General features: G+C 61.1%; 35 protein-coding genes. 14 read left to right on the plus strand and 21 right to left on the minus strand.

The genetic code is table 11. From position 1 onward, the window contains the following. Positions 1-778: 778 nt before the first annotated feature. The 5 genes from R3F72_RS15840 to rpmH all read right to left on the minus strand — a co-directional run bounded on the left by R3F72_RS15840 (position 779) and on the right by rpmH (position 5,530). Positions 779-1,531 (minus strand): phage integrase SAM-like domain-containing protein, encoded by a 753-nt coding sequence (locus tag R3F72_RS15840; protein WP_442978362.1) that lies wholly within the window; start codon positions 1,529-1,531, stop codon positions 779-781. A gap of 170 nt (positions 1,532-1,701) precedes the next feature. After that, the gene (gene mnmE / locus R3F72_RS15845) at positions 1,702-3,072 is read right to left on the minus strand and encodes a tRNA uridine-5-carboxymethylaminomethyl(34) synthesis GTPase MnmE (RefSeq protein WP_087720336.1); all 1,371 of its coding nucleotides are present in this window, start codon (positions 3,070-3,072) and stop codon (positions 1,702-1,704) included. A 134-nt stretch (positions 3,073-3,206) separates the two neighbouring features. Next, positions 3,207-4,895: a membrane protein insertase YidC gene (gene yidC, locus R3F72_RS15850; RefSeq protein WP_332780144.1), complete on the minus strand. Its 1,689-nt coding sequence runs from the start codon at positions 4,893-4,895 to the stop codon at positions 3,207-3,209. 105 nt (positions 4,896-5,000) lie between these two features. Then, on the minus strand, positions 5,001-5,384 hold the full coding sequence (rnpA, locus tag R3F72_RS15855) for a ribonuclease P protein component (RefSeq protein ID WP_083387420.1): 384 nt from the start codon (positions 5,382-5,384) through the stop codon (positions 5,001-5,003). 11 nt (positions 5,385-5,395) lie between these two features. Then, a complete protein-coding gene (gene rpmH / locus R3F72_RS15860) occupies positions 5,396-5,530 on the minus strand; it encodes a 50S ribosomal protein L34 (RefSeq protein ID WP_019019264.1) in 135 nt (44 codons plus the stop codon). A 606-nt stretch (positions 5,531-6,136) separates the two neighbouring features. Between rpmH and dnaA the strand changes: the two genes are divergently transcribed. The 4 genes from dnaA to gyrB all read left to right on the plus strand — a co-directional run bounded on the left by dnaA (position 6,137) and on the right by gyrB (position 12,649). Further along, entirely contained in the window at positions 6,137-7,615 is a 1,479-nt protein-coding gene (gene dnaA / locus R3F72_RS15865; RefSeq protein WP_332780145.1) for a chromosomal replication initiator protein DnaA, read from the plus strand. Positions 7,616-7,784: 169 nt separating this feature from the next. Next, entirely contained in the window at positions 7,785-8,888 is a 1,104-nt protein-coding gene (gene dnaN, locus R3F72_RS15870) for a DNA polymerase III subunit beta (RefSeq protein WP_071232450.1), read from the plus strand. Between the two features lie 241 nt (positions 8,889-9,129). Beyond that, positions 9,130-10,215, plus strand: a complete 1,086-nt coding sequence (gene recF / locus R3F72_RS15875) for a DNA replication/repair protein RecF (protein ID WP_332780146.1) — start codon at positions 9,130-9,132, stop codon at positions 10,213-10,215. Positions 10,216-10,234: 19 nt separating this feature from the next. Then, the gene (gyrB, locus tag R3F72_RS15880) at positions 10,235-12,649 is read left to right on the plus strand and encodes a DNA topoisomerase (ATP-hydrolyzing) subunit B (RefSeq protein ID WP_332780147.1); all 2,415 of its coding nucleotides are present in this window, start codon (positions 10,235-10,237) and stop codon (positions 12,647-12,649) included. 118 nt (positions 12,650-12,767) lie between these two features. Here the strand turns inward: gyrB and R3F72_RS15885 are convergent, their stop codons facing one another. After that, positions 12,768-14,231, minus strand: a complete 1,464-nt coding sequence (locus R3F72_RS15885) for an aminotransferase-like domain-containing protein (RefSeq protein ID WP_332780148.1) — start codon at positions 14,229-14,231, stop codon at positions 12,768-12,770. 185 nt (positions 14,232-14,416) lie between these two features. Between R3F72_RS15885 and R3F72_RS15890 the strand changes: the two genes are divergently transcribed. Continuing rightward, the gene (locus R3F72_RS15890; RefSeq protein WP_332780149.1) at positions 14,417-15,838 is read left to right on the plus strand and encodes an APC family permease; all 1,422 of its coding nucleotides are present in this window, start codon (positions 14,417-14,419) and stop codon (positions 15,836-15,838) included. 106 nt (positions 15,839-15,944) lie between these two features. Continuing rightward, the gene (gene gabT, locus R3F72_RS15895; RefSeq protein ID WP_087720328.1) at positions 15,945-17,219 is read left to right on the plus strand and encodes a 4-aminobutyrate--2-oxoglutarate transaminase; all 1,275 of its coding nucleotides are present in this window, start codon (positions 15,945-15,947) and stop codon (positions 17,217-17,219) included. 109 nt (positions 17,220-17,328) lie between these two features. On the opposite strand, the gene R3F72_RS15900 is transcribed toward gabT, so the two are convergent. Further along, positions 17,329-17,802 (minus strand): GNAT family N-acetyltransferase, encoded by a 474-nt coding sequence (locus tag R3F72_RS15900; protein WP_332780150.1) that lies wholly within the window; start codon positions 17,800-17,802, stop codon positions 17,329-17,331. Between the two features lie 162 nt (positions 17,803-17,964). Here R3F72_RS15900 and R3F72_RS15905 point away from each other — a divergent pair, with 162 nt between their 5' ends. Beyond that, entirely contained in the window at positions 17,965-18,939 is a 975-nt protein-coding gene (locus R3F72_RS15905; RefSeq protein ID WP_332780151.1) for a threo-3-hydroxy-L-aspartate ammonia-lyase, read from the plus strand. Positions 18,940-19,105: 166 nt separating this feature from the next. Here the strand turns inward: R3F72_RS15905 and exaC are convergent, their stop codons facing one another. Further along, positions 19,106-20,626 carry an acetaldehyde dehydrogenase ExaC gene (exaC, locus tag R3F72_RS15910; protein ID WP_332780152.1) on the minus strand — a complete coding sequence of 507 codons (1,521 nt, stop codon included), beginning with the start codon at positions 20,624-20,626 and terminating at the stop codon, positions 19,106-19,108. A gap of 194 nt (positions 20,627-20,820) precedes the next feature. On the opposite strand from exaC, the gene R3F72_RS15915 reads away from it, so the two are divergent. Then, positions 20,821-21,222, plus strand: coding sequence for a hypothetical protein (locus R3F72_RS15915; protein ID WP_087720324.1), 402 nt, complete (start codon positions 20,821-20,823; stop codon positions 21,220-21,222). A 233-nt stretch (positions 21,223-21,455) separates the two neighbouring features. On the opposite strand, the gene R3F72_RS15920 is transcribed toward R3F72_RS15915, so the two are convergent. The 6 genes from R3F72_RS15920 to glyQ all read right to left on the minus strand — a co-directional run bounded on the left by R3F72_RS15920 (position 21,456) and on the right by glyQ (position 29,242). Next, positions 21,456-23,564, minus strand: a complete 2,109-nt coding sequence (locus R3F72_RS15920) for an AsmA family protein (protein WP_332780153.1) — start codon at positions 23,562-23,564, stop codon at positions 21,456-21,458. A gap of 106 nt (positions 23,565-23,670) precedes the next feature. Further along, complete coding sequence (gmhB, locus tag R3F72_RS15925) at positions 23,671-24,222, minus strand: D-glycero-beta-D-manno-heptose 1,7-bisphosphate 7-phosphatase (protein ID WP_303855149.1); 552 nt, start codon at positions 24,220-24,222, stop codon at positions 23,671-23,673. A 244-nt stretch (positions 24,223-24,466) separates the two neighbouring features. Next, positions 24,467-25,285 carry an ammonia-dependent NAD(+) synthetase gene (gene nadE, locus R3F72_RS15930; RefSeq protein WP_332780154.1) on the minus strand — a complete coding sequence of 273 codons (819 nt, stop codon included), beginning with the start codon at positions 25,283-25,285 and terminating at the stop codon, positions 24,467-24,469. A gap of 71 nt (positions 25,286-25,356) precedes the next feature. Next, the gene (locus R3F72_RS15935; protein WP_303855154.1) at positions 25,357-25,887 is read right to left on the minus strand and encodes a CinA family protein; all 531 of its coding nucleotides are present in this window, start codon (positions 25,885-25,887) and stop codon (positions 25,357-25,359) included. 323 nt (positions 25,888-26,210) lie between these two features. Next, entirely contained in the window at positions 26,211-28,277 is a 2,067-nt protein-coding gene (gene glyS / locus R3F72_RS15940) for a glycine--tRNA ligase subunit beta (protein ID WP_332780155.1), read from the minus strand. Positions 28,278-28,279: 2 nt separating this feature from the next. After that, entirely contained in the window at positions 28,280-29,242 is a 963-nt protein-coding gene (glyQ, locus tag R3F72_RS15945) for a glycine--tRNA ligase subunit alpha (RefSeq protein ID WP_303855157.1), read from the minus strand. A gap of 166 nt (positions 29,243-29,408) precedes the next feature. Here glyQ and rfaD point away from each other — a divergent pair, with 166 nt between their 5' ends. From rfaD to R3F72_RS15970, 5 genes are all read left to right on the plus strand, one after another. Further along, positions 29,409-30,392 (plus strand): ADP-glyceromanno-heptose 6-epimerase, encoded by a 984-nt coding sequence (gene rfaD, locus R3F72_RS15950; protein ID WP_332780156.1) that lies wholly within the window; start codon positions 29,409-29,411, stop codon positions 30,390-30,392. Further along, positions 30,385-31,416, plus strand: a complete 1,032-nt coding sequence (waaF, locus tag R3F72_RS15955; protein ID WP_332780157.1) for a lipopolysaccharide heptosyltransferase II — start codon at positions 30,385-30,387, stop codon at positions 31,414-31,416. Before rfaD ends, waaF begins: the two co-directional genes overlap by 8 nt. Positions 31,417-31,538: 122 nt before the next feature. Next, positions 31,539-32,381 (plus strand): hypothetical protein, encoded by an 843-nt coding sequence (locus R3F72_RS15960; RefSeq protein WP_332780158.1) that lies wholly within the window; start codon positions 31,539-31,541, stop codon positions 32,379-32,381. A 12-nt stretch (positions 32,382-32,393) separates the two neighbouring features. After that, the gene (locus R3F72_RS15965) at positions 32,394-33,539 is read left to right on the plus strand and encodes a glycosyltransferase (RefSeq protein ID WP_332780159.1); all 1,146 of its coding nucleotides are present in this window, start codon (positions 32,394-32,396) and stop codon (positions 33,537-33,539) included. A gap of 418 nt (positions 33,540-33,957) precedes the next feature. Continuing rightward, positions 33,958-34,623: a hypothetical protein gene (locus R3F72_RS15970; RefSeq protein WP_332780160.1), complete on the plus strand. Its 666-nt coding sequence runs from the start codon at positions 33,958-33,960 to the stop codon at positions 34,621-34,623. Here the strand turns inward: R3F72_RS15970 and R3F72_RS15975 are convergent. The 6 genes from R3F72_RS15975 to R3F72_RS16000 form a co-directional block, all read right to left on the minus strand. After that, on the minus strand, positions 34,616-36,178 hold the full coding sequence (locus R3F72_RS15975; RefSeq protein WP_087720313.1) for a sulfatase-like hydrolase/transferase: 1,563 nt from the start codon (positions 36,176-36,178) through the stop codon (positions 34,616-34,618). The two genes, R3F72_RS15970 and R3F72_RS15975, sit on opposite strands and share 8 nt — an antisense overlap. 122 nt (positions 36,179-36,300) lie before the next feature. Then, a complete protein-coding gene (gene ddlA / locus R3F72_RS15980) occupies positions 36,301-37,398 on the minus strand; it encodes a D-alanine--D-alanine ligase (protein WP_332780161.1) in 1,098 nt (365 codons plus the stop codon). A 132-nt stretch (positions 37,399-37,530) separates the two neighbouring features. Beyond that, positions 37,531-38,592 carry a glycosyltransferase family 4 protein gene (locus R3F72_RS15985; protein ID WP_087720311.1) on the minus strand — a complete coding sequence of 354 codons (1,062 nt, stop codon included), beginning with the start codon at positions 38,590-38,592 and terminating at the stop codon, positions 37,531-37,533. 4 nt (positions 38,593-38,596) lie between these two features. Beyond that, positions 38,597-39,400 (minus strand): glycosyltransferase family 2 protein, encoded by an 804-nt coding sequence (locus R3F72_RS15990; protein ID WP_071232427.1) that lies wholly within the window; start codon positions 39,398-39,400, stop codon positions 38,597-38,599. Between the two features lie 125 nt (positions 39,401-39,525). Then, the gene (locus tag R3F72_RS15995; RefSeq protein ID WP_071232426.1) at positions 39,526-41,367 is read right to left on the minus strand and encodes a DUF3413 domain-containing protein; all 1,842 of its coding nucleotides are present in this window, start codon (positions 41,365-41,367) and stop codon (positions 39,526-39,528) included. A 6-nt stretch (positions 41,368-41,373) separates the two neighbouring features. After that, positions 41,374-42,111, minus strand: a complete 738-nt coding sequence (locus tag R3F72_RS16000; protein ID WP_071232425.1) for a 3-deoxy-D-manno-octulosonic acid kinase — start codon at positions 42,109-42,111, stop codon at positions 41,374-41,376. Positions 42,112-42,279: 168 nt separating this feature from the next. Here R3F72_RS16000 and R3F72_RS16005 point away from each other — a divergent pair, with 168 nt between their 5' ends. After that, positions 42,280-43,410, plus strand: coding sequence for a glycosyltransferase family 4 protein (locus tag R3F72_RS16005; RefSeq protein ID WP_332780162.1), 1,131 nt, complete (start codon positions 42,280-42,282; stop codon positions 43,408-43,410). A gap of 17 nt (positions 43,411-43,427) precedes the next feature. On the opposite strand, the gene R3F72_RS16010 is transcribed toward R3F72_RS16005, so the two are convergent. After that, positions 43,428-44,618, minus strand: coding sequence for a glycosyltransferase family 4 protein (locus R3F72_RS16010; protein ID WP_332780163.1), 1,191 nt, complete (start codon positions 44,616-44,618; stop codon positions 43,428-43,430). Positions 44,619-44,773 lie beyond the last annotated feature (155 nt).

Below are 44,773 nucleotides of genomic sequence, written 5' to 3' on the forward strand. Positions count from 1 at the left end.
GCATCAAGGGGTTTAGAAAGCTGGAGCTGGTCGTGAACAACGTCCGGTTCCAGGATGGGGAGCAGGTAACCGATCAGTCAGACAGGACTGCCGCCTGACTGCCATCCACCAGATTTGACTATAACTCTTAACCGAACGGCCAAGGGCAAGACAGATACCTTTGTTCTGGACTTCGTGAATGAGCCGGATGAAATCTACAAGGCGTTCAAACCCTATTACGAGGTGACCACCAAGGAAGAGGATACCGATCCTCAGCAGCTCAATAACCTGGCCTACACGCTGTCAACCTGGCAGATTTTCACTGAGGGCGAGGTGAGCGCTTGGTGTGAGGTCTGGTTCCGCAACCGACTCAACCCGACAGGCGGTGAGCACAAGAAGCTGAACAGTCTGATTAACCTGGCTGTCGAGCGATTTAAGAAACTGAGCGAGGAAGACCAGGCCCTGTTCAAGGGGCAGTTGGTCAGCTTCCGTAACCTGTACGGCTTCGTTGCCCAGATAATCCCGTATCAGGATTCGGACCACGAGAAGCTATACACCTATTCCCGCTTCCTACTCACCAAACTGCCTTATACCGCCGATACCCGCACGGTGCAAGTTGATGATGAGGTAGAGTTAAAGTACTACCGGCTTCAGAAAATCAGTGAAGGAGCCATCGACCTGAAAGTAGGCGAGCCGGAAGCCCTCTATGGCCCGACCGAGGTCGGCACCGGCCAGGCTGAGGAAGAGGTGCAGTTATCGACACTGGTCGATAAGCTCAATGAGCGATTTGGTACAGAGTTTACCCCGGCGGATCAGCTGTTCTTCGATCAGGTGAAGGAAACAGCCGTTTGCAGGAAAACAGGAAAGCCCGCCTCAGCACGTCATACCGGCATTCGGCTTTGGTCAGAGCCCGGACCTCTTCCAGGGTCAAATACGTTCGTTTGGTGTTCTCCGGTTTGATGGACTTGACCTGTTGAACCGGGTTGTCGCGGACAATGCCGTCCCGATAGGCCTGGTTGAGCGCAGCGCGAACCTTGTTGAAGTAACTGCTGGTCGTGTTCTTGGCCAGTTTGGTACCGGATTTGGTGGTAGCTTCATGCTGAAGGTAGTGCCGGAACCCTTCCAGGAATCGCTTATCGACTTGTTCAAAGGTCAGTTCAGACAAGCCATGGTAGCGGTGCAGGTGATGACGGGTGGAGATCCAGATCGAATGGTTGGATTTGCTCCCGGAAGCCTTCTCGTCGGTCAACTGGTCGAAGTAATCGAAGAAGCTGGCAGAAAGCTTGGTCCGATCATCCAATCCATGTCGTGACGACTCGATTTCCAACAGCCGCTTTGCCCTGATGGCCTCAGCCTTCTGATTCACGGTCTTGTTGTGCTCACGCTCCGCCGGAAGGCGGGGTTTGTCGTAGAGGAACAGGTTCAGGGGCTCATATGAGCGCTTCTGCGCCCGAGAACCGTTCTGACCCGTCTTGGAACCGTGATAGTAGACCAGTCGCAAGGCACGGTGGCCGTTCTTGTCTGGTTCGCGTTTCTGGATAGTGATTTTCATGTTTTGCTCCTTTTGTGCTCCGAGTGCTCCGAAAACTTATACTCGGAGCACACACGGAGCAAGGGGGGGCAAAACGGATCAAGTTGCCTGCAAAGAAATAGAATAAATTTCGTTATAAAACAATGGCTTATTTGTATTTTATTGGATGCTTTTCGATCTTTTTGGCCGTTTCACTTCCCGATGCAGAAGCTGCCGAAGATCTCCCCGAGCAGGTCGTCCGCGGTGAACTCGCCGGTGATCTCGTTGAGGGATTGCTGGGCCTCGCGCAGATCCTCGGCGAGCAGTTCGCCGGCGGCGGCGCCCTTGAGCTGGGCAGTACCGTTGGCCAGGGCCTGGGCCGCTCGTTCGAGAGCATCGAGATGACGGCGGCGGGCGGAGAAGCGGCCTTCGGTGGTGGCGTCGAAGCCCATTACCGCCTTGAGATGCGCTTTCAGGTTATCCACACCCGCACCGGTCTCCGCCGAGATTCGGATCACCGGAGGCGTTGTGGACAAGTCGACGTCGCTGCCTTCGCCGCTCTGGTCGATCTTGTTGCGCACCAGTGTCAGCCGGCCGGGATCGGGCAGCCGTTCGACGAATTCCGGCCAGATCTTCACCGGATCGAGCGAGTCCGTCTCTCGGCTGTCGACCAGCAACAGCACGCGATCCGCCTTCTCGATCTCGGCCCAGGCGCGCTGAACGCCGATCTTCTCTACCGCGTCCGGCGTGTCGCGCAGCCCGGCGGTATCAATCACATGCAGCGGCATGCCGTCGAGATGGATATGCTCGCGCAGCACGTCGCGGGTCGTGCCTTCGATTTCGGTGACGATGGCACTGTCGCGTTCGGTCAGGCGGTTGAGCAGGCTGGACTTGCCGGCATTGGGGCGACCGGCGATGACCACGCTCATGCCCTCGCGCATCAGCGAGCCCTGATTGGCGGCGGCGCGGACAGTCTCCAGCGTGTGCCTCAATGTCGCCAGCTTGGCGGCGACCACGCCATCGGCGAGGAAATCGATCTCTTCCTCGGGAAAATCGATCGCTGCCTCGACGTAAAGACGAAGTTCGATCAGTTCGCTGACCAGTTGCGAGACACGCTGCGAGAACTCGCCCTGCAACGATCGCAGCGCATTTTCCGCGGCGGCACGAGAGCTGGCGTCGATCAGATCGGCGATCGCCTCGGCCTGGGCCAGATCGAGCTTGTCGTTGAGGAATGCGCGCTCGGAGAATTCGCCAGGCCGCGCCAGCCGCGCACCCAACTGCACGCAGCGTTCCAGCAGCATGTCCATCAGCACCGGGCCACCATGGCCGTGGAGTTCCAGTACGTCCTCGCCAGTGAAGGAGTGGGGGCCGGGAAAATAGAGCGCGATGCCTTCGTCGATGACGCTGGCGTTGCCCTGGAATGCGCCGTAGTGCGCGTAGCGAGGCGTCGGCTGATACCCGAGGATGGTCTCCGCCAGGGCTTTGGCCGACGGCCCCGAGACGCGGACGATGCCCACGCCACCACGCCCGGGCGGCGTGGCCAGGGCTGCGATGGTGTCCTGTCGGTAGAGCGGCATGTTCATGGCAGTCTCCGGTCTAGGGGATCGAGGGTGGCCATTGCCGTTCGGCAAGCCTGGCCGAGTATTGTCCGGGGGCAGGTATCAAAACGCCAGACCCCCGCCGGGGCGGGGGTCTGGAAGTGCGACGAACGTCAGCGTCAGCCTTTGGCTTTCACGGCCTTGCCGCCGCCGGCGTCTTCCTTCAACACCTTGTTGGTGATGAACCACTGCTGAAGGATCGAGATGCTGTTGTTCACGATCCAGTAGATCACCAGGCCAGCCGGGAACCACAGGAAGAAGAAGGTGAAGACGATCGGCAGCATCTTCATGATCTTCGCCTGCATCGGGTCCGGCGGGGTCGGGTTGAGGAATTGCTGAAGCAGCATGGTGCCGCCCATGATGATCGGCAGGATGAAGTACGGGTCCTTGGCCGAGAGATCGTTGATCCACAGCATGAACGGCGCATGGCGCAGCTCGACCGACTCCATCAGCATCCAGTAGAGCGCGATGAACACCGGCATCTGAATGACCATCGGCAGGCAGCCGCCCAGAGGATTGATCTTCTCCTTCTGGTAGAACTTCATCATCTCCTGGGACATGCGCTGGCGATCGTCGCCGTACTGCTCCTTGAGCCGCTGCATTTCGGGGCCCATCTTGCGCATCCGGGCCATCGACTTGTAGGCCTTGGCGGCCAGCGGGAACAGGATGATCTTGACGCAGACGGTCAACAGCACGATCGACCAGCCCCAGTTGCCGACGATGCCGTGGATCTTCTCCAGCAGCCAGAACAGCGGATTGGCCAGGAACCACAGCCAACCGAAGTCGACGGTCAGTTCGAGGTGCGGCGCAACCGCTTCGAGGCGCTCCTGAACCTTGGGACCGACATAGAGCGTCGCGGCGAGCGTCGCCTGCTGCCCCGGCTGTACGGTCTGGTTGGGGCCGGCGAACGCGGCCACGGTACGGTTGCGATTGTCGACGTTGCCGTAGTAGAGGTTCTGCTGGTCAGGGTTCGGCACCCAGGCGGAGGTGAAATAGTGCTGGATGATCGCGACCCAGCCACCTTTCACGTCACGGTTCTGGAAGTCGCCGTTGCGAATGTCGTCGAATTTGACCTTGCTGTAATGCTCGTCCGGCGAGGAGAAGGCCGCACCCAGGAAGGAGTGCATGCCCATGCCCGAACCGCTGGTCGGATCGGCGCTCTGGTCACGCGCCAACTGGCCGATGAAGCGCGCGGTGACCGGCTGCTGGCTTTCGTTGTCGATCAGATATTCGACCTTGATGGCGTAATCGTCGCGATTGATGACGAAGCGCTTGATGATGTCGACACCGTTGACGCTACCGTGCAGATCGACGTTGATCGAGTCCTGACCTTCACTGAGCTGGTAGCTGTTCTGATCGGCGGTGAACGGGATGCGACCCGAATGCCCCTCGATCTGCAGCCCGGACTTGGCCACGTAGCTGCGCACGTTGTTGTCGCTGAGCAGAACGAAAGGCGTATTGGAATCGAGCGCCTGATCATGGCCGAACAGCGCGGCATAGACGATATCGCCGCCGTTGGGATTGATGCGCAGATCCAGCACGTCGCTCTGGACCTGAATCAGGTTGCTGCCTCGGGCCGGATCGGCGCCGGCGGGCATGTCATCCTGGATCGGCTTGGCATTGCCGTTGCTGTCCGTCGGTGCGGACAGGGCGCTGCCTTCACCATTGTCGCTGTTACCCGATGACGCTGCCATCTCCGGCGCCGGGTTGTTCACGACGTTCTGACCATAGTCTTGATTCCACTGCATGATCAGCAGATAGGCCAGCACGGCCAGCGGAATCACGAAAAGGAGTCGTTTCAAATCCATATAGAGGTCTGCCCGGTAAGGGAATGGGTCAGTGGGCGCCGGGCATCGGCAGTCGACCGGCAAAATTCGCCGGTACGCCCCGGCTTTCGGCGCGGGGGAGTCCGATCAGGATGACGAAGCGTCTTGTCGCGTCTGACGAGCGGACTTTTCCAGGCGCTTCCACATGCCATTGAGCTGGCGAGAGACGCTGGCGTTGTCCAACTCGTGTACCCCTCGCCGAGCGAGTATCACGATATCCACGGCCGGTAAACGATGCTGCTGATGGCGGATGGATTCGCGCACGAGGCGTTTGAGACGGTTGCGGTCGACGGCACGACGCACGTTCTTCTTGCTGAAGATCAACCCGATCCGCGGATGGCCCAACGCGTTGGGACGAGCCAACGCCAGCAATCCTTTACCATGGACCTTGTAAGGAGCGTGGTCGAAAACGTGCTTGTAGTCCCCGGCATTCAGCAGACGCAACTGCCGGGGAAAACGCTGATCGGACACTCGGCGTCCGATCAGGCGCTGAGACGCTTGCGGCCTTTGGCGCGGCGACGAGCAATGACCTGACGGCCGTTCTTGGTGGCCATACGGGCGCGAAAACCGTGGACGCGCTTACGCTTCAGAACGCTGGGCTGGAAGGTGCGTTTCATAGCTGCTAATTCCCAATTAGTTGATTTCTAAAGAAAACGGGTTGAAGCGGGGTGCCCGACACGTTTGCAGGAAGCGGGCTCACTCGACTCAAGAGCGGGAATTCTAGTGAATCCGCGGTGCCGGTGCAATTTTTCCGTGAATTATCCACACCCTGTTACGGGTCGAGCGCGGGCCCTGACGTGTCGGGTCGGATACTCGTGCCGCAACGGATCCGAACTGGGCGACCCCGCGATGATCGGCCTTGGAGGCGTACCGTGGATGACCGTTTCCGAAGTGGGCTTGTCGCTCATGTGGTTAACAACGGGGATAATGTTTGTGGATAAGCTGTTTTTTCCCCTTTATAACAAAGGCCTATGTGTTGATTCAGGTTGTGGGGAAGTTGCGCATTAGCGGTGGGCGGGATGGATGCCTTCGAAGATGAAGGCAAGCGCCTGCAACAGGTTATTCGCAGCTATCACCAGAAAATCCACAGATTTCGGCCTGAAGGACGGCAACTTATCCACAATTGCCTCGAATTTACCCTCGTGTGGATAACCTGGCAGGTCGACGCTACAATGTGCGCCCGTTTTTTCCATTCTCGTTTTCTCAACGTTCGGTGAGGTCGTGTGTCGGTCGCTCTCTGGCAACAATGTCTGAACTCGCTGCAGGATGAGTTGAGCTCTCAGCAATTCAATACCTGGATTCGTCCCCTGCAGGCAGAGGACGGCGAAGTGGACGAACTCTGTCTATTGGCGCCCAACCGTTTTGTCCGTGACTGGGTCAGCGACAAGTACCTGAAGCGAATCAACGAACTGTTGCGTGAGGTCGCGTCCAGCAACAAACCGCCCAAGGTGCGCTTGACGGTGGGAAGTCGCCGGGCAGCCGCGGTCTCTCCGCGAGATCTGGGTGCCCCCGTTTCCGCGCCCAGTCGGCCGCCGCAACGGCCATCCTCGCCCAGTGTGCAGACGGCGACGCGGTCTGACGAGGCGGCCGAGGAAAGACAGGTCGACCGCTCGCGGGAACGGGAAGAGAACGGCCGGCGCGGAGGGCAGCGTCAGGTCCAGGTCGAGGGCAGCCTCAAGCATGGCAGCGGGCTCAATCCCAACTTTACCTTCGAAACCTTCGTCGAAGGCAAGTCGAACCAGTTGGCCCGCGCCGCCTCGCGCCAGGTGTCCGAAAACCCTGGCGGTGCCTACAATCCGCTGTTTCTCTACGGTGGCGTCGGTCTGGGCAAGACCCACCTGATGCACGCCGTGGGCAACCACCTGGCCGGTCTGCGCGACAACGCCAAGGTGGTCTATCTGCACTCCGAGCGTTTCGTCGCCGACATGGTCAAGGCGCTGCAGCTCAATGCGATCAATGATTTCAAGCGCTTCTATCGCAGCGTCGATGCGCTGCTGATCGACGACATCCAGTTCTTCGCCGGCAAGGAGCGCTCCCAGGAGGAGTTCTTCCATACCTTCAATGCCCTGCTGGAAGGCGGCCAGCAGATGATCCTCACCTCCGACCGCTATCCGAAGGAGATCAGCGGGGTCGAGGAGCGGCTGAAATCCCGCTTCGGCTGGGGCCTGACGGTGGCGATCGAGCCGCCGGAGCTCGAGACGCGCGTGGCGATCCTGATGAAGAAGGCGGATCAGGCCGAGGTCGATCTGCCCCATGATGCGGCTTTCTTCATCGCTCAGAAGATCCGGTCCAACGTGCGCGAGCTGGAAGGGGCGCTCAAGAAGGTGATCGCCGACTCCCACTTCATGGGCAAACCGATCACCCAGGATTTCATCCGCGAGTCGCTCAAGGATCTGCTGGCGCTGCAGGACAAGCAGGTCGGCATCGAGAACATCCAGCGCACAGTGGCGGAATACTACAAGATCAAGCTCGCCGATCTGCTCTCCAAGCGCCGGTCACGCTCGGTGGCGCGTCCGCGTCAGGTCGCCATGGCGCTGGCCAAGGAGCTGACCAATCATAGCCTGCCGGAGATCGGCGACGCCTTTGGTGGACGCGATCACACCACCGTATTGCACGCCTGCCGCAAGGTCGTGGCCCTGAAGGAAGAGAGCGCGGACATCCGCGAGGATTACAAGAATCTGCTGCGGCTGTTGACGAGTTGAGTCGGCATCCCGCCAACTTCCGCCACCACAGGGATTGCGGGTAGCGCCCGCCGAGGCAAGAATGGGGCGGCGCGGCCCGACGGCTCTCGCCGTCTATTCTCATGATCAGGATCGATCCACCGGTTACTGGATTCGACTTCAGGCTTATTGAACCAACAACGGAGCCCCAATGAAATTTTCCATCTCTCGCGAAGCCCTGCTGCGCCCGCTGACGCTGGTGGCCGGGGTGGTCGAGCGCCGCCAGACGCTGCCGGTGCTCTCCAACGTACTGATCGAAGTGCAGAACGATCAGCTGGCGCTGACCGGTACCGATCTCGAGGTGGAACTGATCGGCCGTGCGACGCCGGAGTTGGTCGACGAGCCCGGCTCGGTGACGGTGCCGGCGCGCAAGTTGATGGATATCTGCAAGTCGCTGCCGGATCAGTCCGCCATCAGCTTTTCGCTGGAAGACGGGCGCGTGGTGCTGCGTGCCGGACGCTCGCGCTTCACGCTCTCCACGCTGCCGGTGGCCGAGTTCCCCAACATCGAGGATGGCCAGAACGACACCACGCTGTCGCTGCCGCGCGGAACGCTGAAATACTTGATCGACGCGACCTCGTTCGCGATGGCGCAGCAGGACGTGCGCTATTACCTCAACGGCATGCTGCTGGAACTGGCGAACCACCTGGTGCGCACGGTGGCCACCGACGGGCACCGTCTGGCAGTCTGCGAACGCAGCGCCGATATCGAGATGGAAACCTCGCGCAAGCTGATCGTGCCGCGCAAGGGCGTGCTGGAACTGACCCGCCTGCTCGACGGCAGCGACGAGCCGGTCGAGCTGATGCTGGGCTCCAACCACATTCGCGCCAACACTGGCGAGTTCACGTTCACTTCCAAGCTGGTCGACGGCAAGTTCCCAGACTACGACCGGGTCATTCCCAAGGGCGGCGACAAGGTCTTCATCGCCGAACGCAGCGAGCTGCGCCAGAACCTCGCCCGTACCGCGATCCTCTCCAACGAGAAATATCGCGGTGTGCGCCTCCATCTCGAGGAGAACAACCTCAAGGTGATGGCCAACAACCCCGAGCAGGAAGAGGCCGAAGAGAACGTCAGCATCGAATACAGCGGCGACGCGCTGGAGATCGGCTTCAACGTCGGCTATCTGATCGACGTGCTCAACGTGCTGGATGCCGATCGCATGCAGATGACGCTCTCCGACGCCAACAGCTCGGCCTTGATGGAAGAGCCGGGTGGGGGGGATGCGCGCTACGTCGTCATGCCGATGCGCCTCTGACGAACGGTAATGCCTGCGCGTGCGAACCACTTTGTTGCACGTCGCTCTCAAAGCTCGCCTAACCCCGTTGTTATGTCTCGCTTTTTGAGCGTCGTGCGCCGCGTGTTTCATCACGCTCGCCGATTACCCGCGAGAGATGGCGAGCTTGGCCATCGCTCGCCAGTTTCTTTGACGTCGGAAGACGAATACCCGCCATGTCGGTTTCGACCCAATTTCCTTTCGCCCTGCGATCCGAGTATCCATGCCGCTTGATCGGTTGAGTTTCCACGGCTTGCGCAATCTGCGCGCGTTCGAGATGGCGCCGGGTCCGCATATCAATCTGATCAGCGGTGCCAACGGCAGCGGCAAGACGTCTCTGCTGGAGGGTATTCACGTCCTCGGCATGGCGCGCTCCTTTCGTACCCAGAAGCTCAAGTCGCTGATCGATCATGACAGCGACGAGATGACGCTGTTCGGGCGGGTGGCCGGCGATCCGCCACTGCCGGTCGGGGTACGCCGCCGCCGCGATAGCGCCGAGCTCGATATCCGGATCAGAGGGGAGCGTGCCGCGCGGATCACCCAACTGGCCGAAGCGCTGCCGCTGCAATTGATCAATCCCGATGCCTTCCGTCTCCTCGAGGGTTCGCCGGCCGCCCGCCGCGAGTTTCTCGACTGGGGCGTTTTCCATGCCGAGCGTGACTTTCTGGACAGCTGGAAGCGGGTCAGAAGGGCCCTGAAACATCGGAATGCGCTGCTCAGACATGATAGAATCGACCTTCAGTCGATACGCATCTGGGAGCGTGAACTCGCACACTGGAGCGAACAGCTGGATGGTTTGCGGGAACGCTACATGACGCGTTTCGTGCCGGTGTTCGACGAGACCCTGGCGGCATTGTTGCCGTTGCCGGATCTGACCCTGCGTTACTCGCGAGGATGGGATCGTCAACGGGCGCTGCTGGAGGTTTTCGAGGCCGGGCGTGATATCGACCGCCAGATGGGTTTCACGCAGCAGGGGCCCCAGCGCGCCGATCTGCGCATTCGCGTGGGTCGTCATCCGGCGGTGGAGGTCTTGTCGCGGGGACAGCAGAAGCTGGTGGTCAGCGCACTGAAACTGGCCCAGGGGCGCCTGCTCGAGCAGTTGACGGGACGTACCTGCCTTTACTTGATCGATGATCTGCCGGCAGAGCTCGACGGCAACCATCGGCGGATCTTCTGTCAGTGGCTGGAGCAGCTCAGTTGTCAGGTCTTCATCACCAGCGTCGATCGCGAGGCGCTGGCCGACGTCTGGCAGCCAAGCACGGATGTGGTGGCATCGACACTTGCCGACGGACGGCTGCATTCGGAATGATTTCACCATGGAGTGAGCAATGAGCGAACAGGCCTACGATTCATCGAGCATCAAGGTCCTCAAGGGATTGGACGCGGTGCGCAAGCGTCCCGGCATGTACATCGGCGATACCGATGACGGTACCGGGCTGCACCACATGGTGTTCGAGATCGTCGACAACTCCATCGACGAAGCGCTGGCTGGCCATTGCAGCGAAATCCGGATCGTCATCCATCCGGACGAGTCGGTCACCGTTTCCGATGACGGTCGCGGCATTCCTACCGATATCCACGCCGAAGGCGTCTCCGCGGCGGAAGTCATCATGACCGTGCTGCATGCCGGCGGTAAGTTCGACGACAACTCCTACAAGGTCTCCGGCGGTTTGCATGGCGTTGGTGTCTCGGTGGTCAACGCGCTCTCCGAGCAACTCAAGCTGACCATCTGGCGCAACAATCAGGTTCATGAGCAGATCTATCATCACGGTGTGCCACAGGCGCCGCTGAGCGTGGTCGGCGAGACCGAGAAATCCGGTACCCAGATCAGCTTCAAGCCGTCGAGCGAGACCTTCGCCAATATCGAGTTTCATTACGACATTCTCGCCAAGCGCCTGCGCGAGCTTTCGTTTCTGAATTCCGGCGTGGCGATTCGTCTGGTCGACGAGCGCGATGGGCGGGAAGAGCTGTTTCATTACGAGGGCGGCCTCAAGGCGTTCGTCGATCATCTCAACGTCAACCGCACCGCGCTCAACCCGGTCTTTCACTTCGAGGCGCAACGCGAGGATGGCATCGTCGTCGAAGTGGCGATGCAGTGGAACGACACTTTCGCCGAGAACGTCTTCTGCTACACCAACAATATCCCGCAGCGCGACGGCGGTACCCACATGGCGGGTTTCCGCGCGGCGCTGACGCGTACGCTCAACAGCTACATCGACGCGGAAGACATCCAGAAGAAGGCCAAGGTCGCTACGGCCGGCGACGACGCCCGCGAGGGTCTGACGGCCATCATTTCGGTCAAGGTGCCGGATCCCAAGTTCTCCTCGCAGACCAAGGACAAGCTGGTCTCTTCCGAGGTGAAGACGGCGGTGGATCAGGAGTTGAGCCGCCAGTTCTCGGACTACCTGATCGAGCATCCCAACGAGGCCAAGGCGATCGTCAACAAGATGATCGACGCTGCGCGCGCCCGTGAAGCGGCACGCAAGGCCCGCGACATGACACGGCGCAAGGGTGCGCTGGACATCGCCGGGCTGCCGGGCAAGCTGGCCGACTGCCAGGAGAAGGATCCGAGCCTCTCCGAACTCTACCTGGTCGAGGGCGATTCGGCCGGCGGCAGTGCCAAGCAGGGCCGTGATCGTCGTACCCAGGCGATCCTGCCGCTCAAGGGCAAGATCCTCAACGTCGAGAAGGCGCGCTTCGACAAGATGCTCTCTTCCGCCGAGGTCGGCACGCTGATCACCGCGCTGGGCTGCGGGATCGGTCGCGAGGAGTTCAATCCGGACAAGCTGCGTTACCACTCGATCATCATCATGACCGATGCCGATGTCGACGGGTCGCACATCCGCACGCTGCTGTTGACGTTCTTCTTCCGTCAGATGCCGGAACTGATCGAGCGCGGCCACGTGTTCATCGCCCAGCCGCCGCTCTACAAGATCAAGCGCGGCAAGCAGGAGATGTACCTGAAGGACGAGCAGGCGATGACCGACTATCTCACCACCACGGCACTGGATGGCGGCCGCCTCTACGTCAACGCCGATGCGCCGGGCATTGCCGGCGAGCATCTGGAAGCGCTGGTCAACCAGTATCGCGACGTGATGAAGCGCATCGACCGTCTGTCGCGTGTCTATCCCAACGCCGTGCTGCGCAAGATGGTCCACGCTCCCAAGCTCGACGAGAGCAATCTCGGTGATCGAGGCACCATGCAGACCTGGATCGATGCGCTGCAGGTGGAGATGGATTCGCTGATCGCCCACGAAGGCGGCCCGCGCTATACCTTCCAGCTCCAGGAAGATACCGAACGCGGCCTGTGGATGCCGGGCGTGGCGCTCACCGCCCATGGCGTGACCACGGATTATGTCTGGGGGATCGACTTCTTCCGCAGCGCGGATTATCGCGCGCTGGCCAATCTGGGCGAGACGCTCGATGGCCTGATCGAAGAGGGCGCCTATATCGCCCGTGGCGAACGTCAGAAGCCCATTGCGAATTTCTACGATGCGCTCGAGTGGCTGATGCTGGAAGCGCAGCGCGGTCTCAGCATTCAGCGCTACAAGGGGCTGGGCGAGATGAACCCGGACCAGCTGTGGGAAACCACCATGGACCCGGGCTCTCGACGCATGCTGCGTGTCTCCATCGAGGATGCCGTCGCCGCCGATCAGATGTTCAACACGCTGATGGGAGACGAAGTCGAACCACGACGCGACTTCATCGAGCGCTTCGCGCTGGTGGCCAATCTGGACGTGTGATCTCCCTCTGACCAGCCGGCCAGTCGGTCGGCCAGCCATCATAAAGAGCGGCTCATCCTTCGGGGTGAGCCGCTTTTTTGTGCCGTGTTTAAGGCGAGAGGTGGGCGATCGGCCCGCGTCAGCCGTCCCGGCTGTGAACCGGCGGCTGGCGGTTCTGCTCGACGAATTCGCGGATGCCTTCGGCGAGGCGTCGGCCCTGGCGTTCCAGCGTCTCGCCCTCGACCATGCCGACGCCCAGTATCAGGCCGCGTCGATGATCGCCTGTAGCACAGACCCGGCTCAGCGGGCGAGTGACCAGATGCTGTCGGTTCAGCAGTGCCTTCGACAAGCGCTCGTCGTCCAGCGTCGGCGAGAGCGCCAGGCTCAAGCTGATGTTGCCGGCCGGTGGTGAAACGCCAATGACTCCGGGCGTGCCGACGAGCAGATCATGTAGCCGCTGTTGACGCCGAAGATATTCGCTCGCCATGCGGCGGCACCAGCCATCCAGATCGCCATCATCGATGAACGTGGCGAGCACTGCCTGATCCAGCAGCCGACCTTCACGAAAGACGCCGGTACGTACCCGGTTGATCGCGTCGCTCAGACCTCTCGGCACCACCAGGTAGCCCAGCCGCAGACCCGGAAACATCAGCTTGGAAAACGATCCGATCAGGATCTGGTTGCCGGCATCGGGGTCGAACGACAGCTCCCGGTGATGGCCGTCGCCGAATTCATAGTCGTCCTCCAGTATCCAGTCCGATCCGAGGTGTTCGATCAAGTCACGTTTGTGAGTGCTTACTGACTTCACGCCCAACGGATAATGGTGAGTCCCGGTAAAGTAGAGCAACCTTGGATGAGGCTGCGGCAGGATCCCGGTGTAGCCTTTCTCAGGTTCCCAGATGGCGTGTTCGATGGCGAGGCCGCCGGCCTGGAAGACGTTGCGAGCGCCCCAGTAGAACGGCGAATCCATGACTACGCGATCCCCGTTATCGGACAGTGTCAGCGCGCAGAGCTGCAGGCCATGATGGGCGCCTTCGGTGATCACGATCTGGTCCAGCGCGCAGTCGATACCTCGCCATCGCGCCAGATAGCCGGCTATGGCCCGCTTCAGGGGCCCATAGCCACCCGAGGCGTAGGAGAGCAGCAGCGTATTGTGGGGCACGGTGATACGCGAGTAGAGCTGACGCCAGCGGGCAATCGGGAAATGCGCGATATCGGGGACGCCGGGCACGAAGGTGCCGCTTTGCAGCGGGCTGGCACCGACGTCGCTCAGAATGGCATTGGCACGGCGTGAAACTGGTCCGATATCGCCAACTTCGAGCTCTCTTGATTGTGAACGCTTACTTACCCAGGTGCCGCGGCCGTGATCGGTGACCAGTTGCCCTTGGCGGATCAGCGTGTCGATGACACCAGCAAGCGTATTGCGAGCCACACCGAGTTCGGCACACAGCGCCCGATGGCCAGGCAATCGCTGACCATCCTGCCATTCGCTGTCGATCAGCCTCAGCAAGGTCTGTTCGAGGCGGCAACGTTTGGTCAGATGACGCGGCTGGGCCTGGTAAGCCTGCGCGATGCGATCCAGTGCCCGGTGGCGGTCGTCCATGATCTCCCCCTCGCAGACGCGGAAAGGTTCGGATTATGCGTGGGGAGCGGGAGGTGGTCTACAGTCGTTGAAAAGTGGTCTAGTCCCGGCGAGGCGTCGGGGTGGTAGCGTGGCGTCAGGGCCGAGCTCCGGGTTGACCCAACACGATCTCGGCTCATCAATAACAACCTGAAGAGAATCCCGTCATGTCGAACGCTTCTCAACCTCCGGAGTTCGTGCGAGTCCTGGCTCGTGCGGACGTCCTTGCCTTGGCCTTTGGCGCCATGATCGGCTGGGGCTGGATCGTCCTCACCGGCAGCGCCATTCTCGACGGCGGTAGCGTAGGCGCCATGCTCGCCTTCGTCATTGGCGGTATTGCCGTGCTGCTGGTGGGGCTGACCTACGCTGAACTGGCGTCTGCGATGCCGCAAGTCGGTGGCGAACACGTCTACAGTTACCGCGCGCTCGGCCATTTCGCCTCGTTCGTCTGTACCTGGAGCATCGTGCTGGGCTATGTCAGCGTCGCCTCCTTCGAAGCCGTGGCGCTGCCCACGGTATTCGAGCATCTGTTTCCCGGTTACGCCGTCGGCGATCTGTGGACCATCGCCGGCTGGGAGGTCAAGGCAACCTGGGTGGCGGTCGGCGTGATCGGCTCGATCGTGATGATGGCGGTCAACTACCTGGGGATCTCCACCGCCGCGCTGCTGCAGAAGGTCGTGACCGGATTGATTCTGGTGGCGGGCGTGATGTTCGTGACCGGGTCGCTGTTTACCGGTGATGGCGGCAACATGCAGCCGCTGTTCGCCAGCGGTGAACACGGAGCGATCGGCGGTATCGTGGCGGTACTGGTGCTGGTGCCGTTTCTGTTCGTCGGTTTCGACGTCATTCCCCAGGCGGCGGAAGAGATCAACCTGCCGTTCCGGGATATCGGCAAGGTGCTGGTGCTTTCGGTCATCATGGCGGTGTGCTGGTATACCCTGATCATTCTCGGTACCAGCCTGATGCTCGACAACCAGGCGCTGCAGGGCAGCTCGCTCAGCGTACCGGACGCGATGACGGCGGTATTCGATGCTTCCTGGGCCGGCAATCTGATGGTGCTGGCGGGCATTGCCGGGATCATCACCAGCTGGAATGCGTTCTACATCGGTGGCTCGCGGGCGATCTACGCGCTCGCCCATTCCGGCATGCTTCCCGCCTTCCTCGGCAAGCTGCATCCCCGCTACAAGACACCGACCAATGCGATCATCCTGATCGGCGTGCTTTCCACCGCCGCTCCCTTCTTCGGCCGCCCGGCGCTGGTATGGCTGGTCGACGCCGGCGGGCTGGGCATCGTGCTCGCCTATCTGTTCGTGGCGCTGTCGTTCCTGATCCTGCGCTATCGCGAACCCGACATGCCGCGTCCTTATCATGTCGGTGCCGGCAAGCTGGTCGGCGTGCTGGCGGTGCTGCTGTCGCTGGGCATGACCTGTCTCTACCTGCCCGGTAGCCCGTCGGCGCTGACGCCCGTCGAGTGGTCCATCTTCGGCGGCTGGATGATCGCCGGATTGGCACTGTACGGATGGGCTCGACGGCACTACGGTCGAGAGATGGGCGATCGCCTCATTCGGGCCACCTACGACAAATCTTGATTCCGATTTCATGGCGCGCCGCCTGCCGAGCTCGACGACGACGCGCAATCCACGTTAGCGGCATTCGATGCCGCGTCAGGAGGAGTGTTCCATGGCTAATACATCCATGACCAACGCAGAACTCAACGAACTCAAGCAGCGCTATGTCGCCAACGGGGCGGCCAGCCCGGCCGGCCAGTTCGCCGCCCGTGCCGAGAATGCGGAGCTGTGGGACGAGGACGGCAAGCGTTTCATCGATTTTGCCGGTGGTATCGGCGTGCTCAACATCGGTCATCGCCATCCGAAGGTGGTCGAAGCGGTCAAGGCGCAGCTCGACAAGGTGATGCATACCTGCCAGACCGTCATGCCCTACGAGGGGTACGTGCGGGTGGCGCAGAAGCTCAGCGAGGTGACGCCAGTACGCGGCCATGCCAAGGTAATGCTGGCCAACTCCGGCGCCGAGGCACTGGAGAACGCGGTCAAGGTGGCACGCGCCGCTACCGGTCGTTCCAGCGTGATCTGCTTTACTGGCGGCTACCATGGCCGGACGTTCATGACCATGGCGATGAACGGCAAGGTGGCGCCGTATCGTAACGACTTCGGCCCGATGCCCGGCCAGGTCTATCGCGCGCCCTATCCGGTGCCGTCCATCGGCGTCAGCGAGGAAGAGGCGCTGCGCCATCTGAAGATGACGCTGAAGACCGACGCCAACGTCAACGACACCGCGGCGATCGTGATCGAGCCGGTGCTGGGCGAGGGTGGCTTCCATGCGGCGCCTGCGAGCTTCCTGAAAGCGATCCGCGAGATCTGCGACGAGCACGGCATTCTGATGGTCGTCGACGAGGTGCAGTCCGGCTTCGGGCGGACCGGCAAGCTGTTCGCCATCGAGCACAGCGGCGTCGAGCCGGATATCATGACCATGGCCAAGAGCATGGCGGACGGCATGCCGATCTCCGCGGTCGTGGGGACGGACAAGGTGATGGATGCCTCCGGCGGCAACTCGCTGGGCGGCACCTATACCGGCAGCCCGGTTTCCTGCGCTGCGGTGCTGGCGGTGCTGGAAGTGTTCGAGGAAGAGCGCATTCTGGAGAAGAGCCAGGCGCTGGGCGAGAAGCTCAGGGCGCGTTTCGACAAATGGCAGCAGGAGTACGCCAGTGTTGCCAACACGCGCAACCTGGGCGCCATGGCGGCATTCGATCTGGTCAGTGGCGAGAGCGGCGCGCCGAACGCCGAGCTGGCCGGCAAGCTGTGTCGCGAGGCGCGCGAGCGTGGCTTGATCCTGCTCTCCTGCGGTCTTTATGCCAACACGATCCGCTTCCTGATGCCGGTCACCATCAGTGACGAGGTGCTCGGGGAAGGGCTCGATCTGATCGAGACCATGCTGAGCGAATTCGGCGCCTGATCGACAGCCGCCTGCCGTTGACGGACGGTAGTGGTCATTACAAGAAACCGACGCTGGCGACCAGCGTCGGTTTTTTCATGGCGGCATGCCGATAAGCGTAAGTGAGCGCTTACTTTTTCTGCTGACCAGCATCCCGCTGCATGGCGATATGCGGAATACCATCCTCCAGATAGACATCCCCCATCGGCGCGAATCCGTGGCGGCCATAGAAGTCTTGCAGATGGGCTTGCGCGGAAAGCGCTGCATCCCGGCCGGGCCAGAGCGATTCGATTCGCGCCAGTGCAGCACGCAGCAGGTCATGGCCGAGGCCGTTGCCGCGGTGGTCGGGATCGATGACCACGCGACCGATGGAAACGGGTTTATCCCTCTCCTCCGGCACCTTGAGCCGTAACGTCGCCGCGAGATGATGCTTCGTCATCACGCTCAGGTGGTGCGTCGAAGCCTGAAGGTCGTGGCCATCCAGCTCCTGATAAGGGCACTGCTGTTCTACCACGAATACGGCCACCCGCAGTGACAGCAGCGCATAGAGCTTGTCGGGATCGAGCTCGGGGCCGGTGTGCCATGTCCACTCGTATGATGCCATCTGTCTCTTCCCTCGCCGCCGTTCAGCCATCATGATCGAAGCACTTTATCTGGATACGGACATCTGGATACGGACGATACGTATCCAGGCATTCGGAACGGCATCTTACGCAGCGCCCCGAAAAATGTCAGTGGCGACGATCACTAGGAGAGCGATGACGACATGAGCAATCTGGCAATCGATTACGACGACGTGGTGGCGGCACACCGTCGGCTGGAGGGAATTGCGCATCGAACACCGGTGTTGCGCTCGACGACGGCGGACGATCTTACCGGCGCATCGCTTCACTTCAAGGCGGAGCACCTTCAACGTATCGGCGCGTTCAAGTTTCGGGGCGGTTACAACGCCATCAGCCAGTTCGACGCCGCACAGAAGGCTGCCGGCGTCATCGCGTTCTCCTCGGGCAATCATGCGCAGGCGATTGCGCTGTCGGCCAGGCTGCATGGCATTCGCGCCGTCATCGTCATGCCGGAAGATGCCCCGGCGATCAAGATCGCTGCCACGCGGGGGTATGGCGCAGAAGTGGTGCTCTACGATCGCTATACCCAGGATCGTGAAGCGCTGGGTCGCGAGCTCGCCGAGGCCGAGGGCCTGACACTGATCCCGCCGTTCAACCATCCCCACGTGATGGCCGGGCAGGGCACTGCCGCCAAGGAGCTGTTCGATGAAGTTGGTGAGCTCGATACGCTGCTGGTGCCTCTGGGGGGCGGCGGGCTGCTCTCCGGTTGTGCCACGGTCGCCAGGGCGCGATATCCCCATTGTCGTGTGATCGGGGTCGAGCCGGAAGCCGGCAACGATGCGCAGAGAAGCCTGGCCAGTGGCGAGATCGTTTCCATCGCCACGCCGCGCACCATCGCCGACGGCGCCCAGACCCAGGCCTTGGGCAGCCTGACGTTCCCGGTACTTCGAGAGTGCGTCGACGACATCGTTACCGTGAGCGATGCCGAGCTCGTTCATGCCATGAGCTTCATGGCCGGGCGGATGAAGCAGTTCATCGAGCCGACCGGTTGCCTGGCGGCGGCAGCGGCCCTGAGTGGCCGGGTGGCCGTCGAGGGGCAGCGGGTAGGAATCATCCTGTCCGGAGGGAACGTCGACCTGAACCGGTTCGCCGAGCTGATTCAGGGCGCGAAGGAATAGCCCACATGAAACACATCGCTGACGACACGTGACTGACCATGTGGCTGACAGAGAAGCGGCGGGCATGCCTGCTGTCGATCTCCTCAGGACAGGCCCGCCGCGATGATCGACGGGGCAGCCGTCGACCTCAGGCGCTCCGATGCCATCGGAACGCCTGGTCAGATAGTTAGAAGAATCCCAGGGGATTGATGTCGTAGCTGATCAGCAGGTTCTTGGTCTGCTGATAGTGCTCCAGCACCATCTTGTGGGTTTCGCGACCGACGCCGGATTTCTTGTAACCCCCGAAGGCGGCATGGGCCGGATACTGGTGATAGCAATTGGTCCATACGCGGCCAGCCTGAATGCCACGACCCATGCGGTAGGCGCGGTTGATGTCGCGGGTCCAGACGCCGGCGCCGAGGCCGAATTCCGTATCGTTGGCAATGGCCAGCGCTTCCGCTTCATCCTTGAACGTCGTGACCGACACCACCGGCCCGAAGATCTCCTCCTGGAACACCCGCATCTTGTTGTTGCCCTTCAGCAGGGTCGGCTGAATGTAGTAGCCGCGGGATAGCTCATCGCCCAGTGACTCCCGCTCGCCGCCGGCCAGGAATTCGGCGCCTTCGCCTCGTGCCACGTCCATATAGGACATGATCTTGTCGAACTGCTCTTGCGAAGCCTGGGCACCGACCTGGGTTTCGGTATCCAGCGGATGGCCGCGCTTGATCTTCTTGATCCGTTCGATGACACGCGACATGAACTCGTCGTAGATGCTTTCCTGGACCAGGGCGCGAGAAGGGCAGGTACAGACTTCGCCCTGATTGAGGAAGCCCATCACCAGGCCTTCGGCGCACTTGTCGATGAACGCGGGCTCTGCCGACATGACATCCTCGAAATAGATGTTCGGCGACTTGCCGCCCAGTTCCACTGTCGAGGGAATGATGTTCTCGGCGGCACACTTCATGATGTGTGAGCCGACGGGTGTCGATCCGGTGAAGGCAATCTTGGCGATGCGCTTGCTGGTGGCGAGTGCCTGCCCGGCCTCTTCACCGTAACCATTGACGATGTTGATCACGCCTTTGGGCAACAGGTCATGAATGACCTCGATGACCTTGAAGATCGAGACCGGGGTCTGCTCGGCCGGCTTGAGCACGACGCAGTTACCCGCAGCCAGTGCCGGCGCGAGCTTCCAGGTGGCCATCAGGATCGGAAAGTTCCAGGGGATGATCTGGCCGACGACGCCGAGCGGTTCGTGGAAGTGATAGGAGGCGGTGTTCTCGTCGATCTCGGCAGTGGTGCCTTCCTGGGCACGAATGCAACCGGCGAAGTAGCGGAAGTGGTCGATGGCTAACGGAATATCGGCGGCCAGTGTCTCGCGTACGGCCTTGCCGTTGTCCCAGGTTTCCGCGACGGCCAGCATTTCCAGGTTCTGCTCCAGACGGTCCGCGATCTTGAGCAGCAGGGCCGAGCGTTCCTGAACGGAGGTCTTGCCCCAGCCGGGGGCAGCCTTGTGAGCAGCGTCCAGCGCCAAGTCGATATCTTTCTGGCTGGAACGAGCGACCTCGCAGAAGACTTCGCCGGTGACCGGCGTGATGTTCTCGAAATACCGTCCCTCGGCGGGTGGTACCCACTCACCGCCAATGTAGTTGTCATAGCGCTTCTCGAACTGGGTGATGGCGTCCGAGGTATTCGGGTTGGCGTAACGCATGGTGAGGTTCTCCTGGTGAATCGGTGGCCGATTGCTGGATTTCTCTACCAATTTGCGCCCCTTGGTGCGCTCTCGCCATTACGCTTTAGGCGACCCCGGTAACCCGGTAGCACTTCGACCAATGATGAACAGTCAGGCAATGTCGCGGTGTTACTATGAACTGTGTGGTTCAGCGACCTAAGGAGGGTCTGACCATGTTGCAGACTCAAGACAAATCGGCTCAGGATCGCCCGCTGACTGACGACAGCGGCTGCTGCCAGATGAGTTCGATCAACCTGCTCGATGATAGCGTCTCCACGCAGAAGGAAGTTCAGGATCGCAACGTGCTTCAGCTGTATCTGCTGACGGTTCAGATGAGAGCCTTGATGGATGTGGCTTGTCACCAGGGCCATGCCTCGTTTCTCACGGAGCGTTTGCGTTACCACACAGAGCAATTGGAATCCCAGTTTTCCAATCTGGTGGATAAGCACAAGGGTGCATCCTATACGCGGCATTTCTATGCACAGCAGCAACAGCGCTTCGACACCGAGATCGAGAAGATCATCAGTGCACTGGAATCGCTGGGCGAGAAGTACAAGAACGACTCCTCCCGGTAAGCCTCTTTCTTTCGAAGCCCGGCGCTAGTATCACTCTATCGCGCCGGGCTCTATTCAATCTCAATGATCCCTCGCTTCCCGTTCGGAAGCTATTCGTTGATCAGGCTTGATCGCCAGGTCAGATATTGGCGCGCTGCGCTTTGAGGAAATGGATGCCTGGTTTCACGTGAAACAAGGTCGTAGACGTGTTCCACGTGAAACAAGCGCTTATCGAGAAAGCGTTCATTTACTGCTTACTGAGAAGAGGTGCCGGTTTTAATCTGACTCAGAAAATCATTACAGGGTGTCGTTTCGTCCGCGCTTGGCGAGACCAGCGCCAGCAGTGCCGCGGCGGGAGTCGCCACGGTTCCCAGGAACGCGCCCACAGCGCCTCGAGCCAGCAGTGATCCGGTGTCGACGCCCGGAGACGGGTTCTTGAGCGTACCTTTCACATAAAGTGGCGAGCGTAGCGTGAAGACACGTGCTCCCTTGCTTTCCGGTTCGATGGTGAAATCCAGCGCTTCGGTGGCGAAGTTGACGGTGCCGTCGATTTTGATCAGCGCATTTTCCGTATCGATCAGAAAGAAGCGGGTTTTGGCCAGTCCATCGGTGACTTCCAGATTGGTTGCCGCACAGTTGATATTGACCTGTTCATCTCCGAACAGTTTGCCGACCAGGTAGTTGCCGACATTGAGGCCTGCCAGTTCCATCAGGTTCTGACTGATAAGGCCATCATTGACCAGCATCTGCAGGTCACCATTGCTGGTGCCCAGAATGCTGGCAACGGAATTGCCGGTGCCACTCAGCGTGGCGCCCCCGTTGAGTTCTCCGCGGCTGTTCTGCATCAGCTCCACGTCGGGAAACAGACGGCTCAGCAAGAGATGGCGGATATGCATGTCCACGCGGCTCTGCATCGGCTCTTGGCTACCGTCGAGTCGTACCGTGGTATTGAGATTGCCTCCCGCGACGCCGAACCGAAGCGGGTCTAGCAGAATCTCCCCGTTCTCCAACGTGATATGTGTATAGAGATCCTCCAGAGGCAGCGAGTCGCCATGCTCGATGCGCTGCGCGGTGAATTTCACGTTCGCATCCATCGTCTTCCATTGCGCCGTATCGAACTCTTCGACCGGAAGCAGCTTGTCTTCCGGCTGCTGGCTGGCTTCTCCTCGGTCTGCCTTTTCCGCATTCGAGTCGGCACCGATCAGCGGGGCGAGATCGGCAAAGCGCAATTGCTGCGAAACGACCTCGCCCTCCAGCGATGGCCGTGGTTCGCCCATCTGGTAGGTAAGGTCGCCATGAATGTCGCTGTCTCCAATCTGTCCGTCGAAATTGCGATAGCGAAAGGAGAGCGCTTCTTGGGTATCGAGATTGGCTGTCAGATGGCCTTGGGTAGAGTAGGGCGGTGTGTCAGGCAGAGTCACGCCAATGATGTCGTAGAGATCGCCCAGGTTCTGGCCGGCAAATTGCAGATCCATATCGATTTTCTTGGGCGCTAACGGGTCGATCAAGGTGCCGTTGACGGACACCCGGGTTGCGCCCGCTTCTACTGTAGCTTGAAGGGGGTAGGGTGCATCGCGAAGGCGCAAGGCATCCAGTCCGCCGAGCCGGCCTTCTCCGTCGAAAGCCTGATTCTGATATTCACCTTCGGCCTTCCAGCCAAATACGTAATCGGCGACGTCTCGATCCCCGACGGCTTGCCGAGCGGCACTGCCTTTCTCCGCAACGTCATTGAAGGCGATGGGCTCGCCGAGGAGTCGGACCGTGGCATCGGCGGTTGCCGTCAGTACGGCGTCATCGTAGTGAACGTTCACCGGATCGAAAGCGATATCTCCGACATCGACTGTCCAGCCGCTGTCGCTGTTCGAGGGTTCGGCTGCCGTATCCTGCTCACCGTTTCCGAGCGCAAATGTCCAGTTGTTCTTGCCGTTTTCAAGACGGACCAGAGAAGCCTCGGCACCCGAGAATTGGATATGGGGAATGGAGACCGTCTTGTCCATGAGCGGGAGCAGGGAGAATTCGATATCCAACGAGGCGAGGCTGAGCAGATCTTCGTCGGTGACGGCTTCCGGACTACCGACATGGATATCCTCGGCGTGGATATGAGGCCATGGAATCCAGCTGCGCCAACCGGATTCATCTTCCGGGGACGCCCAGGACAGCTCGAGGTCGCCTTCGATAGCGAAGGGCCTGTGAATGGCTGCCGAGACGCGCTCGTTGATCGTGGGCTTGAGCCGGTTCCAGTCGAATGTCATGACGACGACGATTAGCGCCACGAGTGACAACAAGACGATCGCTACTACGGCTAGCGCAATCTTCTTCCCCAATGTCATGGCCCTGTTTCCATCCTTGAAGTGTCTCTCCAAGGATAGTCGAGGCTGAGCATGACGTTGGGATCAGTTGCGGGAACTCGGGAAAAACCGATGTTTCACATGAAACATTAACCAAACTGTAGAGGTGGTGTTGGTTGGCTTACGAGCTCTGATTCAGCAGACGGCTGGTGAAATCTGCCAGATCGTTACAGATCCAGGTGTCGGCAAGCGTGTCGTCCAGCTCGTGCCGAGAGCGTTGCCCTTTGCCGGTAAGCACCAGTGCCGTCTGGCAACCGCTGGTAATGCCTGCCTGAATGTCACGCAGGCTATCGCCGACCATCCAGCAACCCTCCAGCGTCTGCAGATGCAATCGACCCTTTATCCGTTCCAGCAGGCCGGTACGCGGCTTGCGGCAAGCGCAGTCGTCGGATGGGAGGTGGGGGCAGTACTCGATCGCTGCGATCCTCCCGCCGGCTTGTTCGACCAGCGAGCGTAATCGATCGTGAATTTGCTCGAGCGTCCGGATGTCATAGTAGCCTCTTCCAATGCCGGACTGGTTCGTGGCAATGGCGACTGTCCAGCCGTTCTGGTGCAGCCGCGCGATCGCTTCAATGGCGCTGGGATAGGGGTGCCATTCCGACAGCGATTTGATGTAGGCATCAGAGTCTCGATTGATGACGCCATCGCGATCGAGTATGACGAGCTTGACCATATGAAATCGTGCTCTGAGAAAAGAGGGACCGATTATCGGATGTCGTGATCCGGGACGCAAAAGCCTCGTGTTCCACGTGAAACATTCCTGGGTACGCAGGAGACCAAGCTTGCGGGATTTGCCGGGAGGATTAAGGAGGACGCGGGAGAATAAGAAGAACGAAAAAGCGATTGGCAGCCAATCCGATATCCCTATCCCGGCGGCCTCCCTTGGCATGGAGCCGCCGGGAAGTAGCCGAACGCGCCTACGGCGCGACGGGAAGCTCCCGCTTGTGTGCGGTTCGGTCAAAGGTACGAATAATCAGGTCTGCTGCATCATGGTCGACTTCCTTGCCTTCGAGAAAGTCATCGATCGTGTCGTAACTCACACCTAAGGCTTCTTCGTCGGTACGTCCCGGAGAAAGGGATTCGAGGTCCGCGGTAGGAACCTTGTTGACCAATGCTTCAGGGCCACCAAGCTCGCTCAGAAGCGCTCTGACCCGGCGCTTGGTAAGACCCGCCAATGGGGTGATGTCACAAGCGCCGTCCCCGTGTTTGGTGAAGAAGCCCATGACGGCTTCGGCGCCATGATCGGTCCCTACGACCAGGCCGTTGTGTGTTCCTGCTACGGCGTATTGCGCCATCATCCGTGCCCGTGCCTTGATGTTGCCATGCACGAAGTCGCGTTGGTGCTCATCCTGGAAAGCGAGCCTCCCCGCTTCAAGGCTCGCAAGCAAGCCATCGGCACAGGGCTTGATATCGATATCGAGCTGTTGGTCGGCGCGAATGTAGTCGATCGCGGCCTGGGCGTCGTCCTCGTCGTGCTGATCGCCATAAGGCAGACGCATCGCATAGAAGGTTGCCGCTCCACCACGGTCGCGAATGCGCTCCGCGGCAAGCTGACATAACCGGCCAGCGGTAGTCGAATCGACGCCACCGCTGATACCCAGCACCAACGCTCGAGTACCGGTTTTCTCCAGGTAGCGCACCATGAAATCGATACGGCGTTCGACTTCTCGGCGTGCATCGAATGTCGGCTCGATGCCCAGCGATTCGATGATCCGTTGTTGGGTCGTTGCAGTCATTGTCTGCTCCTGGAAGTGATGATGGATGACCTACGCGATAGCTTGGCAGGCGAGGCGTCATGGGGCCAATGTCACTGGCTACCGGTAGCCGTTTCGGCACCTTGGCTTTCAGCATGGTAGTGCGTCAATCGCTCCAGTGAATAGCGCGCGGCGGCGAGTCTGACGTCGTTGCGTCCGCCGTCGAAACGGCGTGTTTCGCAGTAGACACTGTCGCCTTCATCCGTGCGGAAGGCCCAGGCAAAGCAAACCGTACCCACGGGTGTGCCATCCTCTGCCGGCTCTGGCCCTGCGATACCGGTATTGGCGATCGCCACGTTTGCCTGCGTGTAGTCGAGTGCGCCAATCGCCATCTCGCGAGAGAGCGTTTCGCTGGTCATCGAATACTTTTCGAAGATCTCGTCATCGATCTTGAGGTAACGCTGTTTGGCCTGCGGCGAGTAGACCACAAGGCCGCAGTCCACCAGGCTGCCGGACCCCGGAACGCTGGCGAATTCCGACAGGATCAGGCCGGCAGTGCAGGACTCGGCAGTGGCCAGCACGAGCCCTTTCTCCTGCATGTAATCGATCAGCGAGCTGATCATGGCATCATTCTGGTCGGCCATGGCTTCCTCCTGGTATTTGAGTCTGGGCTTCGTGGAATTCTGACGATACGCCAATGGCGCGCCGCTGTTATTAACGAAGATCAGTGTCCTTGCGGGCATCGAGAACGATTACCCATCGCGAACGACTACCTGGCCTCGGATAGGCATGAGGCGATCGAAGCTTTGTGATGTTTCACGTGGAACATCATTTATCGAGCAATGAGCCTGACTTGCAGGGCCGAGGCGATGAGGAATGAGAAGAGCAGGAAGGCGGAAAAGGGGGAGAATAAAGAACGCCCGGCGCTTGGCCGGGCGAATGTTTCACGTGAAACGCAAGATTGGCGCTATGATTGCAGCTCGGCGATGTCCGCGACCTCCAGGAAGAGCGCCTGCAGGCCAGCCAATAACGCCAGACGATTGGCGCGGACGGCGTCATCCTCGACGGCGACCATCACGTCATCGAAGAAATGGTCCACCGGTGCGCGTAGCGTGGCCAGGATATCAAGGGCCTGCGTGTACTCGGCTTCTCGGAACAGCGGTTCGACCTGGTTGCGGCAATCGCTGACGGCGTTGGCCAAGGCGATTTCCGCTTCCTCGGCGAGAAGGTCGCCGTTCACCTCGGTGCTGCCGTCATGCTGCTGCTTGGCCAGGATATTCGACACGCGCTTGTTGGCCGCGGCCAGGGCGGCGGCTTCCTCACGCTGGCTGAAACGGTGCACGGCACGCAGGCGGCGGGCGAAATCCAGCGGCCGCGTTACCGGACGGGCACGTACCGCCAGGTAGACATCGACGGGTAACGCTTCGTCCTGTGCCCAGGCGCGGAAGCGATCGAGCATGTAAGTCAGGACATCGTCGACCAGGCCTTCCGCCTTGGGCAGATCCCGGTGCTGGGAGGCCGCCAGTTCCAGCAGCTCGCGCAGATCGAGATCCAGCTCGCCCTTGATCAGGATATTGAGCACGCCGATGGTGGCCCGGCGCAGGGCGAACGGGTCCTTGGCGCCCGTGGGGCGCTGGCCGATGCCGAAGATGCCGGTCAGCGTGTCCAGACGATCCGCCAGCGCGATCGCCAGCCCGGTGGATGTCCTGGGAATCTCGTCGCCGGCGAAGCGGGGCAGATACTGCTCATGGATGGCTTCGGCCACGGCTTCCGGCTCACCGTCGTGGCGCGCGTAGTAAGTGCCCATGATCCCCTGCAGTTCGGGGAATTCGAGCACCATCTCGGTGACCAGGTCGCACTTTGCCAGCTGTGCCGCGCGCGCGGCTGCCTGGGAATCCCCGTCGATCTTGCCGGCAATGAAGCGGGCGACGACTTCGGTACGAGCGGCCTTGTCGGCAAGCGAACCGAGCTCGTGCTGGAAGACGACATTGGCCAGCGACTCGCGGCGACTCTCCAGCGTCCGCTTGCGATCGGTCTCGAAGAAGAAGGCTGCATCGGCCAGGCGCGGACGAATGACCTTTTCGTTGCCGTAGATGACCTGCTGCGGGTCTTCGCTATCGATGTTGGCCAGCGTGATGAACTGCGGCTTGAGCTTGCCGTCGGCATCGAGCAAATGGAAGTATTTCTGGTTGGCCTTCATCGAGGAGATCAGGCACTCCGCCGGTACTTCGAGGAAGCGCTCGTCGAAGCTGCCGGTCAGCGCTACCGGCCACTCGACCAGTCCGTTGACTTCTTCCAGCAGGTCTTCGTCGATGACCGCCTGGGCGTCGTGCACTTCCGCCTCGGCCAGAACCTGTTCGCGGATACGTTCGCGACGGCGCTCGAGATCCACCAGCACGTAGGCATTTTCGAGCGAGGTTTCGTAGTCGTCCGCATGGGCGAGCTCGATCGGAGTGGGGGCGTGAAAACGGTGGCCCCGGGTCGTTCGGCCGGATTCCAGATCCAGCACGCTGGCCGGGACGACCTGGTCGCCATAGAGCAGGACCAGCCAGTGTACCGGACGGGAGAATTCCGTGCGTGAAGCGCCCCAGCGCATGTTCTTGGGAACCGGCAGGGCGTGGACAGCGGTATTGACGATGGCCGGCAGCAGCGCCTCGACGGTGTCTCCCTGCTGCTGTTCACGATAGCCGAGCCAGGTTCCCTTGTCGGTCTCCAGGTGGATCAGTTCATCGACCGTCACGCCGCAGGAGCGGGCAAAGCCTTCGGCGGCCTTGGTGGGCTGGCCATCCTTGAAGGCTGCTGCCAGCGCCGGGCCCCGCTTCTCGACCTCACGATCCGGCTGTCTGTCGGCAAGCGCTTCGATACGGACGGCGAGGCGGCGCGGAGAGGCGAGCGCATACGCATCGCCATGAGGGACTTCGGCTTCGTCGAGACCCTTGACGATGCCGTCGCGCAGAGCAGAGGCGAGTTTGGGGAGTGCGCCCGGCGGCAGCTCTTCGACGCCCAGTTCGATCAGTAGGGTGTTGACTGCCATGCTCATGCGTCTCCCTGAGTGGTTTCTGATGGTTCCTGCAACAGCTCGTGGCGCAGGGCTTCCGGCGCCATCGGAAAGCCTGCGGCCTCCCGTGACGCGTAGTAGGCGTGGGCAACTTCGCGGGCCAGCGTACGCACTCTCAGGATGTAGCGCTGACGCTCGGTAACCGAGATGGCGTGACGCGCATCCAGCAGGTTGAAGGTGTGCGAGGCCTTGAGTACCTGCTCATAGGCCGGCAGCGGCAGATTGGCCTCGAGCAACTTGTTGCACTCGGTCTCGCAGTGGTCGAACGCCTCGAACAGATAGGGGACATCGGCATGTTCGAAGTTGTAGGCCGACTGTTCGCGCTCGTTCTGCAGGTAGACGTCGCCGTAAGTGACGCGGGTCCCGTCGGGAGCGATCGTCCATACCAGGTCGTAGACGCTGTCGACGTCCTGCAGATACATGGCGATACGTTCGAGACCGTAGGTCAGCTCGCCGGTCACCGGGAAACACTCGATCCCGCCGGCCTGCTGGAAGTAGGTAAACTGGGTGACTTCCATGCCGTTGAGCCAGACTTCCCAGCCGAGTCCCCAGGCGCCGAGCGTGGGCGATTCCCAGTTGTCCTCGACGAAGCGGATATCATGGACTCGCGGGTCGATACCCAGACGTTCCAGCGAACCGAGGTAGAGATCCTGCAGATCCTTCGGCGAGGGCTTCATCACCACCTGGAACTGATAGTAGTGCTGCAGGCGGTTGGGGTTTTCCCCATAGCGGCCATCGGTGGGTCGGCGCGACGGCTGGACATAGGCTGCGTTCCAGCTCTCCGGGCCGATCGAGCGCAGGAAGGTGGCCGGATGAAAGGTGCCGGCACCCACTTCCATGTCGAGCGGCTGCAGCACGACACAGCCCTTTTCCGCCCAGTATTGCTGAAGGGCCAGTATCAGCCCCTGAAAGGTTTTCGCATCTGCCGTCGAGTCTGTCATTGACTGCGCACCGTTGCCCATGAATTCGTGAGCCGCCAAGTATACAATTAGCGCTCAATCGGTTATAGGCACCGCCGCCAATCGGCGTCGAACGGGTTCGCGACGGTTTCCGCAGCGGCGGCGGCGGCTGCATTCGACGACCGAGTCGAGACAAGAGGAAAGCGACATGATCGTAGTCACCGGCGGGGCCGGCTTCATCGGGGCCAATCTGGTCAAGGCACTCAACGCGCGCGGCCACCAGGACGTCTTGGTGGTCGACGATCTCAGCGACGGCACCAAGTTCGTCAATCTGGCGGACTGCACGCTGGGCGATTATCTCGACAAGGACGATTTCCTGGCGAGAGTGAAGACCGAACTGCGTGGTGAGACGCGAGGCGAGACCGGTGGTCTGCCGCCGATCGAGGCGATCTTCCACGAAGGAGCCTGTTCGGATACCACCGAGTGGGACGGCCGCTTCATGCTGGAGAACAACTTCGAGTACTCCAAGGTGCTGCTCGAGTATTGCCAGGCCAAGCGCATTCCGTTTCTCTACGCCTCTTCCGCCGCCACCTACGGGGGCAGCGAAGTGTTCGTCGAGGATCCGGCTCACGAGAAGCCGCTCAATGTCTACGGCTACTCCAAGCTGCTGTTCGACCAGTACGTCCGCGCGCGCTGGGACGATTTCGACTCGCAGGTCGTGGGCTTTCGCTATTTCAACGTCTATGGCCCGCGCGAGCAGCACAAGGGCAAGATGGCCAGCGTCGCCTACCACCACCACACGCAGGTCCAGCGCGGCGAGAATCCCAAGCTGTTTGGCGCCTGGGACGGCTTTGATGCCGGAATGCAGAGCCGCGACTTCGTCTATGTCGGGGATGTGGTCGACGTCAATCTGTGGTTTCTGGATAACCCCGAGGTTTCCGGCATCTTCAACCTGGGCACCGGACGCGCCGAGCCGTTCAAGGCGATTGCCGAAACCGCCATCGATTTCTATTCGCGCAACAAAGGGGTCAAGAGCGAGATCGAGTACATCGATTTCCCCGACGAACTCAAGGGGCGCTACCAGAGTTATACCCGTGCCGATATCGGCCGGTTGCGCGACGCCGGCTATACCGCCGAGTTCAAGACGGTAAGCGAGGGCGTTTCTGCCTATCTGGAATGGCTGAATGGCTGATTCCACGGCGATCAATGCCAAAGCCGGGACGCGCATCCTCGTCGTCGGCCCCTCCTGGGTCGGCGACATGGTCATGGCGCAGAGTCTGTTCATCACGCTCAAGCAACGCCACCCGGACGCGACGATTGGTGTGCTGGCGCCGGGCTGGTCGCTACCGATCCTCGAGCGCATGCCGGAAGTCGATGAAGCCATTGCGCTGGACGTGAAACATGGCGAGTTCGGCTGGAAGACCCGGCGCGAGGTCGCACGCTCCCTGAAGGGACGTTTCGATCATGCCATCGTGCTGCCGCGTTCGCTGAAGTCGGCGCTGGTGCCGTTTCTGGCCGGCATCCCGCGCCGGACGGGGTTCACCGGCGAACAGCGCTACCTGCTGCTCAACGACCGCCGCAAACTCGACAAGGCGGTCCTGAATCAGACCGTCAAGCGCTTCGTCGCACTGGGTCTCGATGCCGAGGAAGCCGTACGCGGCAACTTCGCCATTCCCCATCCGCGACTCAGCGTCGACTCTCGGCATCAGGATGAACTGCGGGAGTCGCTCGGGCTGGGAGAGCGTCCCGCCATCGGCATGATGCCGGGGGCCGAATACGGGCCGGCCAAACAGTGGCCGCTCGAACATTTCCGCGAACTCGCCGAATCCCTGATCGGCAAGGGATATTCGGTCTGGGTCATGGGCGGGCCGAAGGACGCCGACGCCGGTGCGGTCATTACCGAGCGTCTCGAACACGCTCACAATCTGTGCGGCAAGACCCGACTGGCGGACGCCGTCGACCTGCTCGCCGCCTGTAAGCAAGTGGTGACCAACGACTCCGGGCTGATGCACGTGGCTGCAGCCGTCGGCACGCGTATCCAGGCGCTCTACGGCTCGTCGTCGCCGATCTATACACCACCGTTGACCGACAACGCCTATATTCATTATCTAGGTCTTTCCTGCTCACCCTGTTTCGAGCGCACTTGCCCGCTGGGTCACCGCAACTGTCTTAAGCAGATGGTGCCCGATAGAATCGAGCGGGCGATTCAGGGCTAACCGGCAGGCAGGGCTGTCGGTCCGGCTGGCCATTGTCACACTGATCGAGAGCGACCATGCCGTTACTGACTGCTAGACGAAAGCGCAAGTTGCGGTCGGCACTTCGTTTTCTGCGCTACCGAATGAAGAACGTATGGTCCTCCCGCCAGATTCCTTCGAGCGGCGAGCGACTCATCATCTCGCTAACCACCCATCCGCCCCGTATACGCCAAGTCTTTGCCACGCTGGAATCTCTCTGCGAGCAGGATATCGACGCCTTCGATGTCCATCTCTACCTCTCCCGGCGCGACAAGGAAACCGTCGGTGACCTGCCAAGGTCACTTCAGCGCTTGACGCGACGTGGTGTGAAGATCGTCGTGACTGACATCGACTTGCGTTCCTACGACAAGTTGGTGCATGCGCTGGAAGCATATCCGCAAGCGACGATCATCACTGCCGACGATGACATGCTGTATCCCTCGGATTGGGCAAGGCGCCTGGTGGATGGCGCAAATCGGTTTCCCGGCTGTATCGTCTGCCACCGTGGCCATATGCTCTGTGAGAGCTCGCCGGGCTCGGGTGAAATTTCCTATAAAGAGGTCAGGACCCGTCAGGATCCGGGCGCCATGCAACCCAACTTCGCACTGATGCCGACTGGTAGTGGTGGGGTGCTGTATCCGCCAGGAGTACTGGACCCTATGGTTTTCGACGTCGAAGCCTTTCAGGCCCTGGCACCCAATGCCGATGATATCTGGTTCAAGATGGCTTCTCTCAAGGCGGGAACGCGCTGCGTGCGGGTCAATTCACGCAATGTCGACTTCCTGTCCACGCCAGCATCCGGGGAGTCGGCCTTGCATGAAGACAACGTCAAACGCGGTGGAAACGACAGGCAGTTTGCCAATTGCCTTGCTCGCTACCCAGAGCTCAAGTCGCTGATCTTCGAGTCTCGCGACGATCTATCGGGCGATGACCCGCTACATACATAGAACGGTGAATACATGTCCCAACGAGTCCTGCTGGTCGTTCGCAAACTGAGTATCGGCGGCATCGAGCGTGTCACCGTCAACCTGGCCAACGTGCTGGCGCGAGAGGGTCACGAGGTCCATGTCCTGGTGCTCAAGGGCGGCTACGAACTGGCACCGGACCCTGCGGTGACGGTTCACCGGGTGGATTTCGACAAGGCCTTTCGCAAGACGGGGCTGGGACTCGTGTACGACCTGTTCACGCGGGCATTGTTGAAACCGCTTCTGCCGGGTTCGGGATTCCTGTGGCGGGGCTGGTATGGCGGTTCCTACCTCGAGCGCTTCGTGGCCAGGCTCGAAAGGGAACATGGCCCGATCGACCGTGTCGTCATGCGTGGACAAGGCGCTTTCGAGACGGTCTGGTCCTGGCGGGACCCGCGTCTATGGCAGGTAACCGTTTCCTGGCCTGGCGATTATGGCAGCCGGCTCAAGGGGATATATCTGCGCAAGCTATACGAGGATAAGCAGGTAATCTGCAATACGCCCAACGTACGCGAGCAACTCGAGCGTCAGCTAGGACACTACGGTATCCGGCCCAAACGCTGGGCCACCATCATGAACCCCTGCGACATCGAGGCCGTTCGCCGCCAGGCCGATGAGTCGGTAGCGCTGCCGGCCAAGCCCTTCATCGTTCATGTCTCCCGGCTTTCCGACGTCAAGCGGCAGGAGTGGCTGATCCGTGCCTATCTGAAGGCCGATATCGAGGAAGATCTGGTCATCGTCGGCGACGGCCCCAAGCGTGAAAGTCTCGAAAAACTGGTCGGCGAGCTCGGCGCTCGCGAGCGCATCCATTTCGTCGGCAGTCGACCCAATCCTTACCCCTGGATGAAACACGCTCGACTTTTCGTGTTGAGCTCGCGCAGTGAAGCGTTCGGTATCGTGCTGGCAGAGAGCATGATCTGCGGCACGCCATGTGTCGCCGTGGATTGCCCGGGTGGCGTGCGCAACGTGTTGATCCATGATCAGGCCCGATTGATCGCGGAAAATTCTATAGAAGGACTGGCCGTGAAGATTCGTGAAGGGATGAAGAATCCGCCATCGATCGAGGCGGATCCCGAGCTGATTGAGCGTTTCCGTGATACCCGCATCATGCAGCAATTCCTCGACTTGCCAACGACCTAGACGGAGCCATGTCGACACGAAGAGCCGGATACGGGATCATTACAGCTAATTGCATAGCATGCTTATGAGAGTGGTATGCTATGCAGCAGAAGAACAGCGTTTGATAATTCCGCTTTTTCTGTACTCGAACGTGTAGGCTTTCATGGTGCGCGCTTCACAAAACCACTCGCCTTCTCCTCCGCGCCTGCCCGTCGAGGATGTAGCGTTTCGCGATTTGCTCGACCCCCGCATGAAGTGGGGGATCCGGCGTGCACGTCTGCAGGCGAGTTTGAAAGCGGCTTTTCAGCGCAGCGTTGGCGAGACAGTGGAAGAGTCTCTGTTTCGGCGCTGGGCCACCGGAAAGGCAGGCTGTCGGTGGGCTGAGCGCCGCGGCCTGCCACGGCGATCGATCGAAGCGAGATTGGGGCAGGCGTTAATCGTGCACGTCGATCCCCGTGCGCTGATTCGCGACTTCAATGCCAAGGGAATCGGTGGCAAGCGCCCATCGTCTTCCGCCTTCATCTGGGACGGTGAATGGGATCAGAGCCGCGGCGACCTGCGTCGCGGCTCTCGCTATCGCTTCATCAGCGACCTCGACGAGCACAGAGACGATCTCAGCCAGACCGAGCGCTTCCGCCAGTACCGTTCGCGGCTCGAGTCGGGGCATCCCTGGTCTTCCTATCAACAGGGCATTCTGCTCGATACGGAAGAAAAGATAATGGCCTACCTGCGAACCTATCTCGGCTTTCTCGACGACATGGCGACCCGGGGCTTTAACGCCGAGCTGGGGAAAGACGATCTGGGTGTCGCGGTCACCCGTGACGGCCGGCTGCTCAAGATCAATCGCGGCCTGCACCGTTTGGCGATGGCTCAGCGCCTAGGCCTGGCATCCATCCCCGTGGTCGTTCGTGCCGTCCACCGCGACTGGTGGGAGCGCGTGGTCGAAGGGGAGCGAGGGGAGACGGCACTGGCTCGAGTCGCCGAGGCGTTGCAGCACACCACCCCCGAAACCCGGCCGGGCGAACGGGATCCTGGCGAGGACCTGGGGCCCATCGAGTGGCCGGCGCCGCGCCACCCGGACCCATGTGCGGACGGCCTCAGTTGACGCCGTTCCAGAGCCGCTCCTGCAGAAGATTCTCGCTGCGCATGCGCTGGTTCATTTCTTCCAGCGAATAACGTTCCACCAGCGTCGGGATCGACGAGAACAGCGATACCCCGAGCCCGGCCCGATGGTCCGGAATGGTGTAGTTCATCGCTTCCAGTAGCGTCGGCAGCACGTCCACCATGCTGGCTGGCCGCTCGATGACGCGGGGGCGCAGGCCGTTGCCCAGCATCATCAGGGTGTTTTCTCGCTCCTTGGCAATCAGATCCTCCCAGGCGGAGTTCTTCATCGAGAGGTGATCGCTGGCCACCACGACCAGCGTATTGTCCAGCAGCCCTTCGGATCGAAGCCGCTCGATGAAATTCCTGACCAGCCAGCCGGTACATTTGATCGAGTAGAGAATATCGGTCCCGTCGAAGGGGCCCTGATTGTCGATACAGGATTGCGACGGATTGCCGAACGGTGGGTGTCCGGCCAGCGTCAGACCGAAGAAGGCGTAGGGCTTGTCGCTGTCGTGCAGGTGCCGGATACGCTTCTCGGCCAGGCCGAGCAGCGTGTCGTCATAGAGCCCCCAGTCGTTGAGGTAACCGGCGGGGGCCTTGTCTTCCAGTTCGTCGCGACCCAGAGCCGTATCGAAGCCGTGGCCCTGATAGAACTTCGCCTTGCCGGCAAATTTCGTGCTGGCGCCGCCCATGTAGGTCAGGTCGTAACCCCGCGCATGGAGCAGGTCGCCGAGACAATTGACGCCGGGAAGCACGTCCGACAACGGCTCGAACTGGTTGTCGTGCATCAGTCCCGCCGGCATCAGCGGCACTCCGCATTGGCTGGCGACCATGCCGGCCATCGTCCAGCCCGTGTTGTCGAGCTGCTTGACGCCGTGAAAAACCACGCCTTCCTTGCCCAGCTGCGCCAGATCCTCGTAAGCGTTACCGAAGCGTTGGGTATCGCTGTAGGTACGCTCGGTACTCTCCATGTAGATATAGATCAGGTTTGGCGGCTGGCGTGGCGCGGCGACGATTTCCGGTGGCCGGTAGCGGTCGTTGAGCCAGGACTCGTCGTCGTCGATCGCCGAAGCGCCACGGAGCGACAACCCGAACAGCAATGGGTTGAATGCGAGCAGAAACAGACTCAACACCCGCTCCCACAAGCGCCAGCGGTGGTCGGCCCGCACCAGCCAGGTCACCGCCATCAGCATCACGATGGCCGCCATCGTGTAGATAACGCCGGCGATCTGGCGGTCGGTACTGCCGTTCTCCTCGATGCCGGCCTGCAGGTGAAAGATCACCGCGCCCAGGTCGAGTTGTCCGAAACTGTCGTCGAGATAGATATAGACCCACCACAGCATCAAGGGCAGCAGCGACCATGGCCACGCCTTGCGCTGCGTGGCGCGCTGAGAGACATGACCCCAGTGGAAGTGGTAGCCGATGGCGAGCCAGCCCAGCGTGATGGCGACGGGCGTCCACCATGGCAGTACCCAGACCACCATGATGGCGTAACCGATGCAGAGGCCGATGTAAGTAAGCGCACACCAGCGCCGAGTGTTACGAGAGATGGTCATGACGCGCTTCGATCCGTGAACGTCGTGTTCTACCGGCGCCGGGTCCGGGCACCGCATGAGGAGTCGTTATGACTCTATCATGACGAATCCAAGACAAGCAGGCTAGCGACGAGTTCCCGGTGCTATCGTGAACGTCGCAATGCCAGGTCGTCGGCATGGCGTTCCATGGCGAGCTCGATCAGGCGTGTCACCAGCGCCGGATAGGTCATGCCGCTCGCCTGCCACAGCTTGGGATACATGCTGATGCGGGTGAAGCCCGGCAAGGTATTGATCTCGTTGACGACGATCTTGCCTTCCGGCGTGAGGAAGACATCGACCCGAGCCAGGCCGGCACACTCCAGTACCTGGAACGTGCGCACCGCGAGCTCGCGGATCGCCTCGCTGGCATCAGGATCGATATTGGCCGGAACGGCGATCCTGGCTGCGTCGTCGTCGATATACTTGGTGTCGTAGGAGTAGAAGCCGCCCTCGACCACGATCTCGCCGCAGACGCTCGCTTTGGGGGCGTCGTTGCCCAGCACCGCGCACTCGATTTCGCGCCCGACTACGGCGGATTCGACCAGCACTTTGTGATCGAATGCCAGCGCCAGTGAAAGCGCCTGCTGGAACTCGGCTGCGTTCTCCACCCGGCTGACGCCGACCGACGACCCCTGGTTGGCCGGCTTGACGAACAGCGGCGTCCCCAGTTCCTCGCGCAGCGCGTCGAAATCGGCGCTGGCGGCCGTGCGGCGGGTCAGGGTGACGAAAGGCGCCACCGGAATGCCGGCATCGCGCAGCAGGCGCTTGGTGACGTCCTTGTCCATCCCGGCAGCCGAGCCGAGCACGCCGGAACCGACGAAGGGCAGATTGGCCATGCGCAGCAGCCCCTGCAGCGAACCATCCTCGCCCAGCGTGCCGTGAACGATGGGGAAGACCACGTCCAGCTGGTTCAATGCACCTTGAGACGCTTCGGTGGCGATCAGCTGCCGGTGCTCGCGGCCGGGCACCAGGGCGATATCGCCGACGGACGGGTTGAGCGCGATGCGTCGAGGGTCGTCGGCGTCGAGCAGGAAGTCGGCCGCATCGTTGATATGCCACTGGCCCTGCTTGTCGATGCCGATGACTGTGACCTCGAAACGCTCGCGATCCAGCGCATCGACGATGTTCCTGGCCGACTGCAACGACACTTCGTGCTCCGCCGATTTGCCGCCGCAGATGACGCCAACCCGAATCTTGCTCATAGTTCTGCTCCACTTCGCTAACGATCTCGACGCCGCTCGGCTGCGGCCTGTCGGGCGTCATGATGCCACGTTCCCGCCGTGCAAGTATTGTCTGGGCGAGTCGGTTACCGCCTGCCTCGCCCAGCCGGCGAATCAGCAGTCAGCGAGGCGGCGATAGAGGGCGAGATAGGCCACTGCCATGGCCTCGGGCGTGAACGACTCGAGGCGTGCCCTGGCGGCGGCGGACAGTCTCTCGCAGCGTGCGGGATCTTCCAGCAGCGCTGTGAGCGCCGTTGCCAGCGCGTCCGCATCACCGGGGGGCACCAGCAAACCGCTGACGTCGTTCTCGATCAGATCCGGAATGCCGTCGACATCGCTCGCCACGATCGGCACGCCGTGATCCATGGCATCGAGCAGCGTCGAACCGAGCCCTTCGTTGCGTGAAGGAAACGCGAACAGCGTCATGATCTCGAGATAGTCGCCGACGTTCGGCTGGAAGCCTTCCCAGATCACGTTATCCAGATCCGCACTCTCGGCCTTCAGCGCTTCGCCATCGGCGCCATCGCCGAGCAGCAGGAAGCAGGCGTCCGGATGCGTCTCGCGCAACTGCCGCGCCGCCTCAAGCAGTACCCGCTGCCCCTTGTGGCGATCCACCAAAGCGCCGATATGGCCGATCACCCGGCGTCCGGCGAAGCGCTCGCGCAGCTTCGTGACCTCGGTCGGATCGCTCGGCTGGCCGGAAAGCACGCTGGGAATACGGACGACCGGGCACCAGTCCCGCTCGCGCAGATGGGTTTCGATCACCGAGGAGATCGCCACGGCGGTCGCCGCGCCGCGATAGGTCCAGCGGTTGAAGCGCTTGTCCTTGACCGGCTGCGGGACACGACGGGTCAGGATATATGGCGTGCCGCGCAGGCGACGTTCGATCCACGCCCAGTGCACCGCCTTGGCCTCGTGGGCGTGGGTCAGGCTCGCGCGCGGGCGTTGGGCATGGCCGGCAAGCGCATGATCGGCGTCGATCAATTCGATATCCATGCCGGCCAGCGCTGTACGCATTGGCGAGTCGCGCCGGCAGACCAGGCTCTGTTCGATGCTGCCCTGTTTATTATCGTCGATTCGAGCCAGTGCCTCGATCAGCAGCAGCGTCTGGCGCTCGCCGCCACGGAAGCCCCGGGCGAGATTGACGTGACGGATATGCAGCGGTTCGCGTGGCATCGGCTCACCAGATCCGGTCGAAGTCTTCGGCGTCGCGAACCTTCGCGTCGCGTTGGAATTCGAGCAGCTTGGCGTATTTCAGGTAGGCGTTGACCGCCGCCGACAGCGCGACGGAGACGCCATCGAGCCCGCCGAGGAAACCGCGCTGGAAAACGTATTTGCGCACGAAGGCATTGGCGCCATGCAAAAACGGTGAGAAGGCGTTGGCCCGCTTGCCCTTGAGATACATGATCTTGGCGGCACGATTGGAGAAGCGGCCGCTGGCCTTGCCGAACAGTTCGCCCAGATTGGCGAACGAATAGTGTTCCAGATCGGCGTCCAGGCGTCGCGGATGCGTCGCCTGGACGGAAGCGTGCTGACGGCTGTCGGAAAATTCGGTGCGATCGCGATCGAAGAGCCGAATGCAGTAGTCCGGATACCAGCCGCAATGGCGGATCCAGCGGCTGCCGATGAAATTGCGGCGACGCAGCGCGTAGGCGTCGTGGCTGCCGGCTCCGTTCGCCTGGACATCCAGATCGAGCGCCTGGATGGCCGCCACGGCGTCGTCGGTGAGCCGCTCGTCCGCATCCAGCGACAGCACCCAGCGGTGGCTGGCGGCACGCGGGCCAACGTTCTTCTGCGGGCCATCGCCCAGATAGGGCTGGTGAATCACGCTGGCGCCGAACGCCTCGGCCCGGGCCACGGTGTCGTCGCGGGAGCCGGAGTCGACGACGATCAGTTCATCGCACACCCGCTTCAGCGAGGCCAGGCAGGCCTCGATGTTGTCGGCTTCGTTGAGCGTAATCACTACGCCGGTGATGGCGGCCATGAGCGGTCCTGTATCGTCGATGGATAGGCCTATCGAAAACGACAGCGGGCGTCGCGACCCGCTTCGTCGCGACGCCCGGTGATCGGGCTCCGAATAGCGCCTCGGGCATTGTAGCGCTGACAGGGCTATCGATAGAACTGACGGAACCACTGCATGGCTTCGAACACCGCCGGGGAGAATTCGGCGTCCTCGATCGGCTTGAGCTGTCGATCGACGATATCCCACTGCCCGGTGCCGTCGACCACGGTAATGCGATCCGGCTCGATGATGCCGTAATCGATGTAGCTGCTGGACTGAACCCAGGGGTGATCGATCCCGGGGGCGAGAAGATCCTTGCCCATGGCGTAGTCGGAGAGCGGGTTGGTGCAGCCCAGGGCATGTCGCATCAGCATCGGCGCGACGTCGAGATGACTGGTCATGCCCTCGACGCGGCCGGGCTCGACGCCGGGGCCGTTGACGATCATCGGCACGAGGACCTGCGGCGAGGCGAAGTTGCTGTTGTGGCCCCAGTAGTTTCTGCCGAAATCGTTGAACGACTGACCGTGGTCGGCAGTGACGACCAGCATCGTGTCGTCCCACTCGCCCTTGGCCTTGAGATCGGCGATCACCCGGCCGAGCAGTTCGTCGTCGTAGTGGACCGAGTTGCGATGACGATTGAAGTAGGGCGTTGGATCGGTATCGGGACCGAGGTCGAGGTAATCCATGCCGTTGGTCGAAGGTTGATACGGCTGGTCGGCGCCCTCTGGCACGTCGTAGCCATGGGGCGCGTCGTAGAACAGCATGCCGAACCAGGGAGCGTCGTCCTTCTGTTCCTGCTGATCGAGCCAGTCCAGCCAGTCCTCGGTCATCTTCTGGTCCCGGCCCGCCGGCGACTCCCCCGGCGTACTAAGTCGCAACGGATCGACCGAAGAGAAGATCGTGCGATCGAAGCCGACACCATCGAGGCTGGCCGACGAGAAGATGCCCAGCGCATAACCCTGCTTTTGCAACTGGGTGATCAGCAGCGGCGGCGTCTGGGTGTCGTCCAGATAGGCGTAGTAGTTGCCGGTGAGGCCGTAGAACAGGCTCATGGTGCCGTTACGGGTGGCATTGCCGCCACTGTAGTGGTCGAGGTAGCGCCGACCGCTGTCGTTCAGTGCGGCATAGAGATTCGGCGTGTTCTCGGGGCCATACTCATCGGCGCGCCAGGAGTCGATCAGCACCACCAGGACGTTGGGCGGATCCTCGGCCTGGCAACTGAGCGGGTTCTTGGGCCAGTCGAGATTCTGTGCCTGCTTGGTGTCGATGTCGGCACGTTCGGCGCGAGCCGCGCGGGGATCCAGCCAGCCGTGCTTCTCCATGAAGCCTTTGGCGGTGGCCGGGAACAGCAGCGGATAGATGCCGACCTGCTGGGTCACGCTGCGCTGATAGCGGGCGTCGGCGACGATATGCAGTGCATGGCTGGCGATCAGCGTCACCAGGATCGTGCCGCAGGCGAGCCCTGCCGGCAGCCGCTGGCCGCGCCTGCCCACGATCAGACGATGGGCAAGCCAGCCTTCGAGTGCCAAGGCGACAGCCACGCAACCTACGACCACCAGCCAGGTGGAGGTGGCGAAACTGAAGATCTCGCCGTTCTTGTCGTTCAGGAACAGCGACACCATGAAGGCGTTCACATGAAAGCGATACTGGGCATAGACCACCGTATCCAGCAGCAGCGCGCTCAGACCCAGCGCACCAAGCAGCGTGGCCGGCAGCCATAGCCAGCGCGCCTTTGTCACGACGGCCAGCACGGCAAGCGGCAGCCAGCCAAGCAGCACCAGCATGCCGAAGTGGCCGATCCAGGTCAGGATCAGATAGGCGATTCCCATGGGGTCATGGGGAATCGCGAGATAGGGCACGTAACGCAGGGCGATCAGCCAGACGAGCGGTAGTTGAAACAGGGCAAAAAGCAGGGTGCTGCGCCAACGGCGCCTCAGCGTGTCTTGCATGCAGGGTCAAACCTTATCGTGATCCGCCGGAACGCTCCGATAACCATCGACGAGGGCGGTGAAAAATGGTTCCGCGTTGGCGGGTGAGAAACGCAGGAGAGAGCGCTTGAGCCGTAACAGATTGCGCTGGCGCCAGGCGCCTTCCGAGCGCAATCGACAGCGGTCGAAATCTATCAGCCAAACCTTATCGTCGGCTGAAACGAGCAAATTGCGCGCATTGAGATCGACGTGGTCGAGACCGGCATCGTGAAACCGCCGAATGGTGGCGCCGACATCGGCGAGCAACCGCGGCGAGGCACTTGCCAGGCGCTCTGCCAATGCCTGGCTCTTTGTCAGGCGCTCGGTGATCAGCGCGGCGCGATAGGTGATACCGCGGCGTACCACGATGGCTGCCACCGGCGCCGGTACCGGCAGCCCCTGTTCGAACAGGGCGCGTGTCAGGCGCATTTCACGGAAGCCGCGGGTGCGCTCGAGTCCCGTCCAGAGATAGTTGGCCTGGCTGACCTTGGCCGCCATGCCGCCACGGCGATAAGGCCGCAGCACCCACTGATGGTCGTCCACCGCGAGAAACTGGCTGGCGCCGCGTCCCGGCGCCGAGCCGACCACCAGGCCGCGTTCGGCCCAGGCATCCGGGTCGAGCCACGCTTCACCGAACGCAGGTAGAATCGGCAGGTCAGGCTGAGCGAGACGCGCAGGATCGTATAAGATATGCGCGTCTCGATGATGATAGGTCGATAACGACATGACCGATCCTTGACGTTGGGCCTGGTGCGTTTGAATCGTAGCGGGCCGGCGAAAAGAGACAGAATAGACGGCAACGAGCCGCCGGGGCGCATTGTAACCGGGCAACCCCGTCACCGCATGTCGGCGTTTCACCGCCCGGGACCCATCGAACATCGCAAGGAAGCCGTCGTGACTGAAGATTCGCAAGCGCCGTTAGCCGTGATCGCCATTCGTCAGGTGGAAAAGAGTACCGGCGCCAGTCGCAACGCTTTTGAACAGTCCATCGCACTGAAAGCGCTGGGCTATCGCGTGGCGATTCTGGCCGAGCGCGGCCGGCGCGAGCTGGCGGAAGCGGCCGGCGCCGAGCTGGTTCGGCTGAAGCGCTGGCCGTTCAAAGGGCCTTTTCGGCGCTTCTGGTTCAATCGCCGGGTGCAGGCTTGGTGTCGGCGTCATCGACCAGCCATGCTGGTCAGCCATGGCGATGTCGAGACGCCCGATGTCGTCTACATGCACAACTGCGTCCATCTCGCCAGCCAGCGCATTCACGGGCGCGATCTGCCACCGGGCCATGAAGTTGCCGCGATTCACGATCACGTGCTGAAAGGCGGCAAGTTCCGCCGTTTGGCGGTCAATTCGCGCATGATGGCTAATGATTTCCGTGATCGCTATGGCATCGACGAGTCGCGAATCGAAATCAGCTACCCCGGCTACGACCCCGAGATATTCAATCTCGAGCGGGCCACGGCAGGACGCCCGGTGCGGCGACGCGAACTGGGTATCGATGACGACACCCGGCTGATCGGCCTGATCACCTCCGGCAACTTCACCAAACGCAACGTGGCGGGATTCGTCGAGATGGCGGCCGGACTGGATCAGCGCTTGCCCGGCCGGTGCCGCTTTCTGGTCGTGGGCAAGGACGACTTTTCACCCTATCAACGCCAGGCTGAACAAGCCGGCATCGCCGAACGCTTCATCTGGCGCACCACGGTCAGTGACGTCGAGACGCTCTACGGGGCGCTCGACATATTCGTTCTGCCGGCCCATATCGAAGAGTTCGGACGCGTCTCGCTCGAGGCCATGGCCTGTGGCACGCCGGTATTGCTTTCATCCACCACTGGTGCCGCCGAGCTGCTCGAGGCCGACCACGCCGACCTGATCCTGGAAAGTCGGGACACCAAAGCCTGGGTCGATCGTCTCGAGCGGATGCTGGAGGAGCCAGGTCTCGACTCTCTGGGTACGAAACTTTCCCACCTGGTGATTGATTACTCTTATCGTCAGCAGACGGAGAAGCTGAAACGTTCGTTCGAGATATTGAGGTGATCGGCCTCACCGATGAGCTACAGATGACGGCGAATAAACGCCATCAGTTGATCACCATAACGCTGCAGGTTCTGCTGGCTGGCGAGCTTTTCCCTGGCGCGATGGCCGATCTCGCGCCGCAGTTCGGCTGAATTCGCCCAGGCTACCAGGTGGGTGGCGGCTTCTTCCGGGTCGATAACGTTGGCGGATACCAGGTCGTCACGGGAGGGAGAGTACACTTCTTCGGGACCTTCGATGCAGGCTTCGCCATAGCATCGCAGAGCTTCCCTTGGACGCCGGGGCTCCACGATAGCCCCGCATGACTCGTCTATGATGGCTTCCGGCAATCCATCTACGTTGTTGACTACCGTGGGTAAGCCGTAAGCGATGGCTTCCTGGGCCACGAGGCCAAACGGCTCTCTCCATGATGGGCAAATGAACGCATCCAACTGAGTATAGAATTTGGACATATCATCAACCAAGCCGCAGAACTTCACATACTTTTCCAGCTTCCAGCGTTTCGTCCATTCACGCAGTGTCGGCTCCAGAGGGCCTTGACCGGCAATCCACAGCTCCGCATGGGGCACTCGGGCCTGTACGCTGCGAAAAGTCTCTACGACCATGGGCGCTTTCAACCCTTTCAATCGACCGGCAAAGCCGAGCCGGAAGCGGCCATCCGGGTGCTCAGACTGCCGGCTGGGCAGTTCTATGGCGTTGTGAAGCACGATGGAAGGCACCTCTGAACTGACGTTCCAGCGGATCTGCAGCATGCGTTCCGCTGCTCTCGATACTGCGATGACGCCTTGGACATGCTGTAGATAGGATGCGACCGAGGCTGGGTCTTGCGCCGTCCACGATGTGCCGTGTTCGTAGTGAAAGACAGGGCGACCAGTCAACAGCGGTATCGGGTTGCCTGCCAGCTTGTTCCAGACCACGATCGCATCGGGATCGAGACGACGAACGAGCGTGCGCTGATAGGCTTCTCGTAGTCCCATGATCTCCGGGAATTTCCAGTTCCCCGGCCCCTTGATGCTATGTATGCGAGGCTTGGCATCGACCAAGGACGGGCGGATGAAGGGATGGATATCGTTCGTCTGCAGCAGAATATCCAAGTCCAGATGCTGTCCATAGCCGGTATAAAAACGTGAAAAATAACGCTCCACGCCGCCCAGGTTTCGAAGGCTGACGAGGTGAGCAAGCTTGGGCGTTGACGCAATATCTGAAGGCATGCTGTGTTCCGCTAGACAAAAATTCCGCGTAACTATTCAGGTGGCTGCGGATGGCATGTCGCCAACCACCTGATTTTTTTGGCATAGTGTGCCTGATCCTTCGGCACGTCTATGCGGTGACATGACCATCAGCGATATCAACGTCGACGAGGCCC

Origin of the sequence: Salinicola sp. 4072 (assembly GCF_036663415.1) — a bacterium.
Lineage (GTDB): Bacteria > Pseudomonadota > Gammaproteobacteria > Pseudomonadales > Halomonadaceae > Salinicola > Salinicola salarius_A.

Coding starts and splice junctions, on each gene's coding strand:
- R3F72_RS15840 (WP_442978362.1), bottom strand. CDS start 1,531: ATGAAAATCACTATCCAGAAACGCGAACCAGACAAGAACGGCCACCGT.
- mnmE (WP_087720336.1), bottom strand. CDS start 3,072: ATGAACATGCCGCTCTACCGACAGGACACCATCGCAGCCCTGGCCACG.
- yidC (WP_332780144.1), bottom strand. CDS start 4,895: ATGGATTTGAAACGACTCCTTTTCGTGATTCCGCTGGCCGTGCTGGCC.
- rpmH (WP_019019264.1), bottom strand. CDS start 5,530: ATGAAACGCACCTTCCAGCCCAGCGTTCTGAAGCGTAAGCGCGTCCAC.
- dnaN (WP_071232450.1), top strand. CDS start 7,785: ATGAAATTTTCCATCTCTCGCGAAGCCCTGCTGCGCCCGCTGACGCTG.
- recF (WP_332780146.1), top strand. CDS start 9,130: ATGCCGCTTGATCGGTTGAGTTTCCACGGCTTGCGCAATCTGCGCGCG.
- gyrB (WP_332780147.1), top strand. CDS start 10,235: ATGAGCGAACAGGCCTACGATTCATCGAGCATCAAGGTCCTCAAGGGA.
- R3F72_RS15885 (WP_332780148.1), bottom strand. CDS start 14,231: ATGGACGACCGCCACCGGGCACTGGATCGCATCGCGCAGGCTTACCAG.
- R3F72_RS15890 (WP_332780149.1), top strand. CDS start 14,417: ATGTCGAACGCTTCTCAACCTCCGGAGTTCGTGCGAGTCCTGGCTCGT.
- gabT (WP_087720328.1), top strand. CDS start 15,945: ATGACCAACGCAGAACTCAACGAACTCAAGCAGCGCTATGTCGCCAAC.
- R3F72_RS15900 (WP_332780150.1), bottom strand. CDS start 17,802: ATGGCATCATACGAGTGGACATGGCACACCGGCCCCGAGCTCGATCCC.
- R3F72_RS15905 (WP_332780151.1), top strand. CDS start 17,965: ATGAGCAATCTGGCAATCGATTACGACGACGTGGTGGCGGCACACCGT.
- exaC (WP_332780152.1), bottom strand. CDS start 20,626: ATGCGTTACGCCAACCCGAATACCTCGGACGCCATCACCCAGTTCGAG.
- R3F72_RS15915 (WP_087720324.1), top strand. CDS start 20,821: ATGTTGCAGACTCAAGACAAATCGGCTCAGGATCGCCCGCTGACTGAC.
- gmhB (WP_303855149.1), bottom strand. CDS start 24,222: ATGGTCAAGCTCGTCATACTCGATCGCGATGGCGTCATCAATCGAGAC.
- nadE (WP_332780154.1), bottom strand. CDS start 25,285: ATGACTGCAACGACCCAACAACGGATCATCGAATCGCTGGGCATCGAG.
- R3F72_RS15935 (WP_303855154.1), bottom strand. CDS start 25,887: ATGGCCGACCAGAATGATGCCATGATCAGCTCGCTGATCGATTACATG.
- glyS (WP_332780155.1), bottom strand. CDS start 28,277: ATGGCAGTCAACACCCTACTGATCGAACTGGGCGTCGAAGAGCTGCCG.
- glyQ (WP_303855157.1), bottom strand. CDS start 29,242: ATGACAGACTCGACGGCAGATGCGAAAACCTTTCAGGGGCTGATACTG.
- rfaD (WP_332780156.1), top strand. CDS start 29,409: ATGATCGTAGTCACCGGCGGGGCCGGCTTCATCGGGGCCAATCTGGTC.
- waaF (WP_332780157.1), top strand. CDS start 30,385: ATGGCTGATTCCACGGCGATCAATGCCAAAGCCGGGACGCGCATCCTC.
- R3F72_RS15960 (WP_332780158.1), top strand. CDS start 31,539: ATGAAGAACGTATGGTCCTCCCGCCAGATTCCTTCGAGCGGCGAGCGA.
- R3F72_RS15965 (WP_332780159.1), top strand. CDS start 32,394: ATGTCCCAACGAGTCCTGCTGGTCGTTCGCAAACTGAGTATCGGCGGC.
- R3F72_RS15975 (WP_087720313.1), bottom strand. CDS start 36,178: ATGACCATCTCTCGTAACACTCGGCGCTGGTGTGCGCTTACTTACATC.
- ddlA (WP_332780161.1), bottom strand. CDS start 37,398: ATGAGCAAGATTCGGGTTGGCGTCATCTGCGGCGGCAAATCGGCGGAG.
- R3F72_RS15985 (WP_087720311.1), bottom strand. CDS start 38,592: ATGCCACGCGAACCGCTGCATATCCGTCACGTCAATCTCGCCCGGGGC.
- R3F72_RS15990 (WP_071232427.1), bottom strand. CDS start 39,400: ATGGCCGCCATCACCGGCGTAGTGATTACGCTCAACGAAGCCGACAAC.
- R3F72_RS15995 (WP_071232426.1), bottom strand. CDS start 41,367: ATGCAAGACACGCTGAGGCGCCGTTGGCGCAGCACCCTGCTTTTTGCC.
- R3F72_RS16000 (WP_071232425.1), bottom strand. CDS start 42,111: ATGTCGTTATCGACCTATCATCATCGAGACGCGCATATCTTATACGAT.
- R3F72_RS16010 (WP_332780163.1), bottom strand. CDS start 44,618: ATGCCTTCAGATATTGCGTCAACGCCCAAGCTTGCTCACCTCGTCAGC.